Here is a 57,671-nt window from a genome sequence, read left to right on the forward strand (position 1 = left end):
TCGGCGGCGGAGTTGGAGGCGTTGGCCACCGCGGTGCTGGGGGCGGCCGGCTCGGCGGACTGGGTGGTGGCCTCGGGGAGTCTGCCGCCGCGGGTGCCGAGGGACCGGTCGCCCGGGTCGCCGCCCGGTTGGAGGCCGAAGGGCGCAGGACGACGCGGCTGAGGGTGAGCCACGCGTTCCACTCGCCGCTGATGGAGCCGATGCCGGCGGAGTACCGGCGGGTGGCCGAGGGCCTGGTCTTCGCGCCGCCGCGGATCCCGGTGGTCTCGAACGTGACCGGCGAACCGGCCGACCGCGTGATCGACCTGCCGGGGGCCGCCGTGTGGGGCCTGGTCCGTGCCGCGCAGGCGGAGGACCCCGGCCGGTTCGTGCTCGTCGACCTCGACGTGCCGGGGGAGCCGTCCAGGGCGCTGCTGTCGGCCGTGCTGGCCTGTGGTGAGCCGCAGGTCGCGGTGCGTGACGGGGTGCTGAGCGTGGCGCGCCTGGCGCCGGTGACGCCGGGCGAGGAGACCGTACGGCGATGGGACCCCGAGGGCACGGTGCTGATCACCGGTGGTACGGGCGGGCTCGGCGCCGAGGTGGCGCGGCATCTGGTGAGCGGGCACGGGGTACGGCATCTGCTGTTGGCCGGTCGCCGGGGGCCGGAGGCACCGGGCGCCCCCGAGCTACGGGCCGAGCTGGCCGCCTGCGGTGCCGAGGTCACCATCGCCAGGTGCGACGTGTCCGACCGGGACGCGCTCGCCGGCCTGCTGGCCGCCGTACCCGCCGAGCATCCGCTGACCGCGGTCGTCCACGCGGCGGGGATGCTGGACGACGCGACGATTCCCTCCCTGCGGCCTGAGCGGCTGGATGCCGTGCTGTTGCCCAAGGCAGGTGCTGCTTGGCATCTGCACGAGCTCACCTGGGGCATGGATCTCGCCGCGTTCGTGCTCTTCTCGTCGGTAGCCGGCCTGGCCGGGGGCGCGGGGCAGGGCAACTACGCCGCGGCCAACGCCTTCCTCGACGGTCTGGCCCACCATCGGCGGGCCACCGGGCTGCCCGCGATGTCGCTGCGCCGCGAGTTCACCACCGCGCGCTGGTGCGCCCGCGACGCCCTGGGCCACCTGGGGTACCCGCCGATGCCGGTGCTGCCGGGCGCGAAGGGCGCACCGGTCTGGCCCCCAGGGGTCGTCGGCAGTATCACCCACTGCGCCGGATACCGCGCCGCCGCCGTCGCCCGGTCCGGTGACGTCGCGACCCTGGGAATCGACGCCGAGCCGAACAAGCCGCTGCCCTCCGGCATCCTGGAGGTCATCACGGTTGACGAGGAACTGCGCCGGGTGACGGACCTGCTGCGGCGCGACCCGTCGGTGAGGTGGGACCGACTGCTGTTCAGCTGTTCGGCGAATAGTGCATAAGAAGCCGAACTCTTCGTGCGGTCACCGGCCTGGAGATCGATGAGGTGGCTTTCGTTGTCTTTCGGGGGTTCCGGTGGCGACGGCGAGACTTTCAACGGATACGCAGCCCAGATCTTTCTTGAAGGCTTCCGGACACGGCCTGCAAGGTGGAGTGCCGGCCTGCGTGTCCGTTGTTCGCCGCACCGTCGCCACTGGGCCCCGCTGGTAAGACTGCCTCGGCCGAATTCCAGCCACAACACCTTTTGATCCTGGCTAAAAAGGGTCGGCCGCCCTTGTTCGAACGGGGCCGGTGGGGCGAAGGTCCATTGGTGTGGTGCGTATGCACTTCTCCGACGCCGGCCTTCGCCGGATCACGTTCACCCGGCTCGGCCTCCGATGCGGTGGGACGGACACCGGCGGTAGCGGCTGCGCCAACGCCCTGGCCGAGACCGCGATCGGGTGTGCGAGACCGAACCGATCCACCGAAGAGGCCGGTGGAAAGGGCGGGACCGCCAGGGTGATGTGCCCGTCCTGTGGGGGAAGCTCAGAAGCCCCGCCGCGTGTCGAGTACGCCCTGACGATCCGCTGACCGGCGAGTTTGAGATCTCGGCGGTGGCGGAGAAGGCGTAACGAGCGCCGGCAGCATGAAGGTCAGCCGAAACCACAGGGCCGTTTCGGATGAAACTGGCATATTACGGAATGAATCAGTGGCATGAATTGGCTGGTAAAAATCTGATATCCAGTTACAAAATGCGCCTCTTGATGTGAAAGTCGACAGGAGTGAAAGGGCGTGGTACGGGCGGTTACATCCGACCTGGACCAGCTCCTGGTCGCGGCGCAGGCGTGAGCGTCGGCCACGCCGCCGCCGGCGGTGTCCGGCCTGGCCGACGCGCACTGCTGGTCGGCGGGACGAAGGCGCTGCGGCTGGTGTGGCGTTCCGCGCAGGGCCAGACGCTGGGCTTCTCGGCGATCGCCGTGGCAGGCGGAGTCATCCCGATCGTGGCGGCGTGGTCAACAAAGATCATTACTCGACCGCCTGGTCGCGTCGGCGCTCATCTCCGGCGGCGGGCTGATCTGGATCCTGGTGGTCGCGGGCCGGCAGGGGTTCACCGTCGGCGACGTGTCCATCTTCGTCGCGGCGACGGCCGGTGTGCAGAGCGCGCTGGGCGGCCTGGTTCACACCACCGCCATGACTCATCGGCAACTGCTGCTTTTCGAGCACTACGTCGCGATCGTCGGGGCCTGCCCGGATCTCCCGGAGCCGGCGTCGGCTGTCGGCTCCGCCCGGGAGCGCCCGGCGCGTGGCCCGGGGCCGCGGGCACCGACCAGCCGATGCGCCCCCACCGCATCTCGACCTCGAAGCCCGCGTCGTCGGGGAGTGGGATCCGCATGCCGTTGAACCACGAGTCCCCGGTCTCCACGAGTGGCGTCGTGTCCGAAGCGATCAGTGATCGTATCTGGCGCACGGTCTCAGCACGGCTCCGCCGTGCTCTGGCTGCCAATCTGATACGGATCCTTCCGAAACTTTCATCCCCCTAATTATGCATTTCCAGGTCAGCCTAATGTGATCTTCCCGGCTCTTGATGGTTGAAATATTTCTGTGATGCTCAGAAGGTTTCGACAAGAGGAGAGCAGATGAAACGACTCCTGGGCATCGTGGCGGCGTTGCTCGTCGCCGTCGGCCTGATGGCGGCGCCGCCCGCCGGGGCCGCCTCGCTCGTCGAGGTGACAGGCTTCGGCACGAACCCGACCAACCTCCGCATGCACCTGTACGTCCCGAACAACGTCGCCGCGCGTCCCGCGATCCTGGTGGCCGTGCACTACTGCACCGGGTCGGGTCCGGCGTTCTACTCCGGCACCGAGTTCGCGTCGCTGGCCGACCGGTACGGCTTCATCGTCATCTACCCGTCGGCCACCCGCAGTGGCTCCTGCTTCGACGTCTACTCACCCGGAGCCCTCACCCACAACGGCAACAGCGACCCCGTCGGCATCGTGTCGATGGTCAACTACGTGACGTCCCGCTACAACGCCGACACCGGCCGGGTGTTCGTCACGGGCGCCTCCTCCGGCGGCATGATGACCAACGTCCTGCTGGGCGACTACCCCGACGTGTTCAAGGCCGGGGCGGCGTTCATGGGCGTGCCGTTCGGCTGCTTCGCCACCACCGACGGCTCGACGTGGAACAGTGCCTGCGCCAACGGGCAGGTGACGAAGACGCCGCAGCAGTGGGGAGACCTCGTCCGCGGCGCCTATCCGGGCTACACGGGGGCGCGCCCGAGGATGCAGGTCTGGCACGGCACCGAGGACACGACGCTGCGCTACCCGAACTTCACCGAGGAGATCAAGCAGTGGACCAATGTCCACGGCCTCTCCCAGACCCCCACCTCCACCGACAGTCCCCAGCCGACCTGGACCCGCACCCGGTACGGTTCCGCCGTCGAGGCCATCAGCCTCCAGGGCGTGGGGCACAACCTGCCGCTGGGCGGCCAGGCCGCGATGGTCATCTCGTTCTTCGGCCTGGACGGCACGACCCCGACTCCGACCCCCACCCCGACGCCGACCCCCACCCCGGGAACCGCGCCCTGCCGGGTCGCCTACACCACCAACGCGTGGAACACCGGCCTCACGGCCTCGGTGACCGTCACCAACACCGGCACCTCCGCGATCAACGGCTGGACCCTGGCCTTCACGCTTCCTTCGGGCCAGACCGTCACCTCGGCGTGGAACGCCACGATCACGCCCGCGAGCGGTGCCGTGACCGCGAGGAACATGAGCTACAACGCGGCCATCCCGGCGGGTGGTTCGACCTCGTTCGGCTTCCAGGCCGGTCACGCCGGCAACACCGGTGTACCGGCATCGTTCACCCTCAACGGCACGAACTGCACCACCTGATATCCGGCGGGCTGATCGGCACAGCGCTTTCCCACCGGGCACCGCCGTCGGCGAACGCCCGGTGAACGGCCTGGATAGGTTGTCGCGGTACTCCGCGAGGTTCCACGGCCCGTCGCGACGTCCGCGCGCCGCGGAACATCCCCGTTCCGGTCGCGTCGGCTGAGGCGGGCACGTCCCGGCGCCGTGAACGGTCCACGGCGCCGGGGCGTCCCCCTCAACCGAGAGCGCGCCTGAGGGCGTCGATCCGCCCGGCCCAGATTCGCCTGGAGAGCTCCGCCTCCGGCGCGAACGTCTCCGAGGCGTGGTAACTGCCCGGACTGACGCGCAACTCGGTCGGGATGCCCGCCTGCATGAGCCGCTGCGCGAACGCGATGTCCTCGTCCCGGAACAGGTCGACGGTGCCGACGTCGATGAAGGCAGGGGGGAGACCGGACAGGTCCTCGGCGCGCGCCGGGGCCGCGTACCGGTCGGCCTCCTTGCCCCCGAGGTACCAGTCCCAGGCTTCGACGTTGCCCGCGCGGTCCCAGATCCCGATGTCGGTGATCTCGTGGCTCGACGGCGTCTCGTTCCGGTCGTCGAGCATCGGGTAGATCGGCATCATGAACGAAAGGGCCGGGCCGCCGCGGTCCCGCGCCAGGAGAGCCGTGCCGACGGTCAGCCCGCCACCGGCGCTGGCACCGTAGATCGCCAGGCGTTCCGGGGCGATGCCCAGCTCGTCGGCGTTCTTCGCCGTCCACACCAGGCCCGCGTAGCAGTCCTCGACCGGGGCGGGATGGGGGTGCTCCGGGGCGAGGCGGTACTCGACGGAGACCACGACGGCCCCGACCTGGTCACAGATCATCGTCGCGGCGGCGTCCTCGCCCGCGACGTTGCCGAGGATCATGCCGCCACCGTGGATGTAGTAGACGCCGGGCAGCGTGCCGGACGCGTTGACCGGCCGGTAGATCCGTACGGTGATGTCAGGCTCCCCGTCGGGGCCGGGGACGGTCCGGTCCTCCTTGGTGACGTTGGGGTTCTCGGGCACTTCGAGGGCGCCCATCATGCCTTCGACGGCGGCTCGGCGCTGGACGATGTCGGGGATGGTGTTGAAGCCGCCGGGCAACATCCCGAGCAGCCCGTCCAGGGGAACACGGGATTCGGGGTCGATCAGGTCACGACGGGACATTGGACCTCCAACAGGTCATGTTTCTGCCGGATGTGAATGTAGAACGGCCGGGACTCGGTGTCATCGCCGCGCTCGGTGTGCCCGCTCGGCCGAGGCCGATGAGCGGCTAGGCGCGGGCCGAGTGAATCGATCACGGGGTGCCTGAGTATCTTGGCAAGGCCAGGCGCTACCGGCACAGGGCGCGCGGAATCGATCCGGAAGGAACAGCCGATGGCCGATCTTCACAAGGCCGACGTGTCGCCGCTCACCACCAAGGGTGCGGGCCGGGCGTACTCTTCCGGAGACCCCGCATGAGCGTCACCCGCACCGCCTATCTCGTCTCCGGGGTCCGCACCCCTGTCGGCAGGTACGCCGGCGCCCTCGCCGAGGTACGCCCCGACGACCTCGCGGCCCACGTCGTCCGCGAGCTGACCGCCCGGTACGGCGGTGTCGACTGGGAGGCGACCGACGAGGTCGTGCTCGGCTGCGCCAACCAGGCGGGGGAGGACAACCGCAACGTCGCCCGGATGGCCGCCCTGCTGGCCGGCCTGCCGGTGGTCGTGCCCGGGGTGACGGTGAACCGGCTCTGCGGGTCCGGCCTCGACGCCGTGGCCTACGGAGCCCGCGCCATCGTCGCGGGCGACGCCGACCTCGTCATCGCGGGCGGCGTGGAGAGCATGAGCCGGGCGCCGTTCGTGCAGCCGAAGGCGGCCACCGCCTTCGGCCGTACCGCGGAGATCCACGACACGACGATCGGCTGGCGCTTCGTCAACCCCGAGATGCAGCGGACGTACGGCACGGACGCCATGCCGCGCACCGCGCAGAACGTCGCAGACGACCACGGCATCAGCCGTGAGGACCAGGACGCCTTCGCGCTGCGCTCCCAGGAACGGGCGGCGAAGGCACAGGCGAGCGGCCGCCTGGGGCGCGAGATCGTCCCCGTGCCGGTGCCCCGGCGCAAGGGCGACCCCACGATCGTCGCCGACGACGAGCATCCCCGCGAGACCTCGCTGGAGCGGCTCGCCGCGCTGCGGCCCCTCTTCGAGGGAGGCTCCGTCACCGCGGGCAACTCCTCGGGGGTCAACGACGGCGCCGCGGCCCTGCTCCTGGCCTCGGAGCAGGCGGTGTCACGCTACGGCCTGGAACCTCTGGCGCGGATCGTCGCGACGACGAGCGTCGGCGTCGAGCCGCGGGTCATGGGCATCGGCCCGGTACCCGCGGTGCGGCGGCTCACCGAGCGGACCGGCGTCGGCCTGGACCGGGTCGGGACCATCGAACTCAACGAGGCCTTCGCCGCCCAGTCCCTGGCGGTGCTGCGCCTGCTCGGACTGCCCGACGACGCCGAACACGTCAACCCGCACGGAGGCGCGATCGCGCTCGGCCACCCGCTCGGCATGAGCGGCGCCCGCCTGGCGCTGAGCGCCGCGATGACCATGGCCGACGAGGGACACGAGCACGCCGTCGCCACGATGTGCGTCGGCGTGGGACAGGGGATCGCGACCCTTCTCGCGCGCCCGTGACGCGCGGTGGCCGCCGGATCGGACGTCGTGTCCTGACCCGGCGGTCAGTCGGGTCCCGGGTCCTTCACTCCTGGCAGCCGGCCGGCAGGCGGGCTGCCGGGGAGGCGTCACGCGTAGAGGAACCAGAGGCCGTTCTGGGGGGTGCAGGTGTAGGAGGTCCACCAGCCCTCCTGGATGCCGAGGTTCCCGACCCGGTGGCAGTCCCAGTCGTAGTAGTAGACGTTCCTGAGTGTTGCGGCCTGCGCGGGCAGCACACCAACGGACAATGCCAGGCCGGTGGCCAGGAAGAGCGAAACGAGTAAGGCTCGCACTCTGCGCATCAATTCTCCTGCGGCACGAACGAAGTGTGGTTCCGGGAAAACGCGCGGGCGCTTCCCGGCACCGGAAGTATCACATCGGCGGCCGTCCGAAGATAGGCGGCGAACAGCGCCGACTTCCGGCATGGGGATGACCTGCCAAAGCTGCGAAAAGGCGGGCGGCGAGCCTGAAACATTCATTCCTCCCGCCATGGCGAACGGCCGATGGGACGTGTCCTCCCGATGGGAAGAGGCGCCATGACCGGCCGGGGAGGGACCGTTGTATCTGCTGGATTACCAGCGGATATTGTGTCTTCTGTGTCAGAACCCCGCTCCCCCCTGCCCGCTGTCGATCTTGCCCGTACGGTCGTCTTCGCCGCCTTCATCGCGGTGCTCGGGATCTTTCCCGGAATCTACGTCGGCGGTTCGAGCGTCCCCATCGTGATCCAGAACGCCGGGCCGTTGCTGGCCGGCAGCATCCTGGGCGCACGCCGTGGCGCCGCCTCCGTCGTGCTGTTCCTCGGGCTGGTCGCGATCGGCCTGCCGCTGCTCTCCGGCGGGCGGGGTGGTATCGCCTCGTTCTCCGTGCCGAGCAGTGGATTCCTGATCGGCTGGGTCCTGTCGGCGCTGGTCGCCGGTCTGATCGTGTCGCGCGCCAGGCGCGTCGGGCTGCCGGTGCTGCTGCTGGCCAACGCGGCAGGGCTGGTCGCCGACTACCTGATCGGCATTCCGTTCCTCGGCGTGTACATCGGGGACCTGCCGGCGGCCGCGCTGCAGTCGCTGATCTTCGTGCCGGGTGACGCGGTCAAGGTGGTGGCCGCCTCGCTGATCGCCGCCGTGGTGCATCGCGCGCTGCCGGACCTGTCGGCGAGACCGGCGACGCGGACCGGATGATGTTCACGACCCCCCGCTCCCGGACAAGGTGGAAGACGGCTCCGTGATCGAGTTCGAGGACGTCGGGCACAGCTATGGCGAGCGGGTCGTGCTGTCCGAGGTGAACCTCCGCCTGTCCGAGCGGCGGGTGGCCTTCGTCGGCGCGAACGGTTCGGGAAAGTCCACCCTGGCCCGCATGATCAACGGCCTGGTGCTGCCGAGCACGGGCCGGGTGCTGGTTGACGGGCTGGACCCGAGCCGCAAGGGCCGGGAGGTACGGCGGCGCGTCGGGTTCGTCTTCACCAATCCGGACAGCCAGATCGTGATGCCGACCGCGGGCGAGGACGTCGCCTTCTCCCTGCGGCGCAGCGGGCTCTCCGCCGGGGAGCGTGCCGCGCGAGCGGCCGAGATCCTGACCGAACACGGGCTCGGTGGCTACGCGGACCATCCCGCGCACCAGCTCTCCGGCGGACAGAAGCAGCTGCTCGCGCTGTGCGGGATGCTCGTGCTCGACCCTGACGTGCTCGTCTGTGACGAGCCGACGACGCTGCTCGACCTGCGGAACAAGAGGCAGTTCTGCACCCTGCTCGCGGGGCTGAGACAGCGGGTGGTGCTGGTTACCCATGATCTTGACCTGCTCGGCGACTTCGACCGGGTGATCGTGCTCGACGGGGGCCGCGTGGTGGCCGACGACGAGCCGGAACCCGCGCTGCGCCACTACCGGAAGCTCGTCGGCTGATGTTGGGTGGATGGTACGAACCGGGATCGAGTCCGCTGCACCGGACACCGGCCGGCTGGAAGCTCCTCGCCCTGCTCGGGCTCGCGGCGGTGGTGTTCGTGCTGCGCTCTCCCGGGTGGCTCGGCGGGATCTGCGCCGCGGTGGTCCTGGGGTACGCGCTGGCACGGATCTCGCCTAGGAGCTGCCTGCGGGTCGCCCGCACGCTCGGAGTGCTGGTGGCGTTCATGTTCGCGCTGCAGTGGTGGCTGCTCGGCCTGGACGCGGCCGTGCTGGTATGCCTGCGGATCGTGGCCGCGCTGACCGCGGCGAACCTGTTCACGATCACCACCAGGGTCGACGACGTGGTGTCCGCCGTCGAGCGCGGGCTGCGGCCGCTGCGGCGGTTCGGAGTGCGTCCGGACCGGCTCGGTCTGCTCGTCGGGCTCACCCTGCAGTCGGTGACCGTACTGTCCAAGATCGCCGCTGAGGTGCGCGAGGCGGCGAAGGCCCGCGGGGCGCAGCGCTCGGTCATCGCGTTCGCGGTGCCGTTTCTGATCCGTACCCTGCGTCACGCCGACGAACTGGGCGAGGCCCTCGCCGCGCGCGGCGAGGGCGACCGCTGAGCCGGCGTCATCCGCTCACCGGGTCGTCCATCCGGTACGCCAGGTTGCGGATCAGCAGGGTGTCAAGATGGTCCAGGTCGGCTTCGAGTAGCTTGCCGATCTGGGCGAGCCGGTTTCACGACCAGGCGCCGATGGTGTGGATCCGGAGCGCGGCACGGGCCGGATTCTGCCGGCGACCCTCCGGTTGGAGAAGGGCCGGTGGTTCGTGTCGTTCACCTGCGAGATCGACCACGCCGAAAGCGCCCCCGGTCCAGGCTCCCCCCGTTGGAGCCGGGACCGGGGTGCTCAGCCGGTCACCAGGTGCTCGGCCTCATGGTGCAGTACCTCGACCAGGATCAGCTCCAGATGGAGGTCCTGGTCCGCGACCATCTCGGATGGTGTCATCGAATAACCTCCAGCCTCGCTGGCGGGGACGCTTCGCACACCGTGCGGGTTATCCGTCATAGCGGGCCGGTATGGACGGTGAGCGCCCGTCGCCAGGCGGATCAGCGGCCGGTGGCGAGGGCGGCCGCGTGCATGAGCCGTCCCGGATCGGTGTCGGGGTCGTCGCGGACGACCGCCACGTCCAGGCCGGCGGCGGCCAGGCGGCCGAGTGACGCGGCGGCGTCGGCGGCCGTCCCGGCGGCGGCGAACAGGTCGAGCAGCGCGTCGTCGACGAGGTCGGTGCGCGGAGCGTCGGAAAGCCACCCCTCGCGGAACGCGGCGCACAACCCCGCGTCGAGCCCCGCGGTTCTGGTGATCTCGTGGTCGCCGTGCACGCCGAGGTAGGTCGCCACCATGGGGCGCAGCCGGTCGCGGGCCGCGCACGCGTCCTCGCCCACCGACAGCCCGACGTAGGCGGCCAGCTCCATCCCGGCTCCGACGCGCTCGCGGACCGAGGAGACGTAGGGCGCGGAGGAGAGGATGGACAGCAGCAGGCCGTCCGCCCGCTCGGCGGCCAAGGCCAGCGCCCGCGGACCCTTGACCCCCAGCACGATCGGCAGGGTGCGGCGTGGCGGGGTGAAGGACAGCCCGGCCGACACGCGGAAGTGCTCGCCCCGGTGGTCGACGCGCTCGCCGGTCATCATCGCCCTGACGATGTCGACCGCCTCGGCCAGGCGACCGATCGGCCGGTCGAAGGGGATGCCGAGCTGGTCGGTCATCCAGCGGGAGTTGCTCGCACCGAGGCCGAGGATCGCGCGCCCGCCGCTGATCTCCTCCAGGGCGGCGAGCTCCATGGCGATCAGCGCCGGATGGCGGGTCCAGGGGTTGACCACCCCGATGCCCACCCGGATCCGCCCGGTGACCGCGGCGATCGCGCCGGCCAGCGCGAAGGCGCCGCGCTCGCAGTAGTCCTCGGTGATCCACACGGTGTCGAACCCGGCATCCTCGGCGAGTCTGGCGACCGCGACGGCGGAGGCGGCGTCGCGGTGCCCGGAGATGGAGAACGCGAGTCTCATCGGTCGTCCTCCGGGCCGAGGTCGCCGCTCCGCCGGCCGAGTGCGGCGAGTCCCCGGTCGAGTGCGGCGGGCGTGGGTTCCACGACGGGCACCGGCGGCAGGGTGGCGGCGGTGGCTCCGATGTCCTTCAGGCCGGTGGAGGTGCCGACCACGACCACCGTGGCGTCGGCGGGCAGCGCGCCCGACCCGGCCAGGTCCTCCACCGCGACCAGCGCGGTGACGGACGAGGCCTCCAGGTACAGGCCGGCCTCCCGGCCGAGCCTGCCCTGCGCGTCGAGGATGCGCGCGTCGTCGGGGACGGACACCGCCCGCCCGCCGGTCGCCCGCAGCGCGGCCAGGCCCTGGAAGGTCCCGTACGGCGAGGCGATGGAGAACGCGACCGACGGAGTGATCGGCACCGGTCCCGCGGTGTCCGTGCCGGCGGCCAGGGCGGTGCCGTGCGGGCCGAACGGCTCGGCCGCGACGAGGACCGGCATCCGGTCGGCCAGCCCCGACTCCACGAGGTCGGCGAAGCCGCGCCGGATCCCGGCCAGCCCGTCGGCGTAGGCGACGGGCACGACCACGTGGTCGGGGGTCCGGCCGAGGTCGGCGACGATCTCGTAGGCGATCGTCTTGTAGCCGTCGATGCCGTAGGGGATGGACCCCACCGGCGGGTCGGCGTGCCCGGACATCGCCAGCCAGCCGCGCTCCTCGACGAGCCGCCGCATCAGACGCCACCGATCCCGGGGGTTTTCCAGGGCGACGACGCGAGCACCGTACACCTGCATCAGGGTCTTCATCGTGGCCGGTACCGACGCCACGGTCAGCACCACGCAGGGCAGCCCCGCGCGCGCCGCGTAGGCGGCGACCGCCGCCCCGTGGTTACCGGTGCTCGCCACGACCACCGCGGGGGCGCCCAGTTCCACGGCCTTGGTGACCGCCACGGCGGCCAGCCGGTCCTTGTAGGACCAGGTCGGGTTGCGGGTCTCGTCCTTGACGAGGACCGCGCCGAGCCCGAGGCGCTCGGCGGTGCGGGGGAGCGGCACCAGCGGAGTGCCGCCCTCGCCCAGGCTCACCGCCGGTGTGGCACCGTCCAGCGGCAGCAGCGCGCGGTGGCGGAACAGCCCTGGCTGGGCGGGGTCACAGGGCAGGCCGCGCAAGCCGCCGAGGTCGTAGACCGGGAGCACGTTGGCGGGCGCCCCCTCCTTCTCGCAGGCCGGGCAGCCACGCCCGACGAGCTCCAGTGAAGGGTCGGGGTAGGTCGCCGAGCACCGCTGGCAGGCCAGCCGGCCAAGGTAGCGGGAGGCCGGGGTCATGCCGGCACCACCGTCAGCTCCCTCGGCGAGCGGGTGAACAGCTCCGCTCCGTCGCCGGTCACCACCAGGGTGTCCTCCACCATCATCCCGCCCCATCCGAGGTTGTAGTACGGCGTCTCGAAGCAGAATGTCATGCCCGCCTCCAGTGCCGTCTCCACGCCGGGGGAGACGATGGGCGGTTCGTAGACGGCGAGGCCGATGCCGTGCCCGCAGTGCTGGCGCCGGTAGGGCGTGACCCCCTCCCGCCGCACCGTCCGCATCGCGACGTCGAAGACCTCCGAGGCGGTCACGCCGGGACGGGTCAGGGCGACCTGCTCGTCCAGGCCGGCGAGGATCGCCGCGTAGTGGCCGGCCTGGCGCGCGTCGGGCGCGCCGAGCACCGCGGTGCGTCCGATGTCGGACCAGTAGCCGGCGTACAGGCAGCCGATGTCGAAGCGGACCAGTTCGCCGGGGCGCCAGCGCCGGTCGGTCGGGTGGGCGTCGGCCAGGGCGGAGCGCGGGCCGGTGGTCGCCACCACGAAGCGGGGCTCGGCGCCCCCGGCGACCATCGTGGCGGCCACCGCCTGGGCGAGCGCGTGCTCGGTCACCCCCTCCACGGCGATCTCCAGAGCGGCGTGCACTCCGGCCTCGGCGAGCCGGGCGGCGTGGCGCAGCAGCGCCACCTCGCCGGGGAGCTTCACCGCGCGGACCCGGCTCGCCCAGCCGGTGGCGTCGGCCGCGCCGGGATCGCCCGCGGCCTCGCGCAGGGCCTCCTCGCCGTCGAGCCCCTCGACGCCGTAACGGAGCCCCGTCCCGGCGGCGCGGGTCGCGGTGGCGAGCGCCGCGTACAGGTCGGGGTGCCGGTCGGCGGCACCGGTGAGGGGTGTGGGGCCGGACGACTCGAAGTAGAACCGGCCGAACGGCACCACCCGGTCCTCCGGCACGCCGCCGTCCACCGCGGGGGCGGTGTCGGCGGCCGGGCATACCAGCCAGCAGTCGTCGCCGGTCACCACGGCCGCCATCCGGTGGGCGCGAAACAGCGCCCCGGCCACGCTGCGGTAGCCGGTGGCGTACAGGACGCTCTCCGGAGTGGTGAGGACGACGGCGTCGAACGGAGCCCCGGCCAGGGCCTCACGCAGCCGGGCGACCCGCTCCGACGCCAGCCGGCGCAGGTCGACGTCCGGGGCGGGGGGAGGGGCGCTCATGGCCGCCCTCCCGCCTGCTTGGCGATGACGGTCTCGCTGAACTCGTGCATGGCGTCGAGCGTCTCCGGCACGGTGTCGGCCGCGAACAGCAGCCCGGCGAGGGTGTCGACGCCGACCTCCCGGTAGGCGGCGATCTGCTCGGCCACGCTGTCCGGAGTACCGATGAGATTGCGGCTCGCCAGGTCGGAGACGCCCTGGTCCTTCAGTGTCGTGCCGGACAGCGAGACCATGTGGTTGTGGAGCTGGGAGGCGCGGAATCTGCGCCAGGCCTCCTCATGGGTGGGCGCCACGCAGACCGCCACCTGCAGCGCGACCTCGAACCCGCCGGGCAGCTCGCGGCCCGCGGCCGCCGCCTGCGCCCTGATGTCGGCGATGCCCGCGGCCACCTCGCCGGGGGTGAGGCAGGCGGGCAGCCATCCGCCGGCGTGCAGCGCCGCGCGGGTACGGGAGCCCGGTGCGTTGCCGCCGGACAGGATCGGCAGCACGGGCTGTGCCGGCTTGGGATAGGACTCCACGTCCTCGAACTCGACCCAGCGCCCCTTGAAGGAGGCTCGCCGCTCGGTGAACAACGCGTTGAGCGCCTGGATGGCCTCGGCCGCGTGCTCGCCCCTGTTGATGCGCCGCCCGGGGTTCATCGCCTCGAACTCCTCGCGGTAGGCGCCGATGCCCACGCCCAGCACGGCCCTGCCTCCGGACAGCCGGTCGAGGGTGGCGACCTGCTTGGCGGCCACCACCGGGTTGCGGAACGGCAGCACCATGATCGCCGTGGCCAGCCGGATCCGGCTGGTGAGCGCCGCGACGTAGCTCAGATAGGCGAACGGGTCGTAGTAGCGGGGCGGGGTGTCGAACTCCTCGCGCACGTAGCCCTGCGTGGTCACGTGGTCGTTGCCCCAGACCGAGTCGAATCCCAGCCGCTCGGCCTGGACGGCCAGCTCGACCGCCTCGGCGGCGTCGGCGTAGGGGACGGGATACATCAGCCCCTCCGTGCCCGTGGGCACCCCCAGACCGAATCTCATCGAACATCTCCTTCCCGTGCGTCGGCCGTGACCGGGACAGGGGCGTTCCGCCTGAGAGCGGTCACCGCCCAGCCCAGTACGGCATAGCAGACGAACCCGTAGACCAACCCTTCGATCGCGTCGGTCAGCAGGACGTCGGTGTACTTCGCCAGCAGCGCCGCCACGACCCAGGCCACGAGGGCCTCGGCCCGCACGGCCGGTGCCGACTCCAGCAGCTGGTCGCCCGTGCGGTGACGGGCCAGGATCCAGAAGTGCGCGATGAGCACGCCGGCGAACGGCGGTGCGATGATCCCGATGACGTTCAGGAAGACGAGGAACTGGGCGGCCAGACCGGCGAAGGCGACCAGGACCGCGATGACGATCGAGATGATCGTCCAGGCGGGTTTGCCGACCCGCAGCCCCAGGGTGTTGGAGGCGTTGGTGAAGGCGAGCGAGGCCGAGTAGAGGTTGTTGTCGGCGGTGTTCCACAGGGCCAGCACCAGCATCACCGCGGCCGGGGCCAGCAGGCCCAGTCCCTGCATGACCAGCACGAAGTTGCTGTTGCCCACGGACATGGCCGAGACGGTGGCGATGATCTCGAAGACGCCCGCGCCCACGACGAATCCGGCGAAGCAGGAGATGATCACGTCGCGGCCGCGGGAGGCGAAACGCGTCACGTCCCCGACGAGCGCGGCACCGGTGATCCACGTCGAGATGACGGCGCCGACCGCGACGGCGAATCCGATGGGCACCGCGGGCTGCTGGGCGGCCACCTCGGCGAACCCGCCGTCCCCGCCGCCGATCTTGAAGAGCGCCAGCAGCGCGATCGCGACCTCGATGGGCACCGCGATCGCGGAGAACTTCGCCAGCCCTTTGAACCCGAAGATGGCCGTCGTGGTGATGGCGGCGCCGAACACCAGGATGAAGGCCCATGGCGGGATCGCCGGAATCAGCTTGTGCACCGCCCCGCTCCAGGTGTCCATCAGCACCCCGATGAACCCCATGGCGATCACACCGAGCAGCAGCGAGACCACGACCGCGCCCTGGCGGCCGAAGACGACCCTGGCGGCGAGGTAGCTGGACAGGCCGGTCCGATAGCCGACCAGCCCGATCAGCGCGGACACGGCCACCAGAACCAGGTTGCCGACGAGGATCGCCGCCATTCCCTCGCCGAAGGTGGTCCCGCCGCCCACGACACCGCCGACGAGGAAGCTGCTGACGCTGATGTTCCAGCCGATCTGGACAATGATCATTTGGATCAGGGACTTACGCCGGTGCGCGGGCACAGGTTCCAGCGCGTGGTCGTCAAGGTCGGTGGAGATCGACTCCGACTCCACTTTTGTACTCATAGCGCCCTCCTTGACTGGGGCTGTGCCCTGGGATAGTCCATAGTCCATTAAGGGGCGTATGCCCAACTACGTGGCTCTGCCGGAAGATGGAGAGATCGCTTTTGTGGACATGACACAAAAGGCTCGCGGCCTCCTCGCGCAGGTCGAGGAGATCGCGGCCACTCTGGTCGGTACCGTCTGGGAGCGCCTGCCCGGATATGACCAGGCGCGGATGGAGGTCGAGGACCTCACCGAGGTGGTCGCGCCCAACCTCACCGCCGTGCTCTCGGCGGTGGCCGAGCGGCGGGCCCTCACCGAGGCCGAACTGCTGTCCGCGGCGGCGCTCGGTCAGCGGCGGGCCATCCAGGGCGTGCCGATCGAGAGCCTGGTCGCCTCCTGGCACACCGCCGAGCGGGCGTTGCTGGAGCGGCTTGCCGCCGCGGCCGGGCCGTCGGCCAGGGGCCACGATCTCGCCGGGCTCGTGCAACGGCTGGCCGCGCTGACCGATTCCATGATCGACGCCTCGACCGACGCCTACCGCCAGACCCGCAGCGAGGCCGCCGCCCATCTCGACCAGATCGCCACCGACCTGGTGTCCCGGCTCGCCGGCGGGGAACCGCTCGATCCCGCCGACGTCGAGGAGCGCGCCCGGCTCGTCGGAGTGCCCGCCCAGGTGCCGCACCGCGCCGCCGCGATCGGCATGGTCGAGGTGACCAGCCCCCTCGCGCTCGCCAGGGCGCAGAAGGCGGTGCTCGACTCGCTGCGCCCCCGGCTGCGCAGCCGCGTCCTCGTCGGGAGCAAGGGAGCCACCACGCTGCTGCTGCTCGCCGACGCGCCCGGCCTCGACGAGGCGCTGACCCGCGCCGCCCGCCGGCCGGGCATCCCGCCGGGCCTCGTCCTGGGCCTCGGTGAGCCGCGGCCCAGGCTCGGAGAGGCGGGTGGGTCGTGCCGGGAGGCACTGGCCGCCCTGGAGGCCGGGCTGCGGATGGGGGCCGACCGCGTGGTGATCCACTTCGAGCGTGTCATTCCCGAGGTGCTTCTCATCGGCAACCCCCTCGACGCCGGCCGTCTGGTGGACACGGTGCTGACCCCGCTGAGACCCAGCCCGGTGCTCATCGAGACCCTGCGGACCTACCTCGCCTGCGGCCTGTCGGTACGGCTGACCGCGCAGCACCTGTCGATCCACGAGAACACCGTCAGCTACCGCCTGCGCCGCATCCTCCGGCTGCTGGATTTAGACGCCCCCTCCCGGCTGCTGCGCCCCGATGTCCTCCTCGCGCTGCGGGCCGACGAGCTCGGCCAGGGCCGGCAGGAGGCGCGCCTCAACGACCGCGGCCCGGAGTGACCGGCCCAGGCCTGCCCGGGGACGGGAGACGATGGCGTGCGCCGTGCCTCCTCGGCCCCGGCCTACGGCGGCCGCGGTGGTGGGCGGGTCAGTCGAGGCCCGGCTCGGCCCAGAAGATCGTTCCGGGGCCGCGCAGCTCAACCGCGCCGTGGGCGGCGGGGACGAAGACGGACTCGCCCGGCTGCAGCACCTGCCCGCCGACCTCGGCCTCGCCCTCGGTGCACACCAGGATGCGTGGTACTCCGCCCTCCAGGGTGAGCCCGGAGCCCGGAACGGCCGTGCCGAGGCGGAACTCCGGGGCGGGAGTGCGGTAGAGGTTGCCGACCGGCTCGACCGGCAGGGGTGAGATCGAGGGGTCGGTGACGCGCAGCAGCTCGTCGACGTCCATCGGCTTGCTGGTCAGCCCCGCGCGGAGCACGTTGTCGGAGCTGCCCATGATCTCCACACCGAAACCGCTCAGGTAGCAGTGCAGGACTCCCGCGCCCAGGAACAGCGCCTCACCGGGCCGCAGCTCGTGGCGGCGCAGGAAGAGCGGGGCGAGGCAGGCCGGGTCTTCCGGATGGATGCCGGTCAGGCGTACCACCAGTTCGTCGTCGGGGCCGCCCGAGGCCGACGCGGCACGCGCGATCGCGGCCGCCAGGTCCGCCCTGTCATCCTTCGGCCACTCCACCAGCGCGCGGAGCGCGGCGGAGGCGTCGCCGGCGGCCAGCGGCGCCACGACGGGCTCCAGTTCCGGGATGCCCAGCCCGCCGATGAGCGCCGCGGCCTCCGCGGGCGGACGGAACCCGGCCAGCGCGGTGAACGGGGTCAGCGCGCAGATCAGCTCGGGCTTGGGGAACGGGTCGACGTAGACGCCCCTGGCGTAGCCCTCCTCCGCCTGCCGCCGCGACGGATGAACCTGCAGTGACAGCGGCAGGTCTACGGCGATCAGCTTCAGCAGGTACGGCAACCGCGAGCCGAACCGCTCAACGGTCCTCTCCCCGAGCTCGGCCACCGGGTCGGCGGCCACCGTCTCGGCGAGGGAGTGCCACGTCCCCCGCCGCAGCACCGACGAGGAGCCGGACGGGTGGGTGCCGAACCACATCTCCGCCTCGGGCCGCTCCGCGGGGGAGGGGCGCCCGGCCAGCGTGGCGATGGCCGTGCGCGAGCCCCAGTCGTAGTTCTTCACGGGATTGCGCAACAGGCTCGTCACGACGTCTTCACCGTCTCCGGAAGGGAGGAACGCCGCGACGCGGGGATCTCGCCCGGCCCGGTCTGGTCGGCCGCCGCGCGGGCGGCGGGGATGAGGGGGCCGTTCATGATCCTCCGTGTCCGTGAGTCCGAGCAGGAAACGAATGAATGCCACAGAACGCCGATGCTACGCGTCTTCGGTGTCTCCCGGCCGCCAATGCACGGCCAAGACCGGGTGAACAAGTCCGTCGACCGCGGGGTCTCACCGCCCGGGGCACCGCACCGCCACGCGACGGTCCTTACCGTGCCGGACCGCGGGCCGAATCCGGCTCCGCCTCGTACGCGGTCCCTTTCTCCCGGCCTTCCACCAGGACGGCGAGACCGTCGAGGAGACGCCGCAGGCCGAACTCGAACCACTCGTCGATGTCGATCACGTCCCCCCGCTCCGCGTGGAGTCTGGACAGTATCGGGAACCGCCCGGACTCCAGGATCTCCAGGAGCGCCGGCGTCCTCGACACACGCCACTGCCCGGCCGTGACCCCGGTGCGACGCTCGGCCTCCACTTCGTTCACCAGCAGCAGGGCCGCGCCCTGCACCTGCGCGCTCACCGTCATGGCCACCCAGTGCGTTGTCGTCGGGTCGAGGCCGAGGCCGTCCATGGCGCGCATCGCCCACTCGACGTCGGCCAGCACGTTCGGCCCGATCGGCGGCCGGGGGGTGGCGATGACCCGCAGTACCCAGGGGTGCCTGGAGTACATGCGCCACTCCCGCCTCGCCGCGGCCTCCAGCCCTGTGCGCCAGCCACCGGGAGCGGAGCCCGGATGCGGGTCCTCGCCGAAGACGGCCTCGACCATCAACTCGACGAGCGCGTCCTTGCCCGGCACGTAGCGGTACAGCGACATCGCACCGGTGCTCAACTCGGTCGCGACGCGGCGCATCGACAGCGCGTCCAGCCCCTCGGCGTCGGCGATCCGGACCGCGGTGCGCACGATCCGCTCGGTGCTCAAGCCGGCTGGGGGCTCGTGCCGTCCCGCCGGATCACCGGTGCTCGGCGGGGGCGTGGGGAGAACGGTCCGCGGCTCGGGCTCGGCGAGGCGCGCGGTTCGTCCGGCGGTGCGGATCCGGTAGGCCCGTGCCTGACAGGCACGGGAGCAGTACCGCGGGCGTCGCCCCCGGGGCGCGGCGTCCAACGGCTTTCCACATTGCGCACACGTCAACATGCGTCCTCGTCCAATTCCGGCACGCCCACTGGTGTGACGAAATTCTAACACGCGTTTTTTGTGACGTAATGAAAGGTAGCGATGTGACGTTATGGCGAGTGAGATATGCCGCCACCTGGCTGGACTGCCTTGTTTTGAAGATATTTCCGCACGTTAGTGCATGCCGCCTTGGCCTGGATAGCAACCCTTGCATGCGTCCAAAAATTTTGCGTACGATGTATACGCATATTTGGCGTACAGGGTATCCAAGGAGGTTTCGGCAATGGTGCGAACGGTGGCCACGGCAGGGCGGAGGGAATGGCTCGGACTCGCGGTGCTCGTCCTGCCCGTCCTGCTCGTCTCGGTGACCGTGACGGTGCTCTACTTCGCGCTGCCCTTCCTGAGCGCGGACCTCATGCCGACCGGCTCCCAGCTGCTGTGGATCGTCGACATCTACGCCTTCCTGCTGGCCGGTCTGCTGATCACGATGGGTGCCCTGGGGGACAGGATCGGCCGCCGGAAGCTGCTGCTGATCGGAGCCGCCGCGTTCGGTATCACGTCGGTCATCGCCGCGTACGCTCCCAACGCCGAGTCGCTCATCGCGGCCCGCGCCCTGCAGGGCGCTGCGGCGGCGAGCCTGATGCCGCCCACCCTCGCGCTGATCCGGGACATGTTCCGCGATCCGCGGCAGCGCCGGATGGCCGTCGCGGTATGGGCCGCCGGCTTCGCCGGGGGCAGCGTGCTGGGGCCGATCGTGGGAGGCCGGCTGCTGGAGCACCTCTGGTGGGGGTCGGTGTTCCTGATCAACGTGCCGATCATGGTCCTGCTGCTGGCGCTGGGGCCGATCGTGCTCCCCGAGTACCGTGATCCGCGCCCCTGGAGGTTCGACCTGCTCAGTGCCGCGCTCTCACTGGGGGCCGTGCTGCCGACGGTCTACGGGATCAAGCAGTTCGCCGTCGACGGCCCCGGCCTCCAGGCGCTGCTCGGCGTCGTCGCCGGGTCGGTGTTCTGCGTCGCCTTTCTGCACAGGCAGCGGACGCTGCCCACCCCGATGCTCGACCTGAGGCTGTTCGCCGGCCGGTGCTTCACCGTGTCCCTGATCGCGAGCACGCTCGCGGTCTTCGCCCTGGTGGGGCTGTTCTACTTCGTCGCGCAGTACCTGCAGATGGTGCTCGGGCTACGGCCGTTCGTCGCGGGGCTGCTGACCCTGCCCGCGGCCGGAACCGCCCTCGCCGGCTCGATGCTGGCCGCCGTGATCGCGCAGCGGGTACGCCCGGGACACATCATGGGCGGCGGCATGATGCTCGTCGCCGGAGGCTTCCTGGTGATGAGCGGGATCGAGGTGGACTCCGAGCGGTGGCCCTTCATCGGCGGCCTGCTCCTGCTGGGGACGGGGATCGGAGCGGTGCAGGCGACGGCCTCCGACATGATCGTCGCTGTCGCCCCGCCGGAGCGCGCGGGCTCGGCGTCCGCGATCATGGAAGCCGCCACCGAGCTGGGCGGTGCGCTCGGCGTCGCGATCCTGGGCAGCATCGGCCTGGCCGTCTACGGCGAGAGGCTCACCGCGACGGGTCCCGCGCTGCCCCCCGAGTACGCCGAGGCGGCGCGCGAGACCCTGGGCGGCGCCGTCGGGGTGGCCGCGCGGATACCGGGAGAGGCGGGAGCGGCCCTGCTCGACGTCGCCCGCTCGGCCTTCACCGACGGCATGCACCTGGCCGCCCTCCTCGGGGCCGCCTGCACGGCGCTGACGGCGCTGCTGACCGTGGTCCTGCTCCGGCCGGTGCGCGTGGACACCTCGACGGCGGACGGCGGCGCCGAGTGACCGCTCACCGCGGGCGACGGGTGAAGAGAGCGGCCCTTTCCGCGACGAACTCCCGCACGAAGCCCGCCGGACGCTTCCAGCCCGGAGACATTCTCACCGTGATGACGAAGGCGTGAGGCTGGCCGGCTGATTTACGAGACCAAGCCGGGGCCCTGGCGGGTCAAGGGCGTCAGGTGAGGTCATCGAGCGTCAGCGCAACGTCGGCACCGGTGCTGATAGCAACCCGGAACAACCGACATCACCCAGAGAAGCCAGAAGGCCGCCAAGGCCCCTGAACCAGGGCTTTGACGGCCATTTGACCTGCTCATGGCGGCCATGAGCGGTGGTGGACGATACAGGGATTGAACCTGTGACCTCTTCCGTGTCAGGGAAGCGCTCTCCCGCTGAGCTAATCGTCCTCGCTGTGAACCAGAGGTGGAGACGGGATTTGAACCCGTGTACACGGCTTTGCAGGCCGTTGCCTCGCCTCTCGGCCACTCCACCGAGTGGGGGACCGGAGTCCCTTCCGAGCGGAAGACGGGATTCGAACCCGCGACCCTCACCTTGGCAAGGTGATGCTCTACCACTGAGCCACTTCCGCGTGTCTCCGGGGCCTGCCCGGACTCACTGCGAGAACTCTAGCGAATACCCGGCCGCTCCCCAAACCGAGCGCTACCGGTATCGTGAGATGTAAGGAGCCAGTAATGGGTTCACCAGTTACCGGGTTCAACCTACGCGAGAGAGTGACAGCATGCGCGACAACGAGGTCGTGAACGTCGGGCCGGAGCCGCTGAGCTTCGAGCAGGTCGTCGAGGTCGCCAGGTACGGTGCCCCCGTGCGCCTCACCGACGACGCCGTGGCCGCCATGGCCGCGGCCCGCACACGCGTGGACGAACTGGCCGAGAGCCCCACTCCCGCCTATGGCGTCTCGACCGGGTTCGGAGCCCTGGCCACCCGGCACATCGACCCGGCGCTCCGCGCGCAGTTGCAGCGATCCCTCGTCCGTTCGCACGCCGCCGGGTCCGGCCCCGAGGTCGAGGTCGAGGTGACCCGCGCGATGATGCTGCTGCGCCTGCACACCCTGGCCACCGGCCACACCGGCGTACGCCCGAAGACGGCCAAGGTGCTGGAGAGCCTGCTCAACGCTCGGATCACCCCCGTCGTGCACGAGTACGGCAGCCTCGGCTGCTCAGGCGACCTCGCGCCGCTTTCCCACGTGGCCCTCACGATCATGGGGGAGGGGGTCGTCCGGGACGCCGCCGGAGAGCGGGCCGACGCCGCGGAGGCGCTCAAGCAGGCGGGCATCGAGCCCGTCGAACTGGTGGCCAAGGAGGGGCTCGCGCTCGTCAACGGCACCGACGGCATGCTCGGCATGCTCATCCTGGCCATGGACGACCTCGCCCGCCTGTTCAGGACCGCCGACATCGGCGCGGCCATGAGCGTGGAGGCGCTGCTGGGCACCGACCGCGTCTTCGCCGCCGACCTGCAGGCCCTGCGCCCGCACCCCGGGCAGGCGGCCAGCGCCGCCAACCTCAGGGCGCTGCTCGCGGGCTCGCAGATCATGGACTCCCACCGGGACGGCACCTGCACCCGCGTCCAGGACGCCTACTCCCTGCGGTGCGCCCCGCAGGTCGCCGGTGCCGCCCGTGACACCCTGGCGCACGCCGCCTCGGTCGCCGGACGGGAGCTCGCCTCGGCGATCGACAACCCGGTGGTCCTGGCAGACGGCCGGGTGGAGTCCAACGGAAACTTCCACGGTGCCCCCGTCGGCTACGTGCTCGACTTCCTCGCCATCGCGGCCGCGGACATGGCGAGCATCTCCGAACGCCGCACCGACCGCATGCTGGACGTGGCACGCAACCACGGCCTACCGGCCTTCCTCGCCGACGATCCCGGTGTCGACTCCGGTCACATGATCGCCCAGTACACCCAGGCGGCGGTGGTCTCCGAGCTCAAGCGCCTGGCCGTACCCGCGAGTGTCGACTCGATCCCGAGTTCCGCCATGCAGGAGGACCACGTCTCCATGGGCTGGTCGGCCGCGCGCAAGCTGCGCCGCTCGGTGGACGGCCTCACCCGGGTGCTCGCGGTGGAGATCCTCACCGCCGCGCGGGCCCTGGACCTGCGTGCCCCGCTGCGGCCCGCCCCGGCGACCGGAGCCGTGGTGGCCGCCCTGCGCCAGGCCGTTCCCGGCCCGGGACCCGACCGCTTCCTGGCACCGGAGATCGAGACGGTGGTCGGGCTCGTCGCGGCCAACGCGGTCGTCGCCGCCGCCGAGACGGTCACCGGCCCCCTGGCCTAGTACCGCCCCGCCGGGACGGCGGCGATCACGTCCACCTCGATGAGCAGCCCCGGCGAGAACAGCCGCGACACCTCCACCGTCGTACTGGCCGGGGGTTCGCCGGTGATGTGGCGCCCGCGCACGGCCGCGTACTCCGGCAGCAGCGACATGTCGGTCAGGAAGGTACGGATGTGGGTCACGTCGTCGAACGTGCAGCCCTGGTCGGCGAGGATGCGGGACAGCTGGTCCATCACGTACTCGGACTGGCGGGTCATGTCCCCCTCGCCGACCACCTTCCCCTCCCCGTCCAGGGCCACCTGCCCGGAGACGAACAGCAGGTCCCCCGCCCTGGTGGCATGGGAGTAACGCCCGTTGGTGGCGGGGACCGTGGCCGGGTTGATCCTCTCCACGCCGGTACGGCCCCGCTGATCGATCCGCTCCGTGTCCCGGGCCGCCCCCGCGGGACCGGTCGCTGTGAGGTGCGTGAAGATCGCCGTCAGGTCCGCGTCGCCCAGTCCGGCCTCCGTCGCGCCGGCCAGTCGCCTCCCGGCCGCGGCGGCGAGGGTCCGGGTGTCGTGCGCGGCCAGCGCCATGTCCTTGGCGGCCAGGCCGAGGGCGTAGCGCGTCTCGTCCGGGCCGTTCTCGACGGCCGGGCGGACCCGTTCGACGAGCGCTCCCAGCGGTGTGCCGCCGAGCACGTCCAGGAGCGTCCCGGTGTCCACCCCGGTCGCCTCCGCGCAGGCGACGGTCTCGGCGAGCAGCACCTGGGCGGGCACCAGCGCGCTCATCACGGCCAGCTTCATCGCCGCGCCCGCGCCCGGGCCGCCCACCTCGCGTACCCGGCCGAACACCTCCAGCGTCTTCCGGCAGCGGGCCAGGTCCTGGGGGAGCCCGCCGGCCAGGATCGTCAGCGTGCCGTCCCCGGCGGGCCCCACGCTGCCCAGGACCGGCGCGTCGACCAGCCCCACCCCGGGGGGAAGCAGGTCGCGGAGCCCGGCCACCGCCTCGGGCCCGATCGTGGACATCTCCACGACCACGGTTCCGGCCCGCAGCCCCGGCGCCGCGTCCGAGAGCACCCGCCACACCGCCGCCGGGTCGCCGAGCATCGTGATCACTAGTTCCGCACCCGCCACGGCCGACGCCGGTGAGGTCGCCACGGTGGCCCCCTCGACCACGCGGGGGGTGCGGTTCCACACCGTCACCTCGTACCCGGCCGCCACCAGCCGCCGGGCCATCGGGGCGCCCATGCGCCCCAGACCAAGAAAGGAAATCATGCGTTTCACGGTAGGGAGTCGATGAGGCATTCCACAAACGACTAGATTGCATGTGAGCCATGCGAAGGAGGAATGTGTTCGACATCGAAGGGCTCCGCCTGCTGGACACCGTGGCCCATACCGGTGCCTTCACCGCGGCGGCCGTCAGGCTCGGCTACACCCAGTCGGCGGTCTCCCGGCGCATCGCCGCGCTCGAACACCGCGCGGGCGGCCCGCTGTTCGAGCGGCTGCCGCGCGGTGTGCGGCTGACGCCCGCCGGTGAGGCGCTGCACCACCACGCCCAAGTCGTGCTGAACCGGCTGACCAGGGCGGAGGAGGAGCTGGCCGGCATCCACGGCGGGTACCGGGGGCGGCTGCGGGTGGGCGCGTTCGCCACCGCCAACGTCGCGCTCGTGCCGGGTGCCCTGTGCGAGTTCCGCGAGGAGTTCCCCGAGGTCGAACTCGTCCCGATCGAGGGGCCCAGCCGCAGTCTGCTGCGCCGCATGCGAGAAGGCGGCCTGGACGTCGCGGTGGTCAGTGACTACCCCGCCGAACTGCCCCGAGAGGAGGAGGTGGAGATGGTCGAGCTGGCCGACGACGAGCTGTTCGTCGCGCTCCGCCGTGACCACCGGCTGGCCGGGGAGGAGATCGTCGACCTGCGCGAGCTGCGGGAGGAGACCTGGATCGAGGCTCCTCCGCCGGGCCGGGCCACCGCCCTCGTCGCAGCCTGTGCCAGGGCCGGGTTCACCCCCCGTGCCTCGGTCAGGATCAGCGAGTGGACGGGCAAGTTCGGGTTCGTCGCGGCCGGGCTCGGCATCACGCTGGTGCCCGCCATCGCCGCGCACGCCGTACCGCCCGATCTGGTGCTCCGCTCCCTCGGCGAGCTCGCCCCCCGCAGGACCGTTTACGCGGCCCTGCCGCCCGTCCCGCTGCCCGCGGCCCGCACCCTGGTGCGCCTGCTGGCCGTACAAGCGAGACAATAGGGAAGTGCATGACTCTTTTGCGCATGTCACCGGGTATTTGGCCACGGAGCTCCGAGATGTCACCACCGACCTGACCGCCCTCGACGGCGAGGGGTGGTGGGCCGTCGTGGTCGACTACGAGGGCAAGGTGACGTGCGCCAGGTTCGGCGATGTCCGTCAGGCCCCGCTGCCCGTGCCGCGCGGTCCCTGGCGCGGGCCGCACCCCTCGTCGTGGCGCAGTTCCCTGGACCGGGCCGGGTACGAGGACGGCGTGCGGCGCATCCGCTCGTACATCGAGCGTGGCGAGGTCTACCAGGCCAACCTGTGCCGGGTACTGAACGCGCCGCTGCCCGCGGGAGCGGAACCGGACCCGCTGGCACTGGCCGTACGGCTGGCGGAGGGCAACCCCGCCCCCTACGCCGCGACGGTGAGCCTGCCGGGACTGAGCGTCGTGTCGGCCTCTCCCGAGCTCTACCTGTCCAGGGACGGCGACGTGGTCGAGTCCAGACCGATCAAGGGGACCGGAGCCACCGAGGAGGACCTGCAGGAGAAGGACTACGCGGAGAACGTGATGATCGTCGATCTCGTCCGCAACGACCTGGGCAGGGTCGCCGAGGTCGGCTCGGTGAGCGTGCCCGCCCTGTGCGAGGTGGAGGAGCACCCCGGTCTCGTGCACCTGGTCTCCACGGTCAGGGCGCGGCTCGCACCGGGGTGCGGGTGGCCCGAGCTGTTCGGCGCGACCTTCCCGCCGGGGTCGGTGACGGGAGCCCCGAAATCCTCCGCCCTGCGTGTCATCGATGAGCTCGAACCCGAGCCGCGCGGGCCGTACTGTGGGACCGTGGGCTGGGTCGACGCCGACCGGCGGCGGGCGTCGCTGGCCGTGGGGATCCGCACGTTCTGGCTGTCGTCCGGCGAGATCCGCTTCGGCACGGGCGCGGGCATAACCTGGGGGAGCGACCCGCGCCGCGAATGGGACGAGACCGAGCTGAAGGCCTCCCGGCTCGTCGCGCTGGCATCAACATCAGCTTCAGAAGGAGTCGAATGAAGACACCTGTATGGCTCAACGGGGAACTTGTCTCTCCGGATCAGGCCACCGTTTCAGTTTTCGATCATGGTTTGATGGTCGGTGACGGGGTGTTCGAGACCATCAAGTGCGTGAACGGCGCCACGTTCGCGCTCACCCGCCACCTTGACCGGCTCACGCTCTCGTCACGGCGGATGGAACTGCCCGATCCCGACACCGACGCGATCGCCGACGGGATCCGCGCCTGCCTGGCCGAAGCCCCGCCGTGGCGGCTCGGCCGCGTCCGGATCACCTACACCAGCGGCCCGGGGCCGCTCGGCTCGGACCGGGGTGAGGCGGGCTGTACGACCGTGGTGATCGTCGACGAGCAGAAGCCGTTCCCGGTCACCGCCGACGTCACGGTGGTGCCCTGGCCGCGCAACGAGCGCGGCGCGCTCGCCGGGGTGAAGAGCACCTCCTACGGTGACAACGCCAGGGCGCTGTTCTACGCCAAGGCCGCCGGTGGCGGCGAGGCGATCTTCGAGAACACCGTGGGGAATCTCTGCGAGGGCACCGGCAGCAACATCTTCATCGTGCGTGACGGCCGGCTGGTCACCCCCACGCTCGCCTCGGGTTGCCTGGCCGGGGTCACCCGCGCGCTCGCGCTGGAGTGGTGCGGGGGAGCCGAGGAGGACATCCCGCTCTCGGCCCTGTACGAGGCGGACGAGGCGTTCCTGACCTCCACCACCCGTGACATCCAGCCGATCCGCGCGGTCGACCAGACCGTGCTGCCCGCCGCGCCCGGCCCGATCACCGCCAAGGCCATGCGGGTCTTCGCCGAGCGCTCCGCCGCCGACCTCGACCCCTGAGGTTTCGGTTTCCGGTTTCGGTTCCGGCGAGGGCGCACCCCCGCCGGAAGGGCCGGTCCTCCTAGTAGGACACCTGGGTCTGCGCGTTCAGCTCCTTGAGCCTGACCTTGGCGGCAGGGTCGGTCAGCGGGTCGTCGATGCGGAGCACGTCCAGGCCCCTGGTGATGTCACTGGAGTAGATGTGGCCGTTGTAGTAGTACGCCGACCACGAGCCGCCGGCTCCCGAAATCGGGCCCCGCTCGAAGAAGCCGATCTCCCGGGGGCTGGCCGCGTCGGTGAAGTCCCAGATGGACACCCCGCCCTGGTACCACGCCTGGACCATGATGTCCTTCCCCGGCACAGGCAGCAGCGCCCCGTTGTGCGCGACGCAGTTCTCGTCGGACGCCTGCTCCCTCGGGATCTTGAAGTAGCCGCGGAGCGTGAGCCTGCGGTCCTTGCCCAGGTCGTACACGGCGCTGGCGCCCTTGGTCTTCGGGGTGCCGGAGTCGCAGGTCGCGCCCAGGCCGCCGCCCAGCTCGTCCCCGAAGACGACCTTGGTGGCGTCGTTGTTGAACGTCGCCGAGTGCCAGATGGCGAAGTTCTCCCGGTCGCTCACGTGCTGGAGCACCTTGGGCTTGGCCCGGTCGGTGATGTCCAGCAGGACCCCGTCGCCGAAGCAGGCCGCGGCGGCCAGGTTCTTCTCGGGGTAGGCCGTGATGTCGTGGCAGCCGCCGAGGCCGTCCTCGCCGGGCTTGTCGGAGAGCACCGGTTGTGAGATCACCTTGGCGGTCTCGGGGGCCTCGACGGGCACCTCGACCACGGAGATCTTGTTGTACGGCGCCGGGCAGGTCGTCGACTGCGGCTCGGGGCCAGGGGAGGAGATGTAGAGGTAGACCCTGTCGGCGTTCTCGCCGGGGACGAGGGTGTGGGTGTGCGAGCCGCAGTCGGTGCGGACCGCCGAGACGAACCTGGGATGGGACTTGTCCGAGATGTCGAAGATCCGGATGCCCTCCCAGCTGTCCGACTCCGGATTACCGCGCTGGGCGTCGCACTCCGGGCCGACCCGGACGGAGTCGATCGACAGGAACAGCAGGTTCCCGCTCACCGAGACGTCGTTCTGCTCGCCGGGGCAGAGCACCCGGCTGACCACCGAGGGGTGGGCGGGATCGGAGATGTCGAAGACGCTGAAGCCGTCGAAGTTGCCGACGAACGCGTAGTCGCCCTGGAAGGCCAGGTCGGTGCCCCATGCCTGGGGCCCGTCGAGCGGGGCGCCGAGCGGCACGTTGGCCAGGTGCGTGACGTTGTCGCTGTGGGTGCCGTCCCCGGAGATCCCGGGGGAGGGGGCCTTCGCCGTCTGTTCAGTGTTCTCCGAGGCGGCCGCGGGCGGTGGGGCCTGAGGTGTTGGATCCGCCCCGCACCCGGCCACAAGAAGTAGCGCGGCCAGGCCGAACGCCATGGTCGATCGCACGGTGCCCCCATTACGTTGGTCCACTTGCCCCATTATTGAAGCTATGCGGATGATTCGTATGCCGAGTCAGATTATCGTGATGATCATGGTGACATCGGTCCTTGGCGGATGTACGGAGGCGGCGCAGCGAGGATCGGCACCGCTCGTTGCGGAGACCGGCGCACCGGTGATAATCCCGGGCGGCCCCGGAGAGGCGGGCCGTACGGCGCGGCCGGGCGAGAATCTCGGGGAGTCCGAGGCCAGGGTCACGGCGGCCGACGTGAGGTTCGCCGAGGGCATGATCCCGCATCACCGGCAGGCACTGGAGATGGCGGAGCTGGTCCCGGCCAGGTCGTCCTCGCCGGTCCTGCGGAACCTCGCCGAGCGGATCACTGCGGCGCAGCGGCCGGAGATCGCGGCCATGACGTCATGGTTGAAGGCGATCGGCCGGGCGCCGCAGGGGCACGAGGGGCATGACGAGCACGCCGTCACGCTGGAGGAGATGAACCGGCTCAGGGCGGCCAGGGGAGCGGCCTTCGACACGCTCTTCCTGACCCTCATGATCGCTCACCACGGGGCGGCGGTCACGATGGCCGGGCTCCAGCTCCGCGAGGGCTCCGACCGGGCCATGCTGGCCGTCGCCAAGGACGTCGTCTCGGGCCAGGGCATCGAGATCGCCCGGATGCGACGCCTGCTCAAGCCCGCGGTGTAGGCCCGAGGTCCCGTCGGGGGTGCGGGGAGAGCCGGGTCAGGAACTCCAGAGCATGTTACTGAGCTCGGCGTCCAGATCCATGAAGTCGGTCTCGCGGCCCGCGGGCACCAGCTCGTACGTCCGGTGCAGGAACTCCGTGAGCGGGGCCAGCGGCACCTCGAACAGAGCCTGTCCGAACGGCGAGGTGAGGCTGATGTGCAGCGTGCGCTCGCCGTCGGCACGCGCCGGCCACACCTGCACGTCGCCGTCGCCCACCCGCCGCACGATGCCGACGGTCAGCAACTCGCGGGCGAAGATCCACTCGACCGGCTCGTCGTTCCCCACGTGGAAGGCCATTCTGATCGCGTAAGGATCATCGGCCGTGTAGCTGAGTCCGGCGAGCAGGGGGACGGTGGTACGGTCGGGGACCACAAGCCGAAGGCCTAGCTCGGCAGAGACGGTGGCGCTGTTCATCGTCAGCCAAACCTTTTCGTCGTCGGTCCCCTCTTCGGGGCTTTCACTGCTCTCAAGCGGGCTTCGCTCCGCATGAGCCATCACGCGGAACAAAGAAACCTGTAGGAAAGATTCCGCCTCTACGCCCTTCTGTAACGCACATCACAGCGCGACATTTGGGCATCTACCGGGCTAAACATCACCAACAGGGCCGTATTTGCAAGGGTTTTGCGTCTCGTTTTGGTCACCGTCGACTCCCTGGCGGGGCGTCTCGGGTGATTCGGGTTGAGCCCGGGTCGTTCGGTGCTTCTGTGGATCAGGACGATGCTATGACACCGTAGCCCCCCGTCGGATGCATCCTCAGAGCTTTGCCTCCCGAGTGCGTCATCTCTCAAGATCAATTTAGTGGCGGACACCGCTTCGCGGGCACTCCCGGATTGCTGTATGGTTTTCCACGTCGGCACCGTGAGGGGCCGGACAGGGCGGGCGATTAGCTCAGCGGGAGAGCGCTTCGTTCACACCGAAGAGGTCACTGGTTCGATCCCAGTATCGCCCACACTAGCAAGACGCAGATCAGAGCCCGGTGGTTGACATCAACCACCGGGCTCTTTCGCTGTTCCGTGATCTTCCGGACGGCCGGGCATGCCGGCCCCGCCCTCCGGATGAGACGGGTTTCCGGCAGGGCGGGCCACGCCCGACATCCGCGCGTCGGAATCCGGCCCCCCGGGGCGGCTCCGCCTTCCCGGCGTGCCTGCCCCATGTCTCTCCCGTGCCAAGCTCGCCGTCCGGTTTCTCCGCGCCGGTTCCTCTCCGTACCGAGGTCCACGGACGTTCCCTCGCGCCGGTTCGGGGGGACCCGCGGGCCCGGGGCGGGGACCGCACTCGGGGCTGCGAGGCGAAGTAAACCGTCCTTCTCGACCCGTTGACGCGGCCGTAGCACATATGTAACCTTTGGCCAACGCAATGCAAGAATATTGCAAACTCCTGTTAAATTTTCTCTCTTCTTCGCAACTTCCGCTAGTGATGTGTCGCGTCACGCATCCGTCGTACCCCTCCGGAAGAGCCCTCGGGTGACGTCGTTCTCGGCGTCGCGCGGGCGCACCCGGCGACCAGCACCCCCCCAGCGACGAACGAGGCGAGCTTCACGGGCCGACCCGCCGCAGGTCACACCGGTCGGCCCGGCCGCCGGATGTCACGACTCCGAGTCCGCGTCTCGCTCCGCACGGCGGAGGCCCCGGCCTCCCACCCGACCCTGTCGTTCCAGCCGAGAGATAGAGGAACGCGATGAGAAAGCAGTACCTGGCGTTAAGGCTGGTGGCGGCGATGGCCGTGACCAGCCTGCTCGTCCTGGCCGGGGCGGTCTCACCCGCCGCGGCGGCCGGCCCCAACCTCGCGGTGGGTAAGGCGACCTCGTCAAGCAGCACCACCGCCCCCTACGGCGCGGCCAACACCACCGACGGCAATGCCAACACCTACTGGGAGAGCGGCAACAACGCCTTCCCGCAGTGGCTCCAGGTGGACCTCGGGGCCGTCACCAACGTGGACCAGATCATCCTGAAGCTGCCCCCGGCGGCGGCCTGGGCCACCAGGACGCAGACCCTGTCGGTGCTGGCGGGCACGAGCGCCTCGCCCACCTCCACCATCGTCGGCTCCGCCGGCCACACCTTCAACCCGGCGACCGGCAACACGGTGACGATCAACTTCGCCGCGACCACCGCCCGCTACCTCCGGCTGAACATCACCGCCAACACGGGCTGGCCGGCCGGCCAGGTCGCCGAGTTCGAGGTGTACGGACCCACCGGCTCCGGCGGTGACACGTCGCCGCCGACCACACCGTCGAACCTGGCCTACACCGAGCCAGGCGCCGGCCAGATCAGGCTGACCTGGGGTGCCTCGTCCGACAACGTGGGCGTGACCGGGTACGACGTCTACGCCAACAACGTCCTGCGCGCCAGCGTGGCGGGCAATGTCCTGACCTACACCGACACCCAGCCGGCCACGGCGACGGTGTCCTACTACGTCAAGGCCAAGGACGCCGCGAACAACCAGTCCGGCAACAGCAACACCGTCACCCGCACCGGCGGCACCGGCGGCGGCTCCAACCTGGCCGTCGGCAAGGCGATCACCGCCTCCTCCTCGGTCTTCACCTTCGTGGCCGCCAACGCCAACGACAACAACACGGCGACCTACTGGGAGGGCAACGGCGGCAGCTACCCCAACACGCTGACCGTCAGCCTGGGCGCGAACGCCACCCTCAACTCGGTCGTGCTGAAGCTGAACCCCGACAACGTCTGGGCGACGCGTACCCAGAACATCCAGGTCCTCGGGCGTGAGCAGAGCTCGACCTCCTTCACCAGCCTGGCGGCGGCGGCGAACCACACCTTCGACCCCGCCTCCGGCAACACGGTGACGATCCCGGTCGGCGGCTCCTACGCCGACGTCCAGCTCAAGATCACTTCTAACACCGGCGCCCCCGCCGGGCAGGTCGCCGAGTTCCAGGTCATCGGCACCCCGGCGCCGAACCCGGACCTGACGATCACCGGCCTGACGGCGTCCCCCATCTCCCCGATCGAGACCGACGCGGTCACGCTGTCGGCCACGGTCAGGAACAGCGGCAACGCGGCCGCCGGCGCGACGAACGTCAACTTCTACCTGGGCACCACCAAGGTCGGCACCGCCCCGGTCGCCGCGCTGGCCGCGGGGGCCTCCGCCACCGTCTCGGCCGGCATCGGCGCCCGTGACGCCGGCAGCTACCCGCTGAGCGCCAAGGTCGACGAGGCCGGCAGCGTCATCGAGCAGAACGAGTCGAACAACGACTTCTCCAGCGCCTCCCCACTCGTGGTCAGGCCCGTCGACACCTCCGACCTGGTCGCGACGACCAGCTGGACCCCGAGCAACCCGGCGAACGGCAACGTCGTCACCTTCTCCGTGGCGATCAAGAACCAGGGCACCGTGGCCTCCGCGGGCGGCGCCCACGGCATCACGCTGACCGTCGCCAACGAGGCGGGAACCGTGGTCCGCACGCTGACCGGCTCCCACACCGGCGTGATCGCGGCGGGCGCCACCACCGGCCCGGTGAACCTGGGCACCTGGACGGCGGCCAACGGCAAGTTCACCGTCAAGACGGTCCTCGCCGACGACGCCAACGAACTGCCGGTCAAGCGGGCCAACAACACGGTCACCCAGCCGTTCTTCGTCGGCCGCGGCGCCAACATGCCGTACGACATGTACGAGGCCGAGGACGCCGTCGTCGGCGGCGGGGCGGCCGTGATCGGCCCGAACCGCACCATCGGCGACCTGGCGGGTGAGGCGTCGGGCCGCAGGGCGGTGACGCTGAACACGACGGGCAGCTACGTCGAGTTCACCACCAAGGCCAGCACCAACACCCTCGTCACCCGCTTCTCCATCCCCGACTCGGCGGGCGGCGGCGGCATCGACTCGACGCTCAACGTCTACGTCGACGGCACCTTCCTCAAAGCCATCAACCTGACCTCCAAGTACGCCTGGCTGTACGGCGCCGAGGCCGGTCCGGGCAACTCGCCGAGCGCCGGCGGGCCGCGTCACATCTACGACGAGGCCAACGTGATGCTCGGGACCACCGTCCAGGCGGGCAGCAGGATCAGGCTGCAGAAGGACCCCGCCAACACCACGACGTACGCGATCGACTTCATCAACACCGAGCAGGTGTCGCCGATCGCCAACCCCGACCCCGCCAGGTACACGGTCCCCGCCGGGTTCACCCACCAGGACGTGCAGAACGCGCTCGACAAGGTGCGGATGGACAACACCGGCACCCTCGTCGGCGTCTACCTGCCGCCGGGCACCTACCAGACGGCGAGCAAGTTCCAGGTCTACGGCAAGGCGGTCAAGGTGGTCGGCGCCGGCCCCTGGTACACCCAGTTCCGTGCGCCGTCGAACCAGGACAACACCGACATCGGGTTCCGTGCCGAGGGAACCGCGAACGGCTCGTCCTTCGCCAACTTCGCCTACTTCGGCAACTACACCTCGCGTATCGACGGGCCGGGCAAGGTGTTCGACTTCGCCAACGTCGCGGACGTGGTGATCGACAACATCTGGAACGAGCACATGGTCTGCCTCTACTGGGGCGCCAACACCGACCGGGTGACGATCAAGAACTCCCGCATCCGCAACATGTTCGCCGACGGCATCAACATGACCAACGGCAGCACCGACAACCTCGTCAGCAACAACGAGGCCCGCGCCACCGGTGACGACAGCTTCGCGTTGTTCTCGGCCATCGACGCCGGCGGCTCGGACATGAAGGGCAACGTCTACGAGAACCTGACGTCCATCCTGACCTGGCGCGCGGCGGGTGTCGCGGTCTACGGCGGGTACGACAACGTCTTCAGGAACATCTACATCGCCGACACGCTGGTCTACTCCGGCATCACGATCAGCTCGCTGGACTTCGGCTACCCGATGAACGGCTTCGGTGCCAGCCCGCCCACCCGGTTCGAGAACATCTCGATCGTCCGCGCCGGCGGTCACTTCTGGAACGGGCAGGTCTTCCCGGCGATCTGGGCCTTCTCCGCCTCCAAGGTCTTCCAGGGCATCCGCGTCAGCAACGTGGACATCGTGGACCCGACCTACGGCGGCATCATGTTCCAGACCAAGTACAACGGCAGCCAGCCGGAGAACCCGGTCACCGACACCGTCCTCACGAACATCACGATCACCGGCGCCAGGAAGAGCGGTGACGCCTACGACGCCAAGTCCGGCTGGGCGATCTGGGCCAACGAGATGCCCGAGCCCGGTCAGGGACCGGCGGTCGGCTCGGCCACGTTCAACAACCTCCAGATGAGCAACAACTTCCAGAACATCAGGAACACGACGTCGACCTTCACGATCAACGTCAACCCGTGAACCCGTAAAAGGAGCGGGAGGGCGGCGCCGGTGCCGCCGGGAGGGACGTCCCTCCCGGCGGCACCTTTCGCCATCCACCCTTGTGGCAGGTTCACCCCCGGCTGTCGGGGGTGCCTCGTACAATGACCCGATGCCTTTCCCCGAGAACGACCCCGAGGTGAGCGACGCGTCGCGGGTCCTGCAGCGCGTCTTCGGCTACGACTCGTTCCGGGAGGGCCAACAGGAGATCATCGACCACGTCGTGGCCGGCGGCGACGCCCTGGTGCTCATGCCGACGGGAGGCGGCAAGTCGCTGTGCTACCAGATCCCCGCGCTCGTGCGGAAGGGCACGGGGGTGGTGATCTCACCGCTCATCGCGCTCATGCAGGACCAGGTCGACGCCCTGACGGCGCTCGGCGTGCGGGCCGGGTTCCTCAACTCCACCCAGGAGTTCGAGGAGCGTCGCCAGGTCGAGTCGGCCTTCCTCTCCGGTGAGCTGGACCTGCTCTACCTGGCGCCGGAGCGGCTGCGGGTCGACGCGACGCTGCGCCTGCTCGACAGTGGGACGATCTCGCTGTTCGCCATCGACGAGGCGCACTGCGTGGCCCAGTGGGGGCACGACTTCCGGCCCGACTACCTCGCCCTGTCCGCGCTGCACGAGCGCTGGCCCGATGTGCCGCGCGTCGCGCTGACCGCCACGGCCACCAAGACCACCCACGCCGAGATCGCCTCCAGGCTCAACCTGGAGCGGGCCCGCCACTTCGTGGCGAGCTTCGACCGGCCCAACATCCAGTACCGCATCGCCCCCAAGAACGAGCCGAAGCGGCAACTGCTCGAACTGCTCCGCGCCGAGCACGCCGGGGACGCGGGCATCGTCTACTGCCTGTCGCGCAACTCGGTCGAGAAGATCGCCGAGTTCCTGGTACAGAACGGTGTCCAGGCGCTGCCCTACCATGCTGGCCTCGACGCCCGCACCCGCGCCGCCAACCAGGCGCGTTTTCTGCGCGAGGACGGCCTCGTCATGGTCGCCACGATCGCGTTCGGCATGGGCATCGACAAACCCGACGTGCGGTTCGTCGCACACCTCGACCTGCCCAAGTCCATCGAGGGGTACTACCAGGAGACCGGCAGGGCGGGGCGCGACGGCCTGCCCTCCACCGCCTGGCTCGCCTATGGCCTCCAGGACGTCGTGCAGCAGCGCAAGATGATCGACACCTCGGAGGGTGACGACGCCCACCGCCGCCGCCTGGCCACCCACCTGGACGCCATGCTCGCCCTGTGCGAGGCGGTGGAGTGCCGCCGCGTGCTGCTGCTCGCCTACTTCGGCCAGCAGGCCGCCGCCTGCGGCAACTGCGACACCTGCCTGTCGCCGCCCGAGTCCTGGGACGGCACGGTCGCCGCGCAGAAGGTCCTGTCGACGGTGTTCCGGCTGATGCGCGAGCGCCGTCAGAAGTTCGGCGCGGGCCAGATCATCGACATCCTGCTCGGGAAGAAGACGGCCAAGGTCATCCAGCACGACCACGACGGCCTGACGGTGTTCGGCATCGGCACGGAGCTGGGCGAGGCCGAGTGGCGTGGCGTGGTGCGCCAGTTGCTGGCGCAGGGGCTGCTGGCCGTCGAGGGGGACTACGGCACGCTGGTGCTGACCGAGGCGAGCGCGGAGGTGCTGGGGCGCAGGCGCCAGGTCCCGCTACGGCGCGAGCCTACGATGGCGGCCCGGCCCGCCAAGGCCGCGAAGACCTCCTCCTCGCGCCGGGCCGACCCCGTCGAGCTGCCCGAGGAGGCGGTTCCGGTGTTCGAGCTCCTCCGCGCCTGGCGTGGAGCCACCGCGAAGGAGCAGGGTGTGCCCGCGTACGTGATCTTCCATGACGCGACCCTGCGCGAGATCGCGACCCGGTCTCCCTCGTCCCTGGCCGAGCTGGGCACGGTGAGCGGGGTCGGGGAGAACAAGCTGGCCAAGTACGGCCAGCAGGTCCTCGACACCCTCGCCGGTGCCGGCTCCGGCACTGATCCGGCGGGAAGCGCGGAAGACCTCCTGACCTTCCCCTGAGGTAGAATCGGGCGGAATCCGGGCCTCAGCGCCCCAGTGACACGCAGGTAGGGGCCTGGAGGCTGTCGTCCACCTCCGGGCCCCTCGCGTTGACGGTCCCCCGCGGCTGCGGACTCCCGAAAGAGGACGATCGTTGCCTGACAGAAGGAACGACCCCGTGGTGGTCGTCGGGCTCGGCCGCTTCGGCGGTTCCCTCGCACTCGAGCTCTCCCGCAAGGGAACCGAGGTGCTGGCCATCGACAACCGCCCCAAGGTGGTGCAGAGCCTGGCAGGGAAGCTCACCCATGTCGTCGTCGCGGACTCCACGGACATCGAGGCGCTGCGGCAGATCGGGGTGCCCGACTTCTACCGGGCGGTGGTCGCCATCGGCACCGACCTGGAGTCCAGCATCCTCACCACCTCCCTGCTCGTCGAGCTGGAGATCGAGGACGTCTGGGCCAAGGCGATCAGCCGCGATCACGGCCGCATCCTGGAGCGGGTCGGCGCCCACCACGTGATCCTTCCCGAGCACGACATGGGGGAGCGGCTGGCCCACCTGCTCAACGGGCGGATGCTCGACTACATGGAGGTGGACGGCGACTACGCGGTGGTCAAGACCCGGCCGCCCCGCGAGTACGTCGGCGTGCCCCTGGGCGAGTCCAACCTGCGGCGCAAGTACGGCGTGACGGTGGTCTGCGTCAAGGGCCAGTACGACGAGTTCACCTACGCCGACTCCAGAACGGTGCTGGGCTACGGCGACGTGATCGTCATCGCGGGCAAGATCGAGCAGGTGGAGCGGTTCACCGAACTTCCGTGACCACTCCCGCCGGGGGGCCCGTGTATCGGTACGCCCGTGTGTGATCGCCGTCGTCGATCTACACTGGACGAAATCACTAGAATGGAGTTCGGTAGCGATGCGATTCGGACTGTTGCTCAACGAACCCAAAGAGCCGGATGTGCTCGGCAAGCTACGGGAGCGCATCGCGCGCGCGGCCGACGACGGCTTCTCCTCTGCCTGGATGTCCCACATCTTCGGCCTCGACGCGCTGACCGCGCTCGCCGTGGCCGGGAACCAGGTGCCCGGGATCGAACTCGGCACCGCCGTCGTCCCGACCTATCCGCGCCACCCGGCGGCCCTCGCCCAGCAGGCGCTCACGGTCAACGCCGCCCTCGACGGGCGGCTCACGCTCGGCGTCGGGCTCTCGCACCAGCTGGTGATCGAGAGCATGTACGGCATCGGCTTCGAGCGGCCCGCCCGGCACATGCGCGAGTACCTGTCGATCCTGATGCCGCTGGTACGCGGGGAGAACGCGTCCTTCCAGGGGGAGACTCTCACCGGACAGCTCGGGCTGAGCACGCCGGGACCGAGGGACATGCCCGTGCTCATCGCCGCGCTGGCCCCCAGAATGCTCAGGCTGGCCGGGGAGATGGCCGACGGCACCGTGCTGTGGATGACCGGTCCCAGGACCGTGGCCGAGCACGTGGCGCCCGCCGTCACCGAGGCCGCGCGGGCCGCGGGGCGCCCCGAGCCGAGGATCGTGTGCGCGCTGCCCATCTGCGTCACCGACGACGCCGAGGCGGCCAGGGCGCTGGCCGCGGAGCAGTTCGAGATCTACGGCCAGTTGCCGTCCTACCGGGCGATGCTGGATCGGGAGGGGGCCGAGGGGCCGGCCGACGTGGCGATCGTCGGAGACGAGGACGAGGTGTCGGCGCGGATCGAGGCGCTCGCCAAGGCGGGGGTCACCGACTTCGTCGCCGCCGAGTACTCTCCCGGCACCCGGACCAGGGAGTTCCTCAAGAGCCTGCTCTGACGCCCCGCTCCCGCGCCCGCCCCGCTCAGATGCCGAAGGCGGTCAGGGTCGCCCAGGCCGTGCCGGCACCGGTCACGGCCCCGGCGGCGACCTGGGCGGGGGTGTGGTGGGTGAGCCGGACCCGCGCCCAGCACACCGTCGCCACCACCAGTGCGCCCACGACCAGGGTGGGCGCCGCGGGCAGCACGTGGGCCAGCACCACCACGGTGCCCGCGGACACGGCCGCGTGAAAGGAGATCTTCCACTTGAGCGTGATCGGGACCGTCACCGCGAGCGCGGCCAGCATCGCGGTCACCGTGGCCACCAGCAGACGCGGCGCCCCGAGGGAGATCAGCAGCACCAGCGCGACGGCCACCGCCGCGACCGCCACCAGCAGCGGCCTGGTCCGGCTCGCCCGGTCCACCAGATGGTGGGAGTCCAGGCGTCCGGAACGGACCCCGGCCAGGATCACCAGGGCGGGAATGCCGCCGCACAGGGCTGAGGCCACCAGGCCCCATGCTCCGCCCCGCCACCCGTCGGCCATCAGCCCGACGACCGGGGGCAGCCCGATGACCAGCACCTGCGGTGCGAACAGCCCCGTCACCCACCGGGCCGCCGCCATCGCGCGGCTCCCGTCGCCCGCCATCTCCTGACCGGTCATCTGAATCCTTCCAGCGCCGGGACCTCGGTCCCGGAGGCGCCCGCATCGGGGTGAGGTCCGTGGGGCCACCCTGCCAGCTGGGAGACCCTGGGACGAGCATTCGCGGGCCCCACGGCCTCCGGCACGCCCCCCGCGCGAGTGCGGTGTGTCGGTGATCAGTCGTTGGCGTGCAGGATGCTGTTGAGCTCCACGCCCGTCCCCTGGCGGGGCACGACCTCGACGGCCCCCGAGGTGGAGTTGCGGCGGAACAGCAGGCCGGAGGCACCCGAGAGCTCGGCCGCCTTGATCACCTGACCCTCGGGCAGGGCCACCTTGGTCCCGGCGGTGACGTAGAGACCCGCCTCCACGACGCAGTCGTCACCGAGGGAGATGCCGATGCCGCTGTTGGCGCCCAGCAGGCAGCGCTGCCCGATGGAGATGACCTGCTTGCCGCCGCCGGACAGGGTGCCCATGATCGAGGCGCCGCCGCCGACGTCGGAGCCGTCGCCCACGACGACGCCCGCCGAGATGCGGCCCTCGACCATGGAGCCGCCGAGCGTCCCGGCGTTGAAGTTGACGAAACCCTCGTGCATCACGGTCGTGCCGCTCGCCAGGTGCGCGCCCAGACGAACCCGGTCGGCCTCGGCGATCCGGACACCGCTGGGGACCACATAGTCGACCATGCGCGGGAACTTGTCCACACCGTAGACGGTCACCTGGCCCCGGGCGCGCAGACGCAGGCGCACCTGTTCGAAGCCCTCCACCGCGCACGGGCCGTGGTTGGTCCACACGACGTTGCTGAGCAGGCCGAACAGCCCGTCCAGATTCAGGCCGTGCGGCTGGACGAGGCGCGCGGAGAGCAGGTGCAGGCGCAGGTAGGCGTCGTGGGCGTCCGCCGGGGCCTCGGACAGCTTGGTGATCTGAGTCCGTACCGCGACCACCTCCACGCCGCGGTCCTGGTCGGGGCCGAGCAGCGCGGCGACCCCGGAGCCGAGCTCCGCGGCGGCCTCCTGCGGGCTCAGCCGGGTGGTGCCCGGCGAGGAGGACTCACCCAGCTGCGGGGACGGGAACCAGGTGTCGAGCACGGTCCCGCCGGAAGTCATGGTCGCGATGCCGGTCGCGTACGCGCCGGAGATCTGAGCTGCTGCGTTCACACCGACCAAGCCTAGCCAAAGCGGTCGCAACGGCAGTATGCCGAGGGAGCGTCGGGCGTGTGCCCGCGGCACCCACCGGTTAGCGTGGCCGCCATGCTGCAGGGGATCGACGTGTCGAACTGGCAGGGCGCCGTCAACTGGGGCGCGCAGGCGAAGGGCGGGGTCTCCTTCGCCTTCGCCAAGGCGAGTGAGGGGAGCACCTTCACCGACAAGTGGTTCGGTACCAACTGGAACGGCATGCGCGAGAGCTGGATCGTCTGCGGCGCCTACCACTTCGCCCGCCCCGCGGGCGACCCCGAGGTGCAGGCGGTGCACTTTTTGAAGATCGTGCAGCGGGCCGGGGGGCTGCGCAGGGGTGATCTGCTCGCCCTCGACCTGGAGACCAACGACCACCTGCCCGCCGCCAGGGTGGCGCGGTTCGCCCGCAGCTGGTGCCAGGCGGTCATCGCGCTGGCCGGGGTGAAGCCGGTGGTCTACACGTTCCAGGCGTTCGCGCAGAACGGCAACTGCGCCGGGCTGGAGACCTACCCGCTGTGGATCGCCGCGCCCGACGCGCCCCGGGGCCGGCCGCAGGTGCCCAGCCCGTGGCGGAGATGGACCATTCACCAGCATTCGCACAAGCCACTGGATCGCAACGTCTTCCGCGGGACCCGGGCCGAGCTGACCTCGCTGGGCTACCGCCGGAGCCGCGACGCCTGAGAAATCGCGTCGACGACACCGGTAGCATCGATTCCAGACCATCCATCGACGTCTCCCAGGGAGCAACCGTGTCGGCCGTGTCAGAACTTCGTATCACCCTCGCCGGAGCCGCGCGTGTGGTGGCGGGGGGTACGACGTACGGGGAGGCGCTGGAGGCGGACGGCCGCTCCGTGGTCGCCGCCCGGGCGGGCGGCGAGCTGAAGGACCTCGCGGCCCCGGTGGCCGAGGGCGACGTGATCGAGCCGGTCCCGGCGGACAGCCCCGACGGGCGCGCCATCATCCGCCACTCCACCGCGCATGTCATGGCCCAGGCCGTTCAGGAGATCTTCCCCGAGGCCAGGCTGGGCATCGGCCCGCCGGTCGAGAATGGTTTCTACTACGACTTCGACGTCAAGAACCCGTTCACCCCCGACGACCTCAAGCGCATCGAGAAGCGCATGCGCGAGATCGTCAAGCAGGGTCAGCTCTTCTCCCGCAGGCCCGTCTCCGACGACGAGGCGGCCGGGGAACTCGCCGCCGAGCCGTACAAGCTGGAGCTGATCGGCCTCAAGGGCGGGGCCGCCGACGAGGAGAGCGTCGAGGTGGGCGGCGCGGAGCTGACCATCTACGACAACCTCGACCCCAAGACCGGCGAGCTGTGCTGGAAGGACCTGTGCCGCGGCCCCCATGTGCCGACCACCCGGTCCATCCCGGCGTTCAAGCTGATGCGCACCGGTGGCGCCTACTGGCGGGGCAGCGAGAAGAACCCGCAGCTCCAGCGGATCTACGGCACCGCCTGGGAGTCGCGCGAGAAGCAGGACGAGTACCTCCACCTGCTGGTGGAGGCCGAGAAGCGCGACCACCGCAAGCTGGGCGCCGAGCTCGACCTGTTCTCCTTCCCCGACGAGCTGGGCTCGGGCCTGCCGGTCTTCCACCCCAAGGGCGGCGTGATCCGCCGCGTCATGGAGGACTACTCGCGCAAGCGGCACGAGGAGGCGGGCTACTCCTTCGTCAACACCCCGCACATCACCAAGAGCAAGCTCTACGAGATCTCCGGCCACCTCGACTGGTACAAGGACGGGATGTTCCCGGCCATGGAACTGGAGGGGGCGGAGTACTACCTCAAGCCGATGAACTGCCCGATGCACAACCTGATCTTCAGGTCCCGCGGGCGTTCCTACCGTGAGCTGCCGCTGCGGCTGTTCGAGTTCGGCACGGTCTATCGCTACGAGAAGTCCGGCGTCATCCACGGCCTGACCCGGGTGCGCGGCATGACGCAGGACGACGCGCACATCTACTGCACTCACGAGCAGATGCGCGACGAGCTCAAGTCACTGCTGCGCTTCGTGCTCGACCTGCTCCGCGACTACGGGCTCGACGACTTCTACCTGGAGCTGTCGACCAAGGACCCGGAGAAGTTCGTCGGCCCCGACGAGGTGTGGGAGGAGGCGACCGAAACGCTGCGCGAGGTCGCCGAGTCCGAGAATCTGGAGCTCGTCCTCGACCCCGGGGGCGCCGCCTTCTACGGTCCGAAGATCTCCGTCCAGGCCCGCGACGCCATCGGCCGCACCTGGCAGATGTCGACCATCCAGCTGGACTTCAACCTGCCCGAGCTCTTCGAGCTTGAGTACCAGGCCGCCGACGGCACCCGTCAGCGTCCCGTCAAGATCCACCGCGCGCTGTTCGGCTCGATCGAACGTTTCTTCGGTGTCCTGGTCGAGCACTACGCGGGCGCGTTCCCCCCCTGGCTCGCGCCGGTCCAGGTAGTCGGCATCCCGATCGCCGAGGCACATGTGTCCTACCTTCAGGACGTCGCCAAGAAGGCTCGCGAGCGGGGCATCAGGATCGAGGTCGACGCCTCCGACGACCGGATGCAGAAGAAGATCCGCAACGCGCAGAAGTCCAAGGTGCCCTTCATGCTCCTGGCGGGCGACGAGGACATCGCAGGAGGTGCCGTCTCCTTCCGCTTCCGCAACGGCGAGCAGAAGAACGGGGTCCCGGTCGACGAGGCGATCGCCGAGATCGTCGACGCGATCGAGCGCCGCCTCCAGGTCTGAGTCTTCTCCGAGGCGTTCCGGGTCCGGCTTCCCCGCTGGGGGAGCCGGACCCGTTCTCTTTGGCGGGGCCTGGCCCCGCTAGGCGTGCTTCGCGGGCTCGGCGGGTGCCTCGGGCCGGACCTCGCCCGGCAGGCGGACGTCCTCCACGTCGACGTTGACCTCGACGACCCGCATGCCGAGCATCCGGCTGACGGTCCGGGCCACGTTGGTCTTCACCTCGTTGGCCACGTCCATCACCACGTGCCCGTACTCCGCCACGATCGACACGTCCACCGCGGCCGTACGGTCCTGCACATGGGCGCTGACGCCCCGGGGGCCGCGCCTGGCGCCGATGCCGGCCCGCTCACGCACCGGTTCCACCGCGTGGGCGGCATCGCCTCCCAGTTCGGCGACGCCCGTGACCTCAAGGGTGGCGAGGGCCGCGACCTTCTCCACCACCTCGTCCGCCACCTTGATCCGGCCCTTCACCACGGCCGAGGACACCGGGGTGACCGGGGCCGGCGGAGAGAGGGGAGACACGGTCGCCGTTCCGGCCAGGGAGGGGGAGGGCACCTCGTCCGTTGCCGGGGTGATCGTCTCGACCACGGCCAGGACGGGCTCGCTCGTGGAGGACGCCGGCGGCTCCGTGTCGGCGGACAGGGACAGGCTGAGGGAGAACGGGCGGGTGGGCCTGCCGCCGATCTCGGCGGGAGACGCGGTCTCCTCGGTCGGCTCCTCGACGGAGACGTCGGTCATGGGTACTCCTCGGCTGTCGGTGGTCTTGCTGGGGGATTCTGCCGGAAATTTGCGGCATTCGTCCGTTAATACGGTGAGATATAGATCAAGATCCCGTCCAGCCGCCGGATCCCGGCCGCTTCCGGTGCCCCGGCGGGGGAGGCGCCAGACCGAAGGGATCGGCTTGGCAATATGCTGGCGACCATGAGCAACGAGCCGGAGGCGCAGTACGGAGCGGGAACACCGGACGCGTTCCAGAGACTCTGGACTCCACACCGGATGGCCTACATCAAGGGGGCCAGCAAACCGACGGGTTCGGGCTCCGAGGACGGCTGCCCGTTCTGCGAGATCCCCCAGATGAGCGACGAGGACGGCCTGATCGTCGCCCGAGGTGACGCGGTCTTCGCGCTGCTCAACCTCTACCCGTACAACTCCGGCCATCTGATGGTCTGCCCCTACCGCCACGTGCCGGACTACGCGGACCTGGACGAGGCAGAGACCACCGAGCTCGCCGACTTCACCAAACGGGCGCTGGTCGCCCTGCGCAAGGCCAGCGGCGCGCAGGGTTTCAACGTGGGCATGAACCTGGGTGGTGTGGCGGGCGCCGGGATCGCCGCCCACCTTCACCAGCACGTGGTGCCCCGCTGGGGCGGCGACACCAACTTCATGCCCGTCGTCGGCCAGACCAGGGTGCTTCCTCAGCTGCTGCGTGACACCAGGGAACTGCTCGCCGGCTCCTGGCCCGCGTCGTCGTAGCGCGGGGCTCCGCCCAAGGTCCTGATGCCCACCGACAGTGTCAGCGGCACGGCGAGCGCCAGTGCCATGGAGAGCACCGCGGCCCCCGAGTCGTTGACCAGCATGCCGACCACCCCGCTGACCAGGGTGCCGATCAACCCGGCCCGCAGCGCGGGGGAGTGCGCGAACGCGGCGGGCAGCACTCCCGCGGTCGCCTGCTCCGGCCGTAGCAGCGCGTAGACGAGGAACGCCAACGCGGCGATCACGACCGGCATCAGGTTGGGGTTGAGCAGTGTGCCCAGCATCGCGCCGAGTTTGCGGCCGATCACCTCCGTGGCCTCGCCGGTGAGCACCTGGCCGACGAAGCGCCCCAGGTGCGTCTGGAAAGCCGGCGGGCGCAGGTAGTCGAGGTAGGCGATGCCCATCACGGTGACGCCGCCCGCCACGCAGAACGCGCCCAGCTTGACGATCGAGACCCGCCTGCCCGCGATCAGCAGTGCGGTCACCGCGATCCCCGGCACGAACGCGATCACGCCGCCGAAGTCGCTGCCCACGCCCGGCCAGCCGCCCAGGATCATCGCGAAGCCGCCCAGCACCGCCACGACGGCGACCGCCGCACCCGTGTGGCCGCCGCGCGTCAGCCGGTGCGCGATCGTGGCGGCCAGCAGCAGCACCGAGGTGGCGAAGAGCGCGAAGGGGATGTTACCCAGGCCGTAGTAGCGGGCCCCGACCACGGCGCTGTAGCCCATCACACTGTTGAGCTGCAGGGTCGTCCCGGTCAACAGGTCGCCCGCGAGTACCGCCGCGGTCACCCCGGCCACCACCGCCAGCGGTCCGAGCGGGGCGCGCCGCCATGGCCCCGCCAGCGCCACCGCGGTCAGCAGCAGCGCGCATCCGACGATTCCGCCGACCAGTGCGAGCAGCGGCGTCCGTACGTCCTGCCAGGGGGTGAGGTTCACCAGGTACGTCGAGGTGGGCACCGAGGCCAGTGCCACCGCGGCCACGCGCATGCGCCTCAGCCCGCGCCTGCGGCGCAGCAGCAGGAACGCGGTCAGGTAGAAGGCGACCTGCAGCACGGCGACCGAGGTGAAGAAGACGCCGCCCACGTTCCTGATCGTCTGCCCGGCGACGTCGGCCCTTTCCAGGTCGGTCCGCGCGGCCTCGACGGTGCCGGCCCGCCTCTCGCTCGCCTGCCAGGGGAGCCCGACCATGCCCGGCGGTGCCTCGACGCCGGCCAGGGAGAGCATCGTCGCGGTGACATCCGGCAGGATCGTGATGTCGTCGCGGTGGGTGGAGGCCGCTCCCAGGAAGCGGCCGGAGAGGTCTCCGTCGCGCATCATGGCCACCCGAAGGTGCGGGTCGACGCCGTGGTCGGACAGGCCCGCCAGCAGCACGCGCGCATCCTTGGGCAGCACGCTCAGCACCGCCCCCGCCTTGGCGTCGGCCAGGCGCAGCGCCGCCGTCCGCTGTTGCGGGGGGAGCCGCTCCTCGACCTTGGGCAGTCGTCCGCCGGTGATGTAGGGCCTGATCAGATCGTCGACGTCGACGGCGATCACGCGGCACCTGGTGAGCACTCCTGAGCGGATCTGCGCGGGGGAGGGAGCGTACACGTCGACCCTGCCCGATCTGTCGGCCAGCGCCAGCGCGGCCCCCGGGCCGATCGCCAGCGTGCACTCCCCGGCGGCGTGCACGGCCTCACCGAGGGCGCCCGCGTTGCGCTGCCCGGCGACGTCACGCAGGTACCCGTAGCCGGGGATGACGGCACCCGTTTTGTCGGCCTCGGGTAGCGGGGGGAGCCCGCAGCCGTAGCCGACCGCGGACCTCAACCCGGCCGAGATCGTCAGCCACCCGTCATAGGGGCAGGTCACCCGGCCCACCGCGCGGACCGACAGCGAGCCGATCGCGCTCTGCGTGGCCAGACGCCACAGATTCGGGGTGCCACCGGGGCTGAGGTCGCTCCACTGCAGACCAGGAATGCCGATCAGCACCACCCGTCCGTCCACCCGTGTCGCGGACTGCGCGACACCTGGCCACAGCAAGCCCAGGACCAGTGCAAACGCGAAAAGCGTCCGCTTCACCAACGACCTCCCCTTTAACTTCTGCCAGGTGCTGGCACCGTAAGGGAAGATCGTGTCACGGGTCCAGCGAATCCGGAGGCAGGCCGCGGGGGTACCGGGGCGCTCATCGCCTCGTCTTGCCCGTCTCCGGACACGTCCACGCCCACGCCCACGCCCGCACGGACACGTGTCCGTGCGGGCGTGGGCGTTTCCAGGGGGGGATCAGGTCCCGGTGGGGACGCTCTCGTTCTGCAGGCGGTCCAGGGCGGTGACCAGGTAGGTACCGCCGCCCGCCGTGGTGAAGGTCTGGCGGTCGCCGTCCACCGCGGGCACGACCGCGACCAGGTTGCGGGCGTCGGCGGTGGCGCACTCACCCGGCTTGCCGGAGGCGATCCGGTAGACCGCGTACGAGCGGGCCTCCGGGGAGCTCTTCCAGCTGAGCGAGGTGCCCTGGAGCCGCAGGTCCGCGGGCGCGGGCAGGGACCGCCCGCCGAGGTCCTTGATCAGCGGCAGCAGTGCCGGACGCGGGTAGTGGCTCTTGACGATGCGGTCCAGCACGCCCAGGGGGTTGGTGGACAGCTGCTTGGCGTTGAAGTAGACGTCGCCGGAGACCTGCTTGTGCTTGCGATTCCGGGTGAGGTGGGAGGGCAGCTCGCCGGGCCTGGTCCAGGCGGGGGTGTCGGTGGCGCCGACCCGGTACAGGGCCTGGCCGATGTAGAGGTGTACGTCGGTGCCCTTGACCTCGTTCGCCCACCAAGGCATCAGCACGTCGTAGTCGGCGGCCCTGAAGTCGCGCGGCCAGTAGAGCTGCGGGATGACGTAGTCGACGGTGCCCTTGCGGATCCAGTGGCGGGCGTCGGCGTAGATGGAGTCGTACGCCGACATGCCGCCGGTGGCCGAGCCGGTGGGATCCTCGGACTTGTTGCGCCAGATCCCGAACGGGCTGACGCCGAACTTCACGCTGCCCCTGACCTCGTGCACCGCCTTGTCGACCTGCGCGATCAGCTTGTTGACGTTGGCGCGACGCCAGTCGGCGAGCTTGGCGCCCTTGCCGTACTTGGCGAAGGCGGCGTCGTCGGCGAACCTCGCGTTCCCCGACGGGTAGGGGTAGAAGTAGTCGTCGAAGTGGACCCCGTCGACGTCGTAGCGGGTCACCACGTCCTTGACGACCTTGGTGACGTGGTCGCGGACCTCGGGCAGGCCGGGGTTGTAGTAGGCCTGGTCGCCGTGTTTGACGATCCAGCCGGGGTGGACCCGGGCGGGGTGGTTCGCGGGCAGCCTGGACAGGTCGCCGTCGGAGGAGGCGCGGTAGGGGTTGAACCACGCATGGAACTCCAGGCCGCGCCGATGGGCCTCGGCGACGAGGAAGGGCAGCGGGTCCCAACCGGGGTCCTTGCCCGCGGTGCCGGTCAGATACTGCGACCACGGCTCCAGGTTCGACCTGTACAGCGCGTCGGAGGCCGGGCGGACCTGGACGAACACCGCGTTGAGCCGCCGCTTGACCGCGTTGTCGAGGATCCTGACGTACTCCGCCTGCTGCCGGGCGGCGGACAGGCCGGTCCGCGAGGGCCAGTCGATGTTCTTGACCGTGGCGATCCACACCCCGCGCAGCTGCCGCTTGGGGTATCTCACATCCACCGGGCACTGTGCCGAGGCGGAGGTCGTCGCACCTGCCGTTTCGGCCGAGACCGCCGAGCTCTTGGCGGCCTTGGGCCGGGTCGGCGCGGTGTCGGGGCCGAAGGTGTATGCGGCACCCGTGGTCAGAACGGCGAGGGCGGCAGCGGCCAGAAGAGGGCGTCCGTTTCGCATGGTTCCCAAGTCTGGCACCTGGACCGGTGTGCTCTGACCGGAAAAAAGAAATCGTTTCGTGATTACTTTGTTATGCAAGTGCGCACTGGGAGGCGTGTGTCCGATGGGGTGCGTCCACCTGGTGGCGGCGTGCCGCCGGGCACACGCCTCATCGCCCGGTCAGCCGGTGACCTTCTCCACCAGATGTGACGGGAGCGGCTCGTAGCGCAGGAAGACCCGCTGGAACGTCCCCGTGCCGTGTGACATCGATCTCAGATCGATCGAGTACCGGGTGATCTCCAGCTCGGGCACCTCGGCCCTGACCAGGGTACGTCCCACGCCCACCGGCTCCGTGCCGAGCACGCGGCCCCTGCGTGAGGAAAGGTCGGACATCACCGCGCCCACGTGCTCGTCGGAGACCAGCACGGACACCTCGTCGACAGGTTCGAGCAGCAGGGTGGGCACCTTGGTCGCGGCCTCCTTCAGCGCGAGCGCCCCGGCGATCTGGAAGGCCATGTCGGAGGAGTCGACCGAGTGGGCCTTGCCGTCGTACAGCGTCACCCGCACGTCCACCATGGGGTAGCCGGCGAGGACCCCGCGCTGCATCTGGGTGCGTACGCCCTTCTCCACCGAGGGGATGAACTGGCGCGGCACCACGCCGCCGACGATCTTGTCCACGAACTCGAAGCCGCCACCGGACGGCAGGGGCTCGACCTCCAGGTGGCAGACGGCGAACTGGCCGTGGCCGCCGGTCTGCTTGACGTTGCGGCCCAGGGCCTGGCAGCGGCCGCCGAAGGTCTCCCTGAGCGGCACCCGCAGCTCGATCTTCTCCACCTCCACGCCGTGCCGCTTGCTCAGCCGCTCCAGCAGCACGTCGGTGTGGGCCTCGCCCATGCACCACAGCACGAGCTGGCGGGTCTCGGGGTTGTTCTCCAGCCGGAGTGTCGGGTCCTCGGCGACCAGCCGCTGCAGCGCCTGGCTCAGCTTGTCGTCATCCGCCTTGGACTTGGGCTGGATCGCCACCGGCAGCAGTGGCTCCGGCATCGTCCAGGCCTTCATCACCAGTGGGTTCTCCCGGTCCGACAGGGTGTCGCCGGTCTCCGCGCGCGACAGTTTGGCCACCGCCGCGATGTCTCCGGCCACGCACTTGGCGGTCGTCCGCTGGAGCTTGCCCAGCGGCGAGGAGAGCGCTCCGATGCGCTCGTCCACATCGTGGTCCTCGTGCCCGCGGTCGGCCAGGCCGTGCCCCGAGACGTGCACCGTCATGTCGGGGCGCAGCGTGCCGGAGAAGACCCGCACCAGACTGATCCGGCCCACGTACGGATCGCTGGTCGTCTTGACGATCTCCGCGACCAGCGGTCCGTCGGGGTCACAGGTGATGCCGGCGACGGGCCGGCCGTCGATCGAGGTGATCTCCGGCATCGGGTGCTCAGGCGGCGAGGGGAAGCCCTGGGTGATGAGCTCCAGGACCTCCAGCGCGCCCACGCCGGTCCCCGCGGCCAGCACAGGGTAGAAGCCGCCGCGCGCGACGGCCTTCTCCAGGTCCCCGATGAGGGCCTTGGTGTCGATCTCCTCGCCGGAGAGGTAACGGTCCATCAGGGACTCGTCCTCGCTCTCCTGGATGACGCCCTCGATCAGGGTGCCCCGGTAGATCTCGATCTGGTCGGCGTAGGCCGGGCCCGGGGAGTTCTCCGTCCTGGTGCCGGTCGCGTAGTTGTAGAACTTCTGGCTCAGCAGCCCGATCAGGCCGTTCACCTTGCCGTTGGTCACCACCGGCAGGTACAGCGGCGAGACGCCGTCGCCGAAGGCCTCCTGGCAGGCGGCGAGGACGTCCTCGAAGTTCGCCCGCTGGTGGTCGATCTTGGTGATCACGACCGCGCGGGGCATCCCGACCGCCGCGCACTCCTCCCAGAGCATCCTGGTCAGGCCGTCCACGCCCTCGACGGCCGAGACGACGAACAGCGCCGCGTCGGCCGCGCGCAACCCGGCGCGCAGGTCGCCGGCGAAGTCGGCGTAGCCGGGTGTGTCCAGCAGGTTGATTTTGATGTCGTTATGGATCACGGGGGCCACGGTGAGGTTCACCGAGCGCTGCTGGCGCACCTCGACCTCGTCGAAGTCGCTGGCCGTCGTGCCGTCCTCGACCCGGCCGGGACGCTGGACGGTCTTGGTCGCGGCCAGCAGCGCCTCCACGAGCGTTGTCTTCCCTGCACCGGAATGGCCGACCAGCGCGACGTTTCTTATCTTGTCCGGCTGATCGACCGTGGGTGCCCTCCCCGCGGCTCCCGCTGTTCCGCCGGTTGCTCTCTCCGCCACATCGCCTCCCGCGTCGTTGCCGAAGGGGCGCGGCCTGGTGGGACCACACCCTCGCCGATCCGCTGCCGCGTCCATACACCGCACGGACGCGGTGTGTTCACCAAATACCCATGTGGCGAATATCACAAGAGGGGTGAGGCGATCCTCTTGCGAGAGGGAAGTCTGATCGCTAAGTGTCCGATCCTCCTCCGGAGAGCTCCCGCCGTACCGGCAACGCCCTGCCACACGGCTCGCCGATGCGCGCTCGCAGGCCGGGTGGCCTACGATCGGAGCGCGATGCTGAAACTTCTGCGCCCCGCCGTCACCCGAGTCTTGACCCCGCTGGGCAGGGCACTCACCCGTCGCGGGATCAGCCCCAACGTGATCACCGCCGTGGGCACGCTCGGCACCGTCGCCGCCGCGCTGTTCTTCTACCCCCGGGGCCAGCTGTTCGTGGGCACAGTGGTGATCACCTTCTTCGTGCTGGCCGACCTCCTCGACGGGGTCATGGCCAGGATGACGGGCGCGGGAAGTACCTGGGGCGCCTTCCTCGACTCCACGCTCGACAGGGTCGGCGACGCGGGAATCTTCTCCGGGCTGGTGTTCTGGTTCATCGTGAGCGATCAGCGGACGCTGGCGGGGGTCGCGCTGTTCTGCCTCGTCGCCGGAGCGGTGGTGTCCTACGTCAAGGCCAGGGCGGAGGCGCTGGGCATGACGTGCGACGTCGGTCTCGCCGAGCGGCCGGAGCGCCTGGTGGTGGGCCTGGTCTCAGCCGGCCTCGGCGGCCTCGGCGTGCCGTACATCCTGGCCGCGGGGCTCTGGCTGCTCGCCGCGGCCAGCGCGGTCACGGTCGGCCAGCGCCTGCTGCACGTGCGCCGGCAGGCCGTCCCCACCTCGCCCCGGCCCCTCCGCTGATCGGAAATCGGAAAATCGATGACAGACAACCCCTCCCCCCAGGACCGTCTCGTCGCGGCCGCGTTCGGCGCCGGATGGACGATCGTGCCCCGCCTGCCTGAGCGGCTCACCGCCTGGGCCTTCCGCGCCGCCGCCGACCGGCTGTGGAAGCGCCGGGGAAAGTCGGTGCTCAGGCTGGAGGCCAACCTCGCCAGGGTCAAGGGCACCTCGCCCGGCGACCCGGCGATCCGGGAGCTCAGCCGCGACGGCATGCGCTCCTACTTCCGCTACTTCCACGAGGTCTTCCGGCTGCCCTCGATCCCCGTCGCCGAACTCGTCTCCCGGATGCGCGTGATCGGGGTGGAACCCGTCTACGACAACCTCGCCGCGGGGCGCGGCGTGGTCCTCGCCCTGCCGCACATGGGCAACTGGGACCAGGCGGGCGCCTGGTTCGCCGGGACGGGGCATCCCTTCACCACGGTCGCCGAGCGGCTCAAACCCGAGTCGCTGTTCCATCGCTACACCGCCTTCCGTGAGGGGCTGGGCATGGAGGTGCTGCCGCTCACCGGTGGTGACGGTCACACCTTCGGCACCCTGGCGCAGCGCCTGCGTGCCGGGCTCCCGGTCGCCCTGCCCGCCGAGCGGGACCTGACCGCGAACGGTGTCGAGGTGCAGTTCTTCGGCTCGTCCACCCGGATGCCCGCCGGTCCCGGCCTGCTGGCCGTGCACACCGGGGCCGCCCTCATCCCGGCCATCCCCTACTTCGAGGGGACCGGCTGGGGCCTGCAGTTCCACGAGGAGATCGCGATCCCGGCCGAGGGCACCAGGAAGGAGAAGGTGGCCGTCGTCATGCAGAGCCTCGCGGGCGTCTTCGAGAAGGGCATCGCCGAGCACCCCGAGGACTGGCACATGCTCCAGCGCCTCTGGCTCGAGGACCTGGAGCCCAGGAAATGAGGATCGGCATCGTCTGCCCCTACACGTGGGACGTGCCGGGCGGAGTCCAGGTGCACATCCGCGATCTCACGGAGGCCCTCATGGAGGAGGGCCACCACGTCTCGGTGATCGCCCCCGCCGCGGACAACGCCCCGCTGCCCCCGTACGTGACCTCGGCGGGCCGCGCGGTTCCGGTGCCCTTCAACGGGTCGGTGGCCAGGCTGTCGTTCGGGTTCCTGTCGGCGAACCGGGTGCGCCGCTGGGTGCGCGAGGGCGCCTTCGACGTGCTGCACGTGCACGAGCCGGCCATTCCCTCGCTGGGACTGCTCGCCTGCTGGGTGGCCAGGGGGCCGATCGTGGCCACCTTCCACGCCTCGTACGGTAACTCCCGGTCCCTCTCGGTCACGGCCTCGGTGCTGATGAGCGCGCTGGAGAAGATCACCGGCCGGATCGCCGTGTCCGACGCGGCCAGGAAGACCCTGGTCGAGTTCATGGGCGGCGACGCCGTGCTCATCCCCAACGGGGTGACGGTCGGCCGCTACGCCGAGGGTGAGCCGCTGCCCGGCTGGGATCAGGGCGAGGTGATCGGTTTTCTCGGCAGGATGGACGAGCCGCGTAAGGGCCTGCCGGTGTTGCTGGAGGCGTTCGTCCTGCTGGCCGCCGAGCGGCCGGCGCTGCGACTGCTCCTGGCCGGGCCGGGTGACGCCGCCGAGGTGCTGGAGCGTATACCGGCCGCCCTCCACGACCGGATCGGCCTGCTCGGCATGGTCAGCGAGGAGGACAAGGTGCGTGCCTACCACACGGTCGACGTCTTCTGCGCGCCCAACCTGGGGGGTGAGAGCTTCGGCATCGTGCTGACCGAGGCGATGTCGGCCGGCGCGGCGATCCTGGCGAGCGACATCCCGGCCTTCCGCAAGGTGCTCGACGACGGCCAGGCGGGAGCGCTGTTCGAGACGGGCAACGCCACCTCGCTCGCCCGCCGGGCCGCCGAACTGCTCGACGACCCCGTGCGCCGGGCCACGCTGTCACAGGAGGCCCGCGCCGCCGTGCAGAAGTACGACTGGTCGACGGTCGCCCGTGACGTCCTGCGGGTCTACGAGACGGTGGCGAGCCCGGCCGGGGTCGAGGAGGACGCCGAGGACGCCGAGGGTGCGGGGAACGACGAGGGCACGGTGGCGAGCAGGTCCTTGGCCGAGGGGAACGACACGCTGTGACGACCACGTTGATCCTGGTGGTGGGCGCCATCGTGGTGCTCTGCGCCGTCTACATCTCCTGGCGGGCGGGCAGGCTCGACCGGCTGCACATCCGGCTGGAGCTGGCCCGTGAGTCCCTGGACGCCGCCCTGGTGCGGCGGACCGCCGTCAGCCTGGAGCTGGCCGCCTCCCGGCTGCTGGACCCGGCGACGAGCCTGGTGCTGGCCGCGGCCGCCCACGAGGCCCGTACGGCGGGACCCGAGGAGCGTGAGCACGCCGAGAGCGACCTGTCGCGCACCCTGCGAGCCGTCGTCGACCAGGAGCGCTTCGGCGACCGGCTGGCCGACACCGCGGCAGGTTCCGACCTGCTTGAGGAACTGGGGGCCGCGGTGGCCAAGGTCCTCTACTCCCGCCGGTTCTACAACAACGCGGTGGGCGTGACCCGCGCGGCGCAGCGCCGCTGGCTGGCCCGCACACTGCGGCTGGCCGGGCATACCGAGTATCCGGGCTTCTTCGAGATCGACGATGCGCCGCCGAAGGCCCTGGCCGCCGAATAAGCCGCACATAAACTGGAGTAGCTGACAAGTTGGACACCGGTAGGCTCTTGGCGGTTTATGGCTGAGTGGCTAAGTGGCTGACTTGAGGAGATGAATCGTGCGGGTTTCTCGGATGATCGCCGTCACGCTGGCGGGAGTCGCGGTCCTCGCGCCGGTCGCGGCCTGCTCCTCCGACGAACCCGCGCCGGCGGGCAACCCGGTGGCCGGTGAGCCGAGTGCGGCTCCGACCCCCACGCCCGAGCCGACGCACCCCTTCACCGGACTGCCGGGCGCGGCCCGCAGGCCGGTGCTCGCGGCGAAGATCGAGAACACCGCGGCGGGCAAGCCGCAGCTCGGCCTCAAAAGCGCGGACATCGTCTACATCGAGCAGGTCGAGGCGGGCCTGACCCGGCTGATGGCGATCTTCTCCTCGAAGATCCCGGCCAAGATCGGCCCAGTTCGCAGCGCCCGCATCTCCGACCTGCACATCGTTCCGCAGTTCGGCAGGCCCGCCTTCGCCTACTCGGGCGCGCAGACCAAGATGCTCCCCCTCATCGCCGAGGCGTCGCTGTTCGACGTCTCCGACAGCCGGGCGCCGGGCGCCTACTTCCGGCAGGAAGGACGCTTCGCCCCCTACAACCTGTTCGCCAACACCAGGCAACTGCTGACCGAGGCGCCCAAGGCGAGCAGGGCCAAGGACATCGGACTCACCTTCGGCGACGCCCCCGAGGGCGGCGTGCCGCGTAAGGCGTACAGCGTGAAGTACCCGGCGGCCCGTTTCACCTTCGCCTGGTCGCAGACGGCGGGTAAGTGGCTGATCTGGCAGGACGGCAAGAAGGACATGGCGGCCGAGGGCGGCCAGCTCGGCGCGCCCACGATCGTCGTGCAGTACACCAAGACGGAGCGCTCGGAGTTTCACGACAAGAACCAGAGCTACACGCCGCTGGTGCACAGCACGGGCAAGGGCAGGGCGATCGTGCTCCGCGACGGGCAGGCGTTCAAGGCCCGCTGGTCACGGGAGACGGAGAAGGACGGCACCGTCTTCACCACGGAGGCGGGTGAGCCGATGAACTTCGCCCCCGGTCAGGTCTGGATCGCGCTGGCCTCCGCCAAACCCGTCATTCCCTGACGCGCAAGTGCTACATGATGTTCAAGAGGATCTTCTAAGAACGACAAGACGGCGTGTAGGGGGCATCCTGCCCAGCGCCTACGATGGAAGCGTAGTGGCCGTCCAGCGCGGGCGGCCCGTGATCCGCAGCCGTCGTGAGGTAGAGACCGTGTCCAGCAGCACGCCCGAAGTCAGCGATACCACCGTCACCGGAACCGCCCGGGTCAAGCGCGGCATGGCAGAGATGCTCAAGGGCGGCGTCATCATGGACGTCGTCAACGCCGAGCAGGCCAAGATCGCCGAGGACGCCGGTGCCGTGGCCGTCATGGCCCTCGAACGGGTACCCGCCGACATCCGCGCCCAGGGCGGCGTCTCCAGGATGAGCGACCCCGACATGATCGACGGCATCATCGCCGCCGTCTCGATCCCGGTCATGGCCAAGGCCCGCATCGGTCACTTCGTCGAGGCCCGGGTGCTCCAGTCGCTTGGCGTCGACTACATCGACGAGTCCGAGGTGCTCACCCCGGCCGACTACGCCAACCACATCGACAAGTGGCAGTTCACGGTGCCCTTCGTCTGTGGCGCGACCAACCTGGGCGAGGCGCTGCGCCGTATCACCGAGGGCGCGGCGATGATCCGCTCCAAGGGCGAGGCGGGCACCGGCGACGTCTCCAACGCCACCACCCACATGCGCAAGATCAGGGGTGAGATCAAGCGCCTGACCTCGCTGCCCGCCGACGAGCTCTATGTCGCGGCCAAGGAGCTCCAGGCGCCGTACGAGCTGGTCGCAGAGGTCGCCAAGACCGGCAAGCTGCCGGTCGTGCTGTTCACCGCCGGCGGCATCGCCACCCCGGCCGACGCCGCGATGATGATGCAGCTCGGCGCCGAGGGCGTGTTCGTCGGCTCGGGCATCTTCAAGTCCGGCAACCCCGCCGAGCGCGCCGCCGCGATCGTCAAGGCCACCACCTTCCACGACGACCCCGACGTCATCGCGAAGGTCTCCCGCGGCCTGGGCGAGGCCATGGTCGGCATCAACGTCGACGACATCCCGGCCCCGCACCGGCTGGCCGAGCGCGGCTGGTAGCGGAACTCAGGGAAACCGGCAGAGAGGCGGCCTCCTTGACGGAGGCCGCCTCTTTGGCGGTAGAAGGGCCGTTCGGGAAGGCCCAGGGCTGGCCATGAACCAGTTTGGGGTGATCCTAGAGGTGGCCATACCCTGAAAGGGACGTTTCTTTTCCAGGGGAAGGACCATTGGTGACCATCGTCCCGACGATCGGCGTGTTCGCGCTCCAGGGCGACGTGCGCGAGCACGTGCGCGCGCTGGAGGCGGTGGGCGCCAGAGCGGTCGCCGTACGGCGCCCTCACGAACTGGAGGCGGTCGACGGCCTCGTCATCCCGGGCGGCGAGTCCACCACGATGTGGAAGCTCGCCGAGATCTTCGAACTGCTCGAACCGCTCCGGATGCGGATCAAGGCCGGCATGCCCGCCTACGGCTCCTGTGCCGGCATGATCATGTTGGCGGACCGGATCGAGGGCGGCATCGAGGGCCAGCAGACGATCGGCGGCATCGACATGGTCGTCCGGCGCAACGCCTTCGGCCGCCAGGTCGACTCCTTCGAGGCCGACATCGACTTCGCCGGCCGTGGTGCCATGCGGGCGGTCTTCATTCGCGCACCCTGGGTGGAATCCGTGGGTTCGGGGGTCGAAGTGCTGGCGTTGGCCGAACCTGGAGATAGGATCGTCGCGGTCCGTCAAGGACCGCTGCTCGCCACATCCTTCCACCCGGAGATCACCGGGGATGTCGGTGTGCATTCATATTTCACTGAGATGGTGAGGGAGCTCTAGGGGATGTCCGGCCACTCCAAATGGGCGACGACGAAGCACAAGAAGGCGGCGCTTGACTCCAAGCGCGGCAAGCTGTTCGCCAAGCTCATCAAGAACATCGAGGTCGCGGCACGGACGGGCGGCCCCGATCCGGACGGCAACCCGACGCTGTACGACGCCATCACCAAGGCGCGCAAGAGCTCGGTTCCGATCGACAACATCGAGCGCGCCCGCAAGCGCGGCGGCGGCCTGG

47 protein-coding genes and 4 tRNA genes (1 of these 51 running past the window's edge) are annotated in these 57,671 nt (G+C 70.4%); 29 read left to right on the plus strand and 22 right to left on the minus strand.

The features are described from left to right. Positions 1–164: 164 nt before the first annotated feature. A complete protein-coding gene (locus IG98_RS54655) occupies positions 165–1,397 on the plus strand; it encodes an SDR family NAD(P)-dependent oxidoreductase (protein WP_030919848.1) in 1,233 nt (410 codons plus the stop codon). Between the two features lie 1,003 nt (positions 1,398–2,400). Here the strand turns inward: IG98_RS54655 and IG98_RS50980 are convergent. Beyond that, complete coding sequence (locus IG98_RS50980; RefSeq protein ID WP_157594602.1) at positions 2,401–2,598, minus strand: hypothetical protein; 198 nt, start codon at positions 2,596–2,598, stop codon at positions 2,401–2,403. A gap of 413 nt (positions 2,599–3,011) precedes the next feature. On the opposite strand from IG98_RS50980, the gene IG98_RS0130330 reads away from it, so the two are divergent. Next, positions 3,012–4,268 carry an extracellular catalytic domain type 1 short-chain-length polyhydroxyalkanoate depolymerase gene (locus IG98_RS0130330; RefSeq protein ID WP_030919854.1) on the plus strand — a complete coding sequence of 419 codons (1,257 nt, stop codon included), beginning with the start codon at positions 3,012–3,014 and terminating at the stop codon, positions 4,266–4,268. A 214-nt stretch (positions 4,269–4,482) separates the two neighbouring features. On the opposite strand, the gene IG98_RS0130335 is transcribed toward IG98_RS0130330, so the two are convergent. Then, the gene (locus IG98_RS0130335; protein WP_030919857.1) at positions 4,483–5,433 is read right to left on the minus strand and encodes an alpha/beta hydrolase; all 951 of its coding nucleotides are present in this window, start codon (positions 5,431–5,433) and stop codon (positions 4,483–4,485) included. A gap of 290 nt (positions 5,434–5,723) precedes the next feature. On the opposite strand from IG98_RS0130335, the gene pcaF reads away from it, so the two are divergent. Then, positions 5,724–6,932, plus strand: a complete 1,209-nt coding sequence (gene pcaF, locus IG98_RS0130345; protein WP_030919859.1) for a 3-oxoadipyl-CoA thiolase — start codon at positions 5,724–5,726, stop codon at positions 6,930–6,932. 107 nt (positions 6,933–7,039) lie between these two features. Here pcaF and IG98_RS0130350 read toward each other — a convergent pair whose 3' ends face one another. Continuing rightward, complete coding sequence (locus IG98_RS0130350; protein ID WP_030919860.1) at positions 7,040–7,252, minus strand: hypothetical protein; 213 nt, start codon at positions 7,250–7,252, stop codon at positions 7,040–7,042. Between the two features lie 294 nt (positions 7,253–7,546). Here IG98_RS0130350 and IG98_RS0130355 point away from each other — a divergent pair, with 294 nt between their 5' ends. Genes IG98_RS0130355 through IG98_RS0130365 form a run of 3 tightly spaced genes read left to right on the plus strand, consistent with a single transcriptional unit; the run spans position 7,547 to position 9,442 of the window. Next, complete coding sequence (locus tag IG98_RS0130355) at positions 7,547–8,122, plus strand: biotin transporter BioY (protein ID WP_030919863.1); 576 nt, start codon at positions 7,547–7,549, stop codon at positions 8,120–8,122. A gap of 43 nt (positions 8,123–8,165) precedes the next feature. Then, on the plus strand, positions 8,166–8,840 hold the full coding sequence (locus IG98_RS0130360; RefSeq protein WP_030919865.1) for an energy-coupling factor ABC transporter ATP-binding protein: 675 nt from the start codon (positions 8,166–8,168) through the stop codon (positions 8,838–8,840). Then, positions 8,840–9,442: an energy-coupling factor transporter transmembrane component T family protein gene (locus tag IG98_RS0130365; RefSeq protein WP_030919867.1), complete on the plus strand. Its 603-nt coding sequence runs from the start codon at positions 8,840–8,842 to the stop codon at positions 9,440–9,442. Before IG98_RS0130360 ends, IG98_RS0130365 begins: the two co-directional genes overlap by 1 nt. 485 nt (positions 9,443–9,927) lie before the next feature. Here the strand turns inward: IG98_RS0130365 and IG98_RS0130375 are convergent, their stop codons facing one another. Genes IG98_RS0130375 through IG98_RS0130395 form a run of 5 tightly spaced genes read right to left on the minus strand, consistent with a single transcriptional unit; the run spans position 9,928 to position 15,704 of the window. Beyond that, a complete protein-coding gene (locus tag IG98_RS0130375; RefSeq protein WP_030919870.1) occupies positions 9,928–10,881 on the minus strand; it encodes an LLM class flavin-dependent oxidoreductase in 954 nt (317 codons plus the stop codon). After that, a complete protein-coding gene (locus IG98_RS0130380) occupies positions 10,878–12,176 on the minus strand; it encodes a threonine synthase (RefSeq protein ID WP_084195766.1) in 1,299 nt (432 codons plus the stop codon). The genes IG98_RS0130375 and IG98_RS0130380 overlap by 4 nt, the downstream gene beginning before the upstream one ends. Continuing rightward, positions 12,173–13,360 carry a M24 family metallopeptidase gene (locus IG98_RS47510; protein WP_051753183.1) on the minus strand — a complete coding sequence of 396 codons (1,188 nt, stop codon included), beginning with the start codon at positions 13,358–13,360 and terminating at the stop codon, positions 12,173–12,175. Before IG98_RS47510 ends, IG98_RS0130380 begins: the two co-directional genes overlap by 4 nt. After that, positions 13,357–14,376: an LLM class flavin-dependent oxidoreductase gene (locus IG98_RS0130390; RefSeq protein WP_030919876.1), complete on the minus strand. Its 1,020-nt coding sequence runs from the start codon at positions 14,374–14,376 to the stop codon at positions 13,357–13,359. The genes IG98_RS47510 and IG98_RS0130390 overlap by 4 nt, the downstream gene beginning before the upstream one ends. Next, positions 14,373–15,704 carry a purine-cytosine permease family protein gene (locus tag IG98_RS0130395; RefSeq protein ID WP_169750210.1) on the minus strand — a complete coding sequence of 444 codons (1,332 nt, stop codon included), beginning with the start codon at positions 15,702–15,704 and terminating at the stop codon, positions 14,373–14,375. The genes IG98_RS0130390 and IG98_RS0130395 overlap by 4 nt, the downstream gene beginning before the upstream one ends. Positions 15,705–15,813: 109 nt before the next feature. Here IG98_RS0130395 and IG98_RS0130400 point away from each other — a divergent pair, with 109 nt between their 5' ends. After that, positions 15,814–17,028, plus strand: coding sequence for a PucR family transcriptional regulator (locus IG98_RS0130400; protein ID WP_030919881.1), 1,215 nt, complete (start codon positions 15,814–15,816; stop codon positions 17,026–17,028). A gap of 88 nt (positions 17,029–17,116) precedes the next feature. Here the strand turns inward: IG98_RS0130400 and manA are convergent, their stop codons facing one another. Further along, positions 17,117–18,220 carry a mannose-6-phosphate isomerase, class I gene (manA, locus tag IG98_RS0130405; protein ID WP_211264171.1) on the minus strand — a complete coding sequence of 368 codons (1,104 nt, stop codon included), beginning with the start codon at positions 18,218–18,220 and terminating at the stop codon, positions 17,117–17,119. 277 nt (positions 18,221–18,497) lie between these two features. Further along, entirely contained in the window at positions 18,498–19,205 is a 708-nt protein-coding gene (locus IG98_RS0130415; RefSeq protein WP_051753184.1) for a TetR/AcrR family transcriptional regulator, read from the minus strand. A 475-nt stretch (positions 19,206–19,680) separates the two neighbouring features. Here IG98_RS0130415 and IG98_RS0130420 point away from each other — a divergent pair, with 475 nt between their 5' ends. After that, positions 19,681–21,219: an MFS transporter gene (locus IG98_RS0130420; protein WP_030919889.1), complete on the plus strand. Its 1,539-nt coding sequence runs from the start codon at positions 19,681–19,683 to the stop codon at positions 21,217–21,219. Positions 21,220–21,542: 323 nt separating this feature from the next. Here the strand turns inward: IG98_RS0130420 and IG98_RS0130425 are convergent. The 3 genes from IG98_RS0130425 to IG98_RS0130435 form a co-directional block, all read right to left on the minus strand. Continuing rightward, positions 21,543–21,617: transfer RNA gene (locus IG98_RS0130425), tRNA-Val, on the minus strand. A gap of 14 nt (positions 21,618–21,631) precedes the next feature. Beyond that, positions 21,632–21,702: transfer RNA gene (locus IG98_RS0130430), tRNA-Cys, on the minus strand. 25 nt (positions 21,703–21,727) lie between these two features. Next, a tRNA-Gly gene (locus IG98_RS0130435) sits at positions 21,728–21,799 on the minus strand. Positions 21,800–21,949: 150 nt separating this feature from the next. Here IG98_RS0130435 and hutH point away from each other — a divergent pair. Then, entirely contained in the window at positions 21,950–23,497 is a 1,548-nt protein-coding gene (gene hutH, locus IG98_RS0130440; RefSeq protein ID WP_030919892.1) for a histidine ammonia-lyase, read from the plus strand. On the opposite strand, the gene IG98_RS0130445 is transcribed toward hutH, so the two are convergent. Beyond that, a complete protein-coding gene (locus tag IG98_RS0130445) occupies positions 23,494–24,750 on the minus strand; it encodes an NAD(P)-binding domain-containing protein (protein ID WP_030919895.1) in 1,257 nt (418 codons plus the stop codon). The two genes, hutH and IG98_RS0130445, sit on opposite strands and share 4 nt — an antisense overlap. Before the next feature lie 74 nt (positions 24,751–24,824). On the opposite strand from IG98_RS0130445, the gene IG98_RS0130450 reads away from it, so the two are divergent. Genes IG98_RS0130450 through IG98_RS0130460 form a run of 3 tightly spaced genes read left to right on the plus strand, consistent with a single transcriptional unit; the run spans position 24,825 to position 27,563 of the window. Next, positions 24,825–25,712, plus strand: a complete 888-nt coding sequence (locus IG98_RS0130450; protein WP_037971665.1) for a LysR family transcriptional regulator — start codon at positions 24,825–24,827, stop codon at positions 25,710–25,712. A 4-nt stretch (positions 25,713–25,716) separates the two neighbouring features. Then, positions 25,717–26,736 carry a chorismate-binding protein gene (locus tag IG98_RS0130455; protein WP_030919902.1) on the plus strand — a complete coding sequence of 340 codons (1,020 nt, stop codon included), beginning with the start codon at positions 25,717–25,719 and terminating at the stop codon, positions 26,734–26,736. Next, positions 26,733–27,563: an aminotransferase class IV gene (locus IG98_RS0130460; RefSeq protein WP_030919904.1), complete on the plus strand. Its 831-nt coding sequence runs from the start codon at positions 26,733–26,735 to the stop codon at positions 27,561–27,563. Before IG98_RS0130455 ends, IG98_RS0130460 begins: the two co-directional genes overlap by 4 nt. A gap of 61 nt (positions 27,564–27,624) precedes the next feature. Here the strand turns inward: IG98_RS0130460 and IG98_RS0130465 are convergent, their stop codons facing one another. Further along, entirely contained in the window at positions 27,625–29,043 is a 1,419-nt protein-coding gene (locus IG98_RS0130465; RefSeq protein WP_051753186.1) for an LVIVD repeat-containing protein, read from the minus strand. A gap of 52 nt (positions 29,044–29,095) precedes the next feature. Between IG98_RS0130465 and IG98_RS0130470 the strand changes: the two genes are divergently transcribed. Next, positions 29,096–29,701, plus strand: a complete 606-nt coding sequence (locus tag IG98_RS0130470; protein ID WP_245651779.1) for a DUF305 domain-containing protein — start codon at positions 29,096–29,098, stop codon at positions 29,699–29,701. A 36-nt stretch (positions 29,702–29,737) separates the two neighbouring features. On the opposite strand, the gene IG98_RS0130475 is transcribed toward IG98_RS0130470, so the two are convergent. Beyond that, on the minus strand, positions 29,738–30,154 hold the full coding sequence (locus tag IG98_RS0130475) for an SsgA family sporulation/cell division regulator (protein ID WP_012892610.1): 417 nt from the start codon (positions 30,152–30,154) through the stop codon (positions 29,738–29,740). Positions 30,155–30,617: 463 nt separating this feature from the next. On the opposite strand from IG98_RS0130475, the gene IG98_RS0130480 reads away from it, so the two are divergent. From IG98_RS0130480 to IG98_RS0130500, 5 genes are all read left to right on the plus strand, one after another. Next, positions 30,618–30,689, plus strand: a tRNA-Val gene (locus tag IG98_RS0130480). 728 nt (positions 30,690–31,417) lie between these two features. After that, positions 31,418–35,017: a discoidin domain-containing protein gene (locus IG98_RS0130485; protein WP_030919914.1), complete on the plus strand. Its 3,600-nt coding sequence runs from the start codon at positions 31,418–31,420 to the stop codon at positions 35,015–35,017. Positions 35,018–35,147: 130 nt separating this feature from the next. Then, the gene (gene recQ / locus IG98_RS0130490; protein ID WP_051753187.1) at positions 35,148–37,046 is read left to right on the plus strand and encodes a DNA helicase RecQ; all 1,899 of its coding nucleotides are present in this window, start codon (positions 35,148–35,150) and stop codon (positions 37,044–37,046) included. Positions 37,047–37,179: 133 nt separating this feature from the next. Then, the gene (locus IG98_RS0130495; RefSeq protein WP_030919919.1) at positions 37,180–37,842 is read left to right on the plus strand and encodes a potassium channel family protein; all 663 of its coding nucleotides are present in this window, start codon (positions 37,180–37,182) and stop codon (positions 37,840–37,842) included. A 97-nt stretch (positions 37,843–37,939) separates the two neighbouring features. Further along, positions 37,940–38,836: an LLM class F420-dependent oxidoreductase gene (locus tag IG98_RS0130500; RefSeq protein ID WP_030919922.1), complete on the plus strand. Its 897-nt coding sequence runs from the start codon at positions 37,940–37,942 to the stop codon at positions 38,834–38,836. Between the two features lie 25 nt (positions 38,837–38,861). On the opposite strand, the gene IG98_RS0130505 is transcribed toward IG98_RS0130500, so the two are convergent. Together IG98_RS0130505 and dapD are read right to left on the minus strand one after the other, a co-directional pair. Beyond that, complete coding sequence (locus tag IG98_RS0130505) at positions 38,862–39,476, minus strand: phosphatase PAP2 family protein (RefSeq protein WP_030919925.1); 615 nt, start codon at positions 39,474–39,476, stop codon at positions 38,862–38,864. A gap of 155 nt (positions 39,477–39,631) precedes the next feature. Beyond that, positions 39,632–40,609 (minus strand): 2,3,4,5-tetrahydropyridine-2,6-dicarboxylate N-succinyltransferase, encoded by a 978-nt coding sequence (gene dapD / locus IG98_RS0130510; protein ID WP_030919928.1) that lies wholly within the window; start codon positions 40,607–40,609, stop codon positions 39,632–39,634. Positions 40,610–40,702: 93 nt separating this feature from the next. On the opposite strand from dapD, the gene IG98_RS45495 reads away from it, so the two are divergent. Together IG98_RS45495 and thrS are read left to right on the plus strand one after the other, a co-directional pair. Then, on the plus strand, positions 40,703–41,308 hold the full coding sequence (locus IG98_RS45495) for a glycoside hydrolase family 25 protein (RefSeq protein ID WP_030919933.1): 606 nt from the start codon (positions 40,703–40,705) through the stop codon (positions 41,306–41,308). Between the two features lie 68 nt (positions 41,309–41,376). Continuing rightward, positions 41,377–43,344: a threonine--tRNA ligase gene (gene thrS, locus IG98_RS0130520; RefSeq protein WP_030919936.1), complete on the plus strand. Its 1,968-nt coding sequence runs from the start codon at positions 41,377–41,379 to the stop codon at positions 43,342–43,344. 78 nt (positions 43,345–43,422) lie between these two features. Here the strand turns inward: thrS and IG98_RS0130525 are convergent, their stop codons facing one another. Continuing rightward, the gene (locus tag IG98_RS0130525; protein ID WP_051753188.1) at positions 43,423–44,079 is read right to left on the minus strand and encodes an Asp23/Gls24 family envelope stress response protein; all 657 of its coding nucleotides are present in this window, start codon (positions 44,077–44,079) and stop codon (positions 43,423–43,425) included. 183 nt (positions 44,080–44,262) lie between these two features. On the opposite strand from IG98_RS0130525, the gene IG98_RS0130530 reads away from it, so the two are divergent. Continuing rightward, entirely contained in the window at positions 44,263–44,814 is a 552-nt protein-coding gene (locus IG98_RS0130530) for an HIT family protein (RefSeq protein WP_245651780.1), read from the plus strand. On the opposite strand, the gene IG98_RS0130535 is transcribed toward IG98_RS0130530, so the two are convergent. From IG98_RS0130535 to IG98_RS0130545, 3 genes are all read right to left on the minus strand, one after another. Next, on the minus strand, positions 44,757–46,871 hold the full coding sequence (locus IG98_RS0130535) for an alkaline phosphatase family protein (protein WP_030919946.1): 2,115 nt from the start codon (positions 46,869–46,871) through the stop codon (positions 44,757–44,759). The two genes, IG98_RS0130530 and IG98_RS0130535, sit on opposite strands and share 58 nt — an antisense overlap. Before the next feature lie 201 nt (positions 46,872–47,072). After that, complete coding sequence (locus IG98_RS0130540; RefSeq protein WP_037971671.1) at positions 47,073–48,659, minus strand: glycoside hydrolase family 10-like protein; 1,587 nt, start codon at positions 48,657–48,659, stop codon at positions 47,073–47,075. 159 nt (positions 48,660–48,818) lie between these two features. Further along, a complete protein-coding gene (locus tag IG98_RS0130545) occupies positions 48,819–50,951 on the minus strand; it encodes an elongation factor G-like protein EF-G2 (RefSeq protein WP_030919952.1) in 2,133 nt (710 codons plus the stop codon). A gap of 276 nt (positions 50,952–51,227) precedes the next feature. Here IG98_RS0130545 and pgsA point away from each other — a divergent pair, with 276 nt between their 5' ends. The 8 genes from pgsA to IG98_RS0130585 all read left to right on the plus strand — a co-directional run. Then, a complete protein-coding gene (gene pgsA, locus IG98_RS0130550) occupies positions 51,228–51,845 on the plus strand; it encodes a phosphatidylinositol phosphate synthase (RefSeq protein ID WP_030919955.1) in 618 nt (205 codons plus the stop codon). An 18-nt stretch (positions 51,846–51,863) separates the two neighbouring features. After that, entirely contained in the window at positions 51,864–52,778 is a 915-nt protein-coding gene (locus IG98_RS0130555; RefSeq protein WP_030919956.1) for a phosphatidylinositol mannoside acyltransferase, read from the plus strand. Further along, positions 52,775–53,971: a glycosyltransferase family 4 protein gene (locus IG98_RS0130560; protein WP_084195770.1), complete on the plus strand. Its 1,197-nt coding sequence runs from the start codon at positions 52,775–52,777 to the stop codon at positions 53,969–53,971. Before IG98_RS0130555 ends, IG98_RS0130560 begins: the two co-directional genes overlap by 4 nt. Then, entirely contained in the window at positions 53,968–54,507 is a 540-nt protein-coding gene (locus tag IG98_RS0130565; protein WP_030919960.1) for a hypothetical protein, read from the plus strand. Before IG98_RS0130560 ends, IG98_RS0130565 begins: the two co-directional genes overlap by 4 nt. 97 nt (positions 54,508–54,604) lie before the next feature. Then, positions 54,605–55,615, plus strand: a complete 1,011-nt coding sequence (locus IG98_RS0130570) for a DUF3048 domain-containing protein (protein WP_245651781.1) — start codon at positions 54,605–54,607, stop codon at positions 55,613–55,615. 148 nt (positions 55,616–55,763) lie between these two features. Continuing rightward, entirely contained in the window at positions 55,764–56,678 is a 915-nt protein-coding gene (pdxS, locus tag IG98_RS0130575) for a pyridoxal 5'-phosphate synthase lyase subunit PdxS (protein WP_030919964.1), read from the plus strand. Between the two features lie 170 nt (positions 56,679–56,848). After that, positions 56,849–57,439: a pyridoxal 5'-phosphate synthase glutaminase subunit PdxT gene (gene pdxT / locus IG98_RS0130580; RefSeq protein ID WP_037971695.1), complete on the plus strand. Its 591-nt coding sequence runs from the start codon at positions 56,849–56,851 to the stop codon at positions 57,437–57,439. A 3-nt stretch (positions 57,440–57,442) separates the two neighbouring features. Further along, a protein-coding gene (locus IG98_RS0130585) for a YebC/PmpR family DNA-binding transcriptional regulator (RefSeq protein WP_030919969.1) crosses the window boundary here: on the plus strand, positions 57,443–57,671 show its start. Its footprint extends 524 nt past the window's final position; 229 of the gene's 753 nt are visible here — the first part of the coding sequence; it begins with the start codon at positions 57,443–57,445; its stop codon lies off the right edge, out of view.

The sequence above is a fragment of the Streptosporangium amethystogenes genome (genome assembly GCF_000721075.1).
Classification (GTDB): domain Bacteria; phylum Actinomycetota; class Actinomycetes; order Streptosporangiales; family Streptosporangiaceae; genus Streptosporangium; species Streptosporangium amethystogenes.

Excerpts from the sequence above, each read along its gene's own strand:
- IG98_RS0130335 (WP_030919857.1), bottom strand. The coding sequence starts at position 5,433 with ATGTCCCGTCGTGACCTGATCGACCCCGAATCCCGTGTTCCCCTGGAC.
- IG98_RS0130330 (WP_030919854.1), top strand. The coding sequence starts at position 3,012 with ATGAAACGACTCCTGGGCATCGTGGCGGCGTTGCTCGTCGCCGTCGGC.
- pcaF (WP_030919859.1), top strand. The coding sequence starts at position 5,724 with ATGAGCGTCACCCGCACCGCCTATCTCGTCTCCGGGGTCCGCACCCCT.
- IG98_RS0130560 (WP_084195770.1), top strand. The coding sequence starts at position 52,775 with ATGAGGATCGGCATCGTCTGCCCCTACACGTGGGACGTGCCGGGCGGA.
- IG98_RS0130365 (WP_030919867.1), top strand. The coding sequence starts at position 8,840 with ATGTTGGGTGGATGGTACGAACCGGGATCGAGTCCGCTGCACCGGACA.
- IG98_RS0130350 (WP_030919860.1), bottom strand. The coding sequence starts at position 7,252 with ATGCGCAGAGTGCGAGCCTTACTCGTTTCGCTCTTCCTGGCCACCGGC.
- IG98_RS0130470 (WP_245651779.1), top strand. The coding sequence starts at position 29,096 with ATGGTGACATCGGTCCTTGGCGGATGTACGGAGGCGGCGCAGCGAGGA.
- IG98_RS0130420 (WP_030919889.1), top strand. The coding sequence starts at position 19,681 with ATGGTGCGAACGGTGGCCACGGCAGGGCGGAGGGAATGGCTCGGACTC.
- IG98_RS0130505 (WP_030919925.1), bottom strand. The coding sequence starts at position 39,476 with ATGACCGGTCAGGAGATGGCGGGCGACGGGAGCCGCGCGATGGCGGCG.
- IG98_RS0130485 (WP_030919914.1), top strand. The coding sequence starts at position 31,418 with ATGAGAAAGCAGTACCTGGCGTTAAGGCTGGTGGCGGCGATGGCCGTG.
- IG98_RS0130400 (WP_030919881.1), top strand. The coding sequence starts at position 15,814 with ATGACACAAAAGGCTCGCGGCCTCCTCGCGCAGGTCGAGGAGATCGCG.
- IG98_RS0130525 (WP_051753188.1), bottom strand. The coding sequence starts at position 44,079 with ATGACCGACGTCTCCGTCGAGGAGCCGACCGAGGAGACCGCGTCTCCC.
- IG98_RS47510 (WP_051753183.1), bottom strand. The coding sequence starts at position 13,360 with ATGAGCGCCCCTCCCCCCGCCCCGGACGTCGACCTGCGCCGGCTGGCG.
- pgsA (WP_030919955.1), top strand. The coding sequence starts at position 51,228 with ATGCTGAAACTTCTGCGCCCCGCCGTCACCCGAGTCTTGACCCCGCTG.
- IG98_RS0130395 (WP_169750210.1), bottom strand. The coding sequence starts at position 15,704 with ATGAGTACAAAAGTGGAGTCGGAGTCGATCTCCACCGACCTTGACGAC.
- IG98_RS0130540 (WP_037971671.1), bottom strand. The coding sequence starts at position 48,659 with ATGCGAAACGGACGCCCTCTTCTGGCCGCTGCCGCCCTCGCCGTTCTG.
- IG98_RS0130465 (WP_051753186.1), bottom strand. The coding sequence starts at position 29,043 with ATGGGGCAAGTGGACCAACGTAATGGGGGCACCGTGCGATCGACCATG.
- hutH (WP_030919892.1), top strand. The coding sequence starts at position 21,950 with ATGCGCGACAACGAGGTCGTGAACGTCGGGCCGGAGCCGCTGAGCTTC.
- IG98_RS0130500 (WP_030919922.1), top strand. The coding sequence starts at position 37,940 with ATGCGATTCGGACTGTTGCTCAACGAACCCAAAGAGCCGGATGTGCTC.
- IG98_RS0130530 (WP_245651780.1), top strand. The coding sequence starts at position 44,263 with ATGAGCAACGAGCCGGAGGCGCAGTACGGAGCGGGAACACCGGACGCG.
- IG98_RS0130460 (WP_030919904.1), top strand. The coding sequence starts at position 26,733 with ATGAAGACACCTGTATGGCTCAACGGGGAACTTGTCTCTCCGGATCAG.
- IG98_RS0130475 (WP_012892610.1), bottom strand. The coding sequence starts at position 30,154 with ATGAACAGCGCCACCGTCTCTGCCGAGCTAGGCCTTCGGCTTGTGGTC.
- IG98_RS0130380 (WP_084195766.1), bottom strand. The coding sequence starts at position 12,176 with ATGACCCCGGCCTCCCGCTACCTTGGCCGGCTGGCCTGCCAGCGGTGC.
- IG98_RS0130390 (WP_030919876.1), bottom strand. The coding sequence starts at position 14,376 with ATGAGATTCGGTCTGGGGGTGCCCACGGGCACGGAGGGGCTGATGTAT.
- IG98_RS0130445 (WP_030919895.1), bottom strand. The coding sequence starts at position 24,750 with ATGATTTCCTTTCTTGGTCTGGGGCGCATGGGCGCCCCGATGGCCCGG.
- IG98_RS0130375 (WP_030919870.1), bottom strand. The coding sequence starts at position 10,881 with ATGAGACTCGCGTTCTCCATCTCCGGGCACCGCGACGCCGCCTCCGCC.
- IG98_RS0130555 (WP_030919956.1), top strand. The coding sequence starts at position 51,864 with ATGACAGACAACCCCTCCCCCCAGGACCGTCTCGTCGCGGCCGCGTTC.
- recQ (WP_051753187.1), top strand. The coding sequence starts at position 35,148 with ATGCCTTTCCCCGAGAACGACCCCGAGGTGAGCGACGCGTCGCGGGTC.
- IG98_RS45495 (WP_030919933.1), top strand. The coding sequence starts at position 40,703 with ATGCTGCAGGGGATCGACGTGTCGAACTGGCAGGGCGCCGTCAACTGG.